This window comes from Limnohabitans sp. Rim11 (assembly GCF_001269365.1).
Taxonomy (GTDB): domain Bacteria; phylum Pseudomonadota; class Gammaproteobacteria; order Burkholderiales; family Burkholderiaceae_C; genus Limnohabitans_A.
In genome coordinates this window covers 57,672-114,715 of sequence record NZ_CXOM01000001.1, presented here as the reverse complement: position 1 = coordinate 114,715, position 57,044 = coordinate 57,672, and the positions used below count along the sequence as shown (strand labels likewise).

The following is a 57,044-nucleotide window of genomic DNA, read 5'->3' as shown; positions in this document are numbered from 1 at the left end:
TCACCCACTTTGACAGCGGGCAGACCTGTTGCCTGAATTTTGACCACAGCCACATCAGAGCGCTTGTCTGTGCCAATGATTTTGGCTTTGAATTCCCGCTTATCTGTCAGTGTGACCAAGACTTCATCGGCACCATCGACCACGTGCGCATTGGTCATGATGAAACCATCGGCGGTCAAAATAAATCCTGAGCCTACGCCACGCGGCTGAGATTCTTCAGGTGCTGGCGTGCGGCCTTGTCTGGGCGCCTGTCTGGGTGTGCCGGGATTTGGAATGGGTACGCCAAAAAACCTGCGAAACAGCTCCTGCGTTTCTTCGTCCATGCCGTTGCTGCTGAAATTTTGGGTTCGAACTTTTTCCAATGTTCGAATGTTGACCACAGAGGGGCCAACTTGTTCAACCAATTCAGTGAAGTCGGGCAACCCCTTCACAACCGCTGGTTGTGCGCTGGCTTGCAGTGGCATTGCCAAGCCAGAAAGAAGTCCCAAAGACAAAACAACTGAAACCAAAATTCGAGATGTTTTTACGTCAGTTTTTTTCATGACCACAATGAACTCCAATACTTTTTCAGGAAGAAAACGCTTCGGAACGCGAATATACAGCGCAACGAAAGCCATGCCAACGGTCAGGAAATGAATCTTTGTCCAACCAAAACCAACGGTGTTCGCCTTGGTGATTGCGCAAGGATACAAATAGCAAACGCTGAAAATCTAAATGTACGGTCATTGCGTAACCGGTTTGTAAAGGCGGCTCAGTTTCAAAATTAGGCAACAAAGTTAGAACGCGCCACATGCTGCCATCCCAAGACAACCAGCACTTTGGTTGACCACGTTTTAATGTCGAAAATGAAAACCAGCAACACATCGCCCACAGGGGAAGCAAGAGTTTCCATTGCCCATCCGAAAAATACCCCCACCAGAGAGCGCCAACAATTAGCACGATAGACGCTAAAGCCAATGCAAAAGCCAACCTAACAGACAAAGAAAAACGCCCCACCGGGTAGTCGACCGATGGGGCGTTTGAATTCAAAAGAATTAGATCCGACGGAAGACCAAACTGCCGTTGGTACCGCCAAAACCAAAATTGTTTTTCAGGGCATATTCAATGTTGACATCGCGCGCCGTGTTGGCACAGTAATCCAAATCGCATTCTGGATCTTGATTGTCTAAATTAATCGTCGGTGGTACTTTTTGATGGTGCAAAGCCAGTACCGTGAACACACTTTCAATGCCGCCAGCACCGCCCAACAAGTGACCTGTCATGGACTTGGTAGAGCTGACCACTGTTTTCTTGGCGTGATCGCCTAAGGCTGCTTTGATGGCATTGGTTTCGTTGACATCACCCAAAGGTGTGGACGTGCCGTGAGCATTCAGATAACCGACCTGATCGGCATTGATCCCTGCGTTGCGCATGGCAGATACCATGGCACGACGAGGTCCGTCCATGCTGGGCGCAGTCATGTGCCCCGCATCGGCACTCATGCCGTAGCCGCAAACTTCGGCGTAAATTTTGGCGCCGCGAGCTTTGGCGTGTTCGTACTCTTCAACCACCATGACACCAGCGCCTTCGCCCAAGACAAAACCATCACGGTCTTTGTCCCAAGGACGCGATGCTGCTGATGGATCGTCGTTGCGGGTAGACAAGGCGCGCATGGCGGCAAAGCCACCCAAGCCCAATGGAGAAATAGTGGCTTCAGAGCCACCTGCCACCACCACGTCGGCATCACCATATTCAATCATGCGACTGGCTTCGCCAATGCAATGAAGACCTGTGGTGCATGCAGTCACAACGGCCAAATTAGGGCCTTTGAAACCAAAACGCATGGAGACATGGCCAGCAATCATGTTGATGATGGAAGCTGGCACAAAGAAAGGAGAAATTCTTCGGGGACCGCGCGCTGTGTATTCCACATGCGTTTGCTCAATCATGGGCAAACCACCAATGCCGGATCCGATGATGCACGCTATGCGCGTGGCCAATTCATCGTCCAAGGCATCGCCTGTAGGAAGACCAGCATCCTCAACAGCTTGCACTGCTGCGGCAATACCGTAATGAATGAAGGAGTCCATCGTGCGCGCTTCTTTGGCGCTGATGTACTGCTCTAAATTGAAACCTTTGACTTCGCCTGCAATTCTGCAAGAGAAGGCCGAGGTATCAAATTTAGAAATCAGACCAATACCAGATTGGCCTGCCAAGAGATTGGCCCATGCGTCAGCCACCGTGTTTCCAACGGGGCTGATACATCCCAGGCCCGTGACAACAACGCGACGACGGGTCATCTCAGATCAAGCCTTTTTGCTTTGGGCGTAATCAATGGCTGCTTTGACGGTTGTGATTTTCTCAGCGTCTTCGTCTGGAATTTCAATTCCGAATTCGTCTTCTAAGGCCATCACCAGTTCAACTGTGTCCAGTGAGTCTGCGCCCAGGTCGGCAACGAATGCTTTCTCTGGTGTGACTTGTGACTCTTCAACGCCGAGTTGTTCAGCAATGATTTTTTTGACACGTGCTTCGATATCGCTCATGGATTCCCTCTGAGGGTTGTAAAAAATGAGATTTTATCAGGACATATGCATGCCGCCATTGACATGCAGTTCCTGACCCGTAACGTAACCTGCCAGCGGACTGGCCAAATAGGACACTGCATGCGCAATATCCTCCGGTGTGCCTAGTTTACCCAATGGAATCTGAACCATCAGGGCTTGATGCTGCGCCTCTGGCAAAGCAGCGGTCATATCGGTGGCAATAAACCCCGGGGCCACACAATTGACAGTAATATTTCTGCTACCCAATTCACGTGCCAAGGCACGGGTCATGCCCGCCACACCTGCTTTGGCAGCAGCGTAATTGGCTTGACCAGGGTTGCCTGAGGCACCCACCACACTGGTAATGCTGATAATGCGGCCGTAACGCTGCTTCATCATGGGGCGAATGGCGGCCCTGCTCATGCGGAAAACAGCTTTCAGATTGGTGTCCAAAACGGCATCCCAATCGTCATCTTTCATTCGCATGGCCAAGGTGTCACGCGTAATGCCCGCGTTGTTCACCAAAACATGCAGGCCGCCCTGAGATTTGACAATCTCGTCGATCAAAGCTTCACCTGCGCCAGCGTCATTGACATTTAAATTGGCGCCGCGGCAACCAGGATAGGCTGACAAAGCCGCAGAAATGCGTGCCGCGCCGTCGTCCGTGGTGGCGGTACCAATGACCTGAAGACCCTGTTTGGCCAATTCGAGTGCAATGGCTGCGCCAATGCCTCTTGAAGCGCCCGTGACCAATGCCACTTGGCCTTTGAATTCTGTCGCTAACGCGCTCATGCCAAGGCTCCTTTGACTTCTGCCAAAGAGGCAGGATCAAACAAGGGCAAGCCGGTCATTTCTGCGTCAATGCGCTTGACCATGCCCGCCAAAACTTTACCGGGGCCACATTCGACAACGGTGCTCACGCCTCTGGCTTTGATGGCTTGAACGCACTCAACCCATCGCACAGGGCCAAAAGCTTGACGGTACAAAGCATCCCGAATGCGATCTGCGTCGGCTTCTACAGCCACATCGATGTTGTTAACGACGGAAATTTGTGGCGAAGCAAACGTGGTTGCGGCTAATTTTTCTTTGAGCTTTTCGGCTGCAGGCTTCATGAGACTGGAGTGAAAAGGTGCTGAAACAGGCAAATTAAGCGCACGCTTGGCGCCCATGGTTTTCAAGACTTCACAGGCCTTTTCGACAGCCGCCTTGCTGCCAGCAATGACTGTTTGCCCAGGATCATTGAAGTTAACAGCTTCTACAACTTCGCCACTCCCAACAGGAAAAGTGGCCTGTGCCTGCGCGCAACCTTCAATGACTTTGGCGGCGTCCATGCCCAAAACGGCAGCCATGGCGCCTACACCGACAGCCACTGCATCTTGCATGGCGGCGGCACGAAATCGCACCAGGGGTGCGGCTTGTGCAAGCGTTAAAACACCAGAAGCGACCAGCGCGGAGTACTCACCCAATGAGTGACCCGCCACCACAGAAGGCTTAGCGCCCCCCTCGGCCAACCAAGCACGGTAGGCTGCGACAGCAGAAACCAGCATGACCGGCTGCGTGTTGGTGGTTAAAGCCAATGCTTCTTTGGGACCTTCATGCATGAGCGCACCCAAATCTTCACCCATGGCATCGGAAGCCTCTTGAACGGCTTCTTTTACAGCAGGATGATCGCCCCACGCATCCAACATACCCACAGATTGGGAACCTTGGCCAGGGAAAACAAAAGCGAAAGCACTCATGATGTCAAAACAAATATTTTTTAGTATTTTAAAAGGACAGAGCCCCAAGTAAATCCACCACCAACGCCTTCCAGCATCAATGTTTGACCCTTGGTAATTTGTCCAGAACGCACGCCATGGTCTAGCGCCAAAGGAATTGAAGCCGCAGACGTATTGCCATGCTGATCGACAGTCACAATGACTTTGTCCATCGACATTTTTAATTTGCGTGCTGTGCTTTGCATGATTCGAATGTTGGCCTGATGCGGAATGAGCCAATCGATGTCGGAGTCATTCAAGCCAGCTTTGGCCAGTGATGCACGAGCGGTTTCTTCCAACACGCCGACGGCCAATTTGAAGACCGCTTGACCGTCCATTTTTAAGACCGGATCGCCCAAGATGGCGCCGCCCGAAACATGACCGGGGACGCACAAAATTTCTGAATATTTGCCATCGGCATGGATGTCGGTGGCCAAAATGCCCGGTGTTTCAGAGGCTTCCAAAACCACAGCACCGGCGCCATCACCAAACAAAACGCAAGTGGTGCGGTCTTTGAAGTCCAAAATACGGCTAAAAACTTCCGCGCCAATGACCAAGGCACGTTTGGCGGTACCCGTCTTGATCATGGCATCGGCCACGGTCATGGCGTAAATGAAACCACTGCAGACGGCCTGAACGTCAAACACGGGACAACCCACAATGCCCAGCTTATTTTGAAGCAGCGCCGCAGTAGAAGGAAACACCATGTCTGGCGTGGAAGTGGCCACAATGATCAGATCGATGTCTGATGGCTGACAGCCGGCAGCCTCGATGGCTCTGCGTGCAGCTTCGGCACCTAGGTCGCTGCTGCCAACACCTGCGTCAACGAAGTGTCTGGCGCGAATGCCTGTTCGTTCAACGATCCATTCGTCGGAGCTTTCAATGCCTTGGGCAGCCAATTCGGCAACCAAATTGGCGTTGCTTAAACGCCTGGGGGGCAGATAGCTGCCAGTGCCGGTAATGCGAGAGTAAATGGTCATTCGGTAGCAGCCGCATTGGCCGAATCTTCAGAGGCGTTGACTTGCAAATTAAGCAAGGGCGCCGCGTGAGCAATTCGAGCCGCAACACGACTCAGCAGTTGATGTCTGGCAGCATCATACGCTCGGTTGATGGCAGTTTCGAAAGCCAGCTCGTCCGCCGAACCATGGCTTTTAAATACCAAGCCTCTTAAACCCAAAAGAGCCGCGCCGTTGTAGCGGCGGTGATCCACTCTATTTTTAAACGAAGTTAGGACAGGATAAGCAAAGATGGCCGCAATTCTAGTGAAGATGCTGCGAGAAAACTCAGATTTCAAAAAGCCACCCATCATGGTGGCCAGCCCTTCACTGGTTTTTAAGGCCACATTACCGACAAAACCATCGCACACCACAATGTCGACGGTTCCCTTGAAAATGTCATTGCCTTCAACATTGCCGTAGAAATTCAGATCGCCAGAGTTAGCAGCAGATCGAAGCAGTTCGGCTGTTTTTTTGATGATTTCATTGCCTTTAATGGCTTCTTCACCAATATTCAACAAACCCACTGTAGGACTTGCATTGTCTTGCAAGACCGAAACCAAGGCCGAACCCATGACAGCAAATTGGAATAAATGCTCCGGTGCGCAGTCGACGTTGGCGCCCAGGTCAAGCATGGTGGTGCCACCACCCTTGAAGTTTGGCATCTGACCCGCTATAGCAGGACGATCAATACCATCCATGGTTTTGAGCACATAACGCGCAATGGCCATCAAGGCGCCTGTGTTGCCAGCCGAAACCGCGGCATCCGCCTCGCCAGATTTAACTTGCTCGATGGCCACACGCATGGAAGAGTCTTTTTTGCGGCGAAGCGCAATTTCCACAGGGTCGTCCATGCCCACCACTTCGCTGGCATGAACAATTTCCGCCCGCTCATGCTTGAAACCAGCCAGGGCATCTGACTGCCCTACCAAAAGCAATTTAGCTTTTGGATGCGCGTCCAAAAAGTGTCGGCAAGCCGGCAATGTGACGCTCGGCCCATGATCGCCGCCCATGCAGTCGACAGCAATCGTGTAAAACTCTTTGGAGGACATATTTTCAGTGAACACAAATACAAAGGCCCGAGGCTACCTTGAATGTAGCATCGGGCCTGTATTTCAAGCGTCAGTTAGGCTTCTGATTTATTTTTCAGAACCTGACGACCACGGTAGAAGCCATTAGGGCTGATGTGGTGACGCAAATGTGTTTCGCCGGTTGTAGGCTCAACAGCGATACCAGGCACGTTCAAAGCATTGTGTGAACGGTGCATGCCACGTTTAGAAGGTGACTTTTTGTTTTGTTGTACAGCCATGGTGGCTCCTTGGAGGCGTTGAAAGCAGCGTTATTAAGGACAAGCTCAACATCAACGCGGCTAGGTTAAACAGTGAATGAACTCACACCCAAAGGGTGCGAAGCCGCTGATTATAGCCCATAGTTTCCAGCCAATCTAGAGTTTTAATGCGGTTTTTTCTTCAATTCGGCCAGAGCCGCAAAAGGGTTGGGGCGCTCTGCCAGCGCCGCCTCAAACGACTCATCCGACGCCGACATGGGCACCGAAGTTGGACAAACCGGGTGTTTAGGAACGATGGGGGCCGACATGATGAGCTCATCCTCAATGAGTTCCCAAACATCCAATTCGGGGGTCAAGACCAATAAATCCTCTTCTGATTCATCGTCTTCAGCTTCCGCCGTAGCCTCATCGGGGACAAACCGAAAGCTTTGTTCGGACACAATCTCCGAATGCACCGGCCCCAAGCAACGTTGACACTGCATGGGCAAGGCAACAGAAGCCTTCAAATGCAGAAAAATGTGAGCCTCACCACCGGCAACGGGCACGGACTCCCCAGAAATTTCCCATTGAACATGGGTGTTTTCTGCTTCGGTAGCGCTTTGTGCAGTCGCCAAGTCAGCCAAACGCTCAAAAAAGGCCAATGGCTGAGCCCCATTCAGGCTCACGCCATCGCGGGCAAAAGCTTTGACATGGAGTCGTTTTAAATCTAAATTTTTTTCCATGCCGGCAGTGTAAGAGAATTGAGGGATGTCAAAAGACAATTTACTCACCGCCAAGCCCCCACATGACTGGCCCGTCATCTTGGGTTCAACCTCTCGTTATCGCAAAGAATTACTCTCGCGACTTCGAATTCCCTTTGAAGTTTGTGCGCCGCATGTCGACGAAACACCCCTGCCGGGCGAGGCTCCCAAAGAATTGGCACTGCGATTGGCTCTGGCCAAAGCACTTGCTGTCGCCAAGCAAAACCCGAATGCCGTGGTGATTGGCTCTGATCAAGTGGCAGATCTGGACGGCACGCCGCTGGGTAAGCCAGGCAACCACACCAATGCCGTTCTGCAATTGCAAAAGATGCGCGGCAAGACTGTGGTCTTTCAAACGGCGCTGTCTGTGGTCTGTGTGGCCAATGGCTATCAGCGAACCGACTTGGCGGCCGTCAGGGTGAAGTTCAGAGATTTGACAGACTCCGAAATTGAATCCTATTTGCGCGCTGAAGAACCTTACGACTGCGCCGGAAGTGCCAAAAGCGAAGGACTTGGCATTACCCTGTTAGAAGCCATTGACAACGACGACCCAACCGCCTTGGTGGGATTGCCATTGATCAGAACATGTCAAATGCTCAGAGAAGCGGGCGTGAAGTTGCTATGAGCCAAGCCAACAAACAACTCGGCAAACTTTACTTAGTCCCTGCCCCTCTGGATTTTGGTTGCCAACAGGAGGCGCCCCTGACCAACGTCATGCCAATGGGAACGATTGAAGCCGCCGCCAAAATCAACCATTGGATTTGCGAGAACGCCAAAACCACGAGAGCCTATTTGAAGCGGATTGACAGCATCTCGCCTTTGAGCCTGCCCATTCAGTCGCAAACCATGACTGAACTGCCCAGGCAGGTTCACAAGAAAGGCGATCATTTGGGCGTCTTTGATGCCAAGCCACTTCTCAATACAGCTTTGCAAGGCCAGGATATGGGCTTGATCAGCGAAGCGGGTATGCCAGCAGTAGCAGATCCCGGCAGCTCGGTTGTCCGTGCAGCACACGAATTAGGCTTGACAGTGATACCGCTTGTGGGACCCGTGTCATTGTTATTGGCCTTGGCCAGCAGCGGACTGAATGGTCAAAATTTTGCGTTCGTAGGTTACCTGCCGCAAGAACCTCAAGAGCGCGTCAAACGAATCAAAGAATTGGAGCAGTTGGCCGTCAAAACGGGGCAAACGCAACTGTTCATTGAGACGCCCTATCGCAACCTGGCATTGTGGGCGTCATTGGTTCAAAGCCTTCAGGCATCAACAAGATTGGCGTTCAGCAGCGGCATGACCCTGTCAGATGCAGCAACACAATGCGCAACCCTACAACAATGGCGCAAGACGAAATCTTCTAACGGCGATGCGCCAGCAGGTCTGAGCAACCAAACGCCCGCCGTGTTTGCAATTGGTGTTTAAGACGGCGAAGGCGTTTGCTTAACGAATGTTGGTGCTAGCGCGCATGGCTCGCCAAGCGCCCTCGCCCATGGCGGCGCCAAAGCGCTTGACCAATCGCTCTGCCACATTGTCATGGCGTGAATAATCAACAATTTCTTCGGCCTTGATGACATCACGCGCAACTTGGTCCAGACTGGCCAAGTCATCTGCCAATCCCAATTCAACTGCTTGCTGCCCCGTCCAAAAAAGGCCACTGAACATCTCGGGCGTTTCTTTGAGTCGATCGCCCCGACCTTTTTTAACAACAGCAATGAATTGCGAGTGAATGTGGTTCAACATGCTTTGGGCATGCTTGCGTTGCGCGTCTGTTTGTGGGCTGAATGGATCTAAAAATCCCTTGTTTTCACCAGCGGTCATGAGGCGTCTTTCAACGCCCAACTTGTCCATCAAACCCGTAAAGCCAAAGCCATCCATCAAGACACCAATGCTGCCCACAATGCTGGCCTTGTCGACATAAACTTTGTCTGCTGCGGCTGCAATGTAGTAGGCGGCTGAAGCACAAGACTCTTCGACAACGGCATATATGGGTTTGTTGTGGAGCGCTTTGAGGCGAACAATTTCATCATTGATGATGCCTGCCTGAACAGGGCTGCCACCTGGAGAGTTGATGAGCAAAATAAGGCCCTGCGAGCCGGTGTCTTCTAAGGCCGCACGCATGGAAGCCACAATGTTTTCAGCACTGGCTTCTGAACCATCCGCAATTTCACCCTTGATATTGACCAAGGCGGTGTGAGGGGTAGTGACACTGCCGGTCGTTTGGTTGTGCGACAAGACTTGCCACATCACCACGATCCAAAACAACAACCAACCCAAACGCAAACCGTTTTTCCAACGGCGCGAAGCTTGCTGTTCCTTTAGATTGGCTTGCACCAAATCAGACAACACTTGACGCTCCCAAGCCGGCTGCACATGGCCTGCGCTTGCATTGTTGCCACCCGAAGTATTTCGAGATTGGGGGTCATTTGATTCGGGATATTCGGAACTCATGTGAACTCAAAAGGTTTTAAATTAAAGTCAGTATGCCAGTGAACCACACCGCCTTGCTCGGACAAGGTGATTGGGATCAAACCGCCATTGCAGGGACCACCAGCACACGCGCCAGATTCAGGTCGGTATAAGGCACCATGGGTAGCGCAAATAATGAACTGACCACTGTTGTCGAAAAATCGATTGGGCTGGTAATCCATTTCCATGGCCACGTGGCTGCATCTGTTTAAGTACGCGTGAACCTTGCCCTTAAAGCGGATGGCAAAGGCTCTGCAAGTTTGGCCACCATAAATGACATCGAAAGGCACTGCCAACCCACTGTCCTGCAGGTCTGCAGAATTGCACAAAGGAATTGCTTCGCTCATGAAATCGACCTTTATTAAATGGCACGGAGCTCAGATTGCTGCGGCGATGGGTTTAATCACGGCCCCAAATTGTCTAAGAAAATTAGGCATTTTCAAGCAACCATTTTTGCAAATCAGCAACAGAATGTGCCACGTACAACGGCTTTAGTTCATGAAACGCCGAAGGCTCGTGCGCCCCATAGCTGACACCGACGCTGGCGCAACCTGCGTTCAAGGCCATTTGCAAATCGTGGGTGGTATCGCCAATCATCAAGGTGCGTTCTGGCTCAACACCAAACTCACGCATGAGTTCTTGCAACATCAAAGGGCTGGGTTTGCCAGCCGTTTCGTCCGCGGTCCGTGAGCCATCAAAAGCGCCCTTTAATTCGACATCGTGCAATGCCTCATTCAGACCTTTGCGGCTTTTTCCAGTGGCCACGGTGAGCCAATGGTGACGAGACTTCAACGCTGCCAGCATGGGCAAAACACCCTCAAACAGAATCAAATCATTTTGATGAGCCATGTAATGGTGGCGGTACCGCTCGCCAAGCGCTGGATATTTTTCAACAGGGACATCGGGGGCTGCATGGGCCAAGGCTTGCATCAGCGCCATGCCAATGACATATGAAGCTGCTTCTTGGGTGGGCTCTTTGCCCCCCACATCGACAACCGCACGCTGAATGCACCGGGTGATGATGGCTGTGGAGTCAAACAGGGTACCGTCCCAATCAAAAGCGATCAAATCAAATTGACGGGGGCGAAGGTTTAGATTTGACATGGTTTGTATAAAGTTGCAATTCGGGGGGCAAGGCTGATTTCAATTCAACGCGCTTGCCAGTAGTTGGATGGGTAAACTGCAAGCGCCATGCATGCAAAAACATGCGCTTCAGCCCCTGCTTGTTCAAGACTTTGTTCCATTCAAAGTCACCGTATTTGTCGTCCCCGGCAATGGGGTGACCCTGTGAAGCCAAGTGAACCCTAATTTGATGAGTTCGGCCTGTTTTGATCGTCACCTCTAGCAAGGTGCAGCCCTGTAGGCGTTCTGCCACCTTCACCAAAGTGATTGAGCGCAAGCCATCGGGATCGTCTAGCGTGGTTACCTTGACACGGCGCTCTCCGTCTGGAAGCAGGTATTTATGCAGGGAACTGTCGATAACTTTCAGCTTCTCCGGCCAATTACCCTGCACCAGCGCCAAATACGTTTTACCTGTTTCCCGCTCGCGAAACTGATCCTGCACGTGTTTTAAGGCGCTGCGCTTCTTGGCGACCAGCAAAATACCGCTGGTTTCTCTGTCCAATCGGTGAACCAACTCTAGCAACTTAGCCTGTGGCCTGGCTTGACGCAGTTGCTCAATGACCCCAAAACTGACGCCAGAGCCCCCATGCACGGCCACGCCCGAAGGTTTGTCGATGGCCATCAAAGCGTCGTCTTCTAACAACAACGGAAATTCGCGCCCTGGTGCCGGACGGGCTGCCTTTTCTGCGACCTTGTCTGAAATTCGAACGGGCGGAAGGCGAACCACATCGTTCGTCTCAATCCGGGTATCGGCAGCGGCACGGCCTTTGTTGATGCGCACTTCGCCACTGCGAATGATTCTGTAAACATGGGTTTTGGGCACCCCTTTGAGGTGCCGAATCAAAAAGTTATCCAGCCTCTGCCCTGCCGACTCTTCGTCCACAGTCAACCATTTCACTTCCAAGGGCGTATTTGTGGCGGCAGAGTTGGCCGAATGAGGGGCTTGGGGGCCTATAATGCGATTCACCGGCGTTGTGCTGTAAGTGGTTGATTTGAATGGAAATGAATTCCTGATGACAGGAGTTTAGTCCACTCTCCACCAACATGCGCCGTAAGTTCGATGCCGCCATGAGCGAAATCTGCAGACTGAAGGCCAGGGCCAACAGTGGCAGACCACCCTTTTGGTTGGACCGATGCTTTGAAACCCAGATACGGAATACTTTAATTCAGCAGCTTTTCAGCTCCTGAACGGATTGAATCGAAATGAGCGTGTTGTTAGGATCTTTGCTGTCTTTTTTGCAGTGGCTGTTTGCGCCACTCGAGATGCCATTGCCTGCGCGCGCCCACAGCCTCGCTTCTTCCACGCGCCCCTTTCCACATTCCAGCGACAAATTTGCGCCCTTGAATGTTGGATTCTTTTGGCAATTCCCTTCGTTTCGAACGTCAGTCTCGGCACCGTTGGCTCCTTGAGAGCTGGTTGTTAAACAGGTGATCCGACCCCAACGCCACATTTGGCAGGGTTTGTTTTGCTGACATATTGAAAAGAAGGGACGCATCATGAAACGGATGCTGATCAATGCCACGCAGGCTGAAGAACGCCGCTTGGCCATCGTCGATGGACAAAAACTCCTCGACTACGAAATTGAAATTGAAGGCCGCGAACAGCGCAAGGGCAACATCTACAAAGCAGTTGTCACACGCGTAGAACCTTCCCTCGAAGCTTGCTTCGTTGACTACGGCGAAGAGCGTCACGGCTTCTTGCCTTTCAAAGAAATCTCTCGCCAATACTTCGCCGAAGGCGTTCCAGTTAGCCAAGCGCGCATCAACGATGTCATTCGCGAAGGCCAAGAACTCCTGGTGCAAGTTGAAAAAGAAGAGCGCGGCAACAAAGGCGCTGCCCTCACCACCTTCATCAGCTTGGCTGGCCGCTATGTGGTCTTGATGCCCAACAACCCCCGCGGTGGTGGCGTCAGCCGACGCATTGAAGGCGACGACCGCGCAGAACTCAAAGAAGCCATGGACCAGTTGGAATATCCCAAAGGGATGTCCATCATTGCCCGCACCGCTGGCATTGGCCGTAGCGCCCCCGAATTGCAGTGGGACTTGAACTACTTGCTCAAGCTGTGGTCCGCCATTGATGGCGCCACACAAGGTGCCAAAGGCGCCTTCCTGATTTACCAAGAGTCCAGCTTAGTCATTCGCGCCATTCGCGATTACTTCAACAGCGACATCGGCGACATTCTGATCGATACCGACGACATTTACGAACAAGCTCAGCAGTTCATGAGCCACGTCATGCCTGAGTTTGCGCCCCGCGTCAAACGGTACCGCGACGATGCGCCTTTGTTCAGCCGCTTCCAAATTGAGCATCAAATTGAATCGGCTTATGCACGCACAGTGCAACTGCCTTCAGGCGGCGCCATCGTGATTGATCACACCGAAGCTTTGGTGTCTGTTGACGTCAACTCTGCACGCGCCATCAAGGGCGGCGACATTGAAGAAACCGCCACCCGCACCAACCTGGAAGCCGCAGACGAAGTGGCCCGCCAGATGCGCTTGCGCGATTTGGGCGGACTGATCGTCATTGACTTCATTGACATGGAAGAGTCACGCAATCGCCGCGAAGTGGAAAACCGCTTGCGCGATGCTTTGCGTCAAGACCGTGCACGTGTTCAATTTGGTTCCATCAGCAAATTTGGCCTCTTAGAAATGAGCCGCCAACGCTTGAAGCCCGCTTTGTCAGAAGGCTCTTCAATCCCCTGCCCTCGTTGCGGTGGCTCTGGCCACGTGCGCGACACAGAGAGCTCGGCTTTGCAAATTTTGCGAATCATCCAAGAGGAGTCCATGAAGGACAACACGGCCGCAGTGCACGCACAAGTGCCCGTGGAAGTGGCATCATTCTTGTTGAACGAAAAGCGCCCTGAGATTGCCAAGATTGAATTGAAGCAACGCATCAATGTGTTGTTAGTGCCCAATAAGTCTTTGGAAACACCACACTACAAACTGGAACGTTTGAAGCACGACGATCCCCGTTTGGACAACATCGAAGCCAGCTACACCATGGCGGAAGAAGTGGAAGATCCCACCACCGTCACGCGTCGCTCACAAGAGCCCACCAACCGCCAAACGCCGGTCATCAAAGGTGTGTTGCCTGACGCACCAGCGCCAGCAGCCACACCCAAACCAGAAACAGCCAAGGTGTCTAAGCCAGCGCCCGTCGAAACCAAAACCGAAAGCAGTGGTGGTTTCTTTGGCTGGTTGAAACGTTTATTTGGCGCCGAGTCAGCTGTCCAAGAAGAACCCGCCAAGAACGTTGGCAAGCGCGGCGAACGCACAGGCAAAGATGGCGAGCGCACAGAACGCGGCGAGCGAAGTGGTGAGCGCAACGGCGAACGCCGTGGCGGTCGCGGTGGCCGCGGTGGCCGCAGAGGTGATCGAAACGATCGCAATGAAGGCGGCACCGAGCGCAATGAAAAAACCGAGCGCAGCAGCGAACGAGGCGAGAACACCGAGGCCCGAGCACCGCGCGAAAATGGCGGCAACCGCCGCGGTGGCGATCGCAATGAGCGCTCTGGCCAACGCGGTGAGCGAGGTGAGCGCCGCGACAATGCCCAACTGAATCAAGTTGCCGACTCACACAATGTGAATGCTGATGCAGCCGATACTGGCGCTTCAGAGTCACGCAACGAAGCACGCACAGAGCGCGCACCTCGCGGTGAAGGTCGCCGCGAACGTGGCGAAGGCCGTCGTGAGCGTGGTGGTGAGCGTGGTGGTGAGCGCGGTGAGCGTCGCAACGAAGGTGGCCGTCAAAATGTTGCAGGTGAAAATGCAGGCAACATGGGCAATGCGCAAGCCGAAATGCCATTCAACACCGACGCATCAACAACTGCCAGCAATGAGAATGCACAAGGCACTGAAGATCGCCTAGAGGGCACAAGCGGTTCACCCGAGAAACGGGAACGCCGTTCACGCGATCGTTATGGCCGTGATCGCAGAGAGCGCAACACCAACAACGACAATGCACCTGCTGAAAACGCAAGCAATGAAGTTGGTAGCGATGAAGCTTCTGCCGCTGAGGCAGCACCAGCACCACGCTCGTACTTTGAACGAGGCAACGCACAGACTCAAGCAGACAATGCGAGTCCAGCCAACCCCGCTTCAAGCGCCTCAGAAACCAAGGCATCTGCAAGCGCATCTGCAAGCGCATCAGCACCTGCAGCAGCGCCTTCACAAGCACCTGCTGGCCTGCCCAAGGTTCAAAAGTATGAGCTGCCCATGGCCAGCCTCATTCAAGTGGCAGAAGGTTCTGGCTTGCAATGGGTGAACTCTGATCCTCAGAAAATCGCCCAAGTTCAAGCAGCCATTGCCGCTGAACCCAAGCCAGTTCATGTGCCCAGAGAGCGTCCCCCTGCAGTGGTCTTTGACGAAGGTCCTTTGATCTTGGTTGAGACACGCAAAGACCTCTCAGACATGAAGCTACCCTTCTGATGTGGTGATCACAATGGCATTGGGTTAACCCAGTGTCATCCACAAAAAAGGACCCTAGGGTCCTTTTTTTAATCCAATGAAGCTTTCTTAAGCGCTTGAAGAGCGGCAGGCAAGTCTTCTCTTTGTTCAGCCAGTTCGGCCAAAGATCGCCAAGCTTGTCTGCGAACCACGGCATCTTGCAACACAGGTGCGGCTTGGCTGAGCAAGGCCTGTGCCTTGCCCCACAGTTGACGCTTCTGACACAGTCGGCCCGACAAGTACTGCAACAAGGCATTTCTTGGGTTGGCTTTTTGCGCAGCCTCAATGGTGACCAACCAATCTTTTTCATCCTGAGTGTCTGCGCCTGAAAAACTTTGATCGAGCGCCTGAATCAACTTCAGCTCTTGGACTTTTGAAATTTTGGCTGGGTCTTGTTGAAGCCTCAACCAAATCGGTTTAAGCCAAGCACGGGCAACCGCAGCATCTCCCCTCAAGACCAACCAATGTTGAGCGGCCTGAATGGCCAAGTCTGGCGATTGACGTTGTGCTTCGCCCAATCGTGCCCAGAGTCTTTGCATCTGACCCTGTTCGTGCGTTTTGGCAATCAATTCAAAAACCAAGCTGCGAATCATGCTTGCAGCGGCTTCAGCCGTAAATGCGCGGTGCTTGATGAGCAGCAAAGCGGTGTCCAAAGCTTGCGAAGGTTCTCCAGCCAATCGGGCTGCCTTTAAGCGCAGACGCATGGCCAAGGTTCGCCTTGAAACGCCTTGCGGCAAGCGATCGAGCCACAACAAACTTTCGGCGGCATCGCGATCGTCCAGCGACCAACGAGCAGCTCGCAACATACTGCCCTCAACCAACGATTGACGCAGACCCGAATGCCCTGAAGGGGGTTCTTGGAGGGCCAAATTCAAATGCAATTGACGACTTGTTTTGTCTTGCAACGCGTGCGCAGACTCGGCCGCCAAGATATGCGCCACGCTGCGAAGCGCGCCGGCGTGTTCAATGACTTCGCCAGCTTCGTTCAGAGATTTTTCACGCGCCAAAACAGCTTCCGCAGATTTACGGGCTCTTAAAAATCGACCTTCCATGAAATACGCCATGCCTTCCAACAAGGCCGCATGCGCTGCACGCTCCTTTTGCAAAAGACGCCAACGCTTGGCTTGTTTGGGCAATTCAAAAAGGGCTGTGAGCGCCCTTTGTGCCCAATGCAAGGTAAGCAATACAAGCACCAAGCCAAACAAGACCAAATTCAAAGAAACATCAAAGCGGTAAGGCGTCCAAAAAATAGACACCGTCCCCACATTGTTCGATGCCAGAAGCGCTGAGGCAACGGCAACTGCAAACAAACTCATCAACCACAGTGCAGCGCGCATAGGGAATTACTTTCCTGCAGAGGCTGTGGCCAAGGCGGCCAGGGAACCATCCAAGCGAGGGATGGGATTGCCTTTGCTCAAGGTTTGGGCCTTGTCCAACAGCTGCAAGGCCAACTGAGTTTTCTTGGCGTTGGGGTCAAAGTATTTTTTGAGAGCCACAGACACCGCCACCAAATCATTGCGAGCGGCGTCGTTTTGTCTGGCCAATAAACCCAAACGGGCATTGAGCAATTTCAGCTTGAGATTTTCACGCAGAAAAAATCCTTGCTCTGGCGACAACAAAGCAGCCTCAGGACTGTCAATGCGACTGACGCGCAAGAGCCCGCGTGCTTCGACCATGATGCGATCGAGGACCACCTGCCACCAAACGGCATTGGGCACCGCTTGCGCATTGGGCTCAACAGACTTCGTGTTGGCGCTGGCAGTTCGGTTGAGCTCGTTGGCCAGCGGCAATTCATCGGCCAATGCCACCATTTCGTCTAACACCAGCAACATGCCAGGCAGGTCTGTGATTTGAGCGGTCTTGACCAAATCCAGATCGCGCTCTACGGCACGCTGAATGGTGACCAAGCGGGGGTTGGAAGCACGCTGCAATCGTGATTGAGCTGTTTTGAGCGTTGCCAACAGCGGCTCGAGGCTGCTGGTGAGTTGCGCCTGTTGCTGAGCCAATCTCAGGGAAGACTCAATGTCCAACACTAAATTTTCATCCCTAGAACGAGACAGCGATTGGATCAATTCTTCCAATTGGGATCTTTGCAAAGTGGCTTCACCCAGCCGGGTTTCGACCAGCGCCATCCGAGCGGCACTGTCCTTGACACTGTCTTGAGCCTGTTTGGCCCAAGCTTTTGCTTCTAGTGATTGCTGCCCTGCATCGGCACTTTGTCGGGCCAACTGCCCTTGAATGCGTGAGAGTTTTTCCCAAAGCATGCCACTGAAAATAAGGGCCAAGACGGCCAACACCATGGGACCCCAAAAGGTAAATGGTCGCCGCGAAGTTGAAATGCCAGATGGCGTGGCATTCTTTTCAAGCGAAGGACTGCTTCCTTGTTGAGCGCTTGCACTGGCGAGGTTGTCTGGGGTGTTTTCGGTGCTCATGCCATAGATTTTATAGAGGCCTGCATGGCTTTCATGCCTGGCGGGGCAATTGAGACGTTTCGCCAGCCAAGTTGTTGCGCCAATGCCGCTATTCTGGGGTGCGTCACAACGGCTTTGGCGCTGGACCAAGGCACATCCGGGCATTGCGCCACCAAAGCTTGCACACAGGCAGAGCTACTGAAGATCCAAATTGCTTTTTGATCGACCCAGCGCTGAACCTGTTGAATTTGAGTCGCCGACAAAATACTGGCCTGCCTTTGGTAAGCCGCAAGCGCTTCCACCTGGGCGCCACAAGACTCAAGTTGGTTGGCCAACCAGTCTCTGCCTGCAATGGCGCCTGTTTCATCAGCACCACGAATGAAAAGCGCTTTGAAATGAGGACCCACTTGTCGCTGCACAACCTGCCACAAAGCTTCTGAGTCCAGTTGTTTGGCATCCAAATCAGGTTGGTCAATTTGATTTTCAGAGATGCCACAAGAGAGCAAGGCAGCAGCTGTGCCAGGTCCTGTGCACCAGGCTCTGGCGCTTTGATTGAAATGCGTCACCCATTGAGGGCGCGCTTGAAGCGCTTGTGCCATAAACCTGACCGCATTGGCACTCACGAACATCACGGCTTGACTGTTTTGGATTTGTGCCAAAACAGAATCTACGTCTTGTTCGCCTAAAACTGGTTTTAGATCGAGCAGGGGAAATTGGATGGCTTCAAAACCAGCGTTTTGAAGTGCGCTTATCCAAGACGCAGCATCTTGTTCGGGACGTGTAACAAGAACCTGCGTCATGGTTCAATGGCAAAGCACATTAACGTGCACCACCTCGGCGCAGTTCATCGGCAATCTGTAAGCCAAGTGCTTCAGCTTGTTCCAGGGTGTCGACTTGACCTTTTGTGTGGGCAGTGACCAAGGTGGCCGCCCCTTCGGGATCGCCCCAAGCCGCTCTCAAAGTCAAAACTTGGCCTGCCAGTGTGGCGTGCGCCGCCAATGGCATGGAGCAACTGCCCCCCATGGCACGACTCACAGCACGTTCGGCAGCCACAGCCAGCCAGGAAGTTGAATGCACCAAAGGGCTGAGTGCGTCGACCAAATCTTGTCGGCCCGTGCAAATTTCGATGCCCAATGCGCCCTGCCCGGCCGCTGGCAACATTTGATCCGTTTCAAAAATGTGCCGAATTCTGTCGGCCATTTTGAGGCGCTTTAAACCTGCAGCGGCCAAAATAATGCCCGCATATTGGCCTTCGTCGAGCTTGCGCAAACGGGTATCCAAATTGCCACGCAAAGGCTCTATTTTTAAATCGGGACGCAAAGCACGAAGCAAGACCGTGCGGCGCAAACTGGAAGTGCCAACCACCGCGCCTTGGGGCAAATCCATCAGTGTGGGGTACTGCGCTGAAACCCAAGCGTCTCTGGGATCTTCGCGCTCCATGACACAAGCCAACTCAAAACCCTCCGGCATGTCCATGGGGACATCTTTGAGAGAGTGAACAGCAATATCGGCTCGGCCTTCAGCCAAGGCGACTTCGAGTTCTTTGACAAACAAACCTTTACCGCCCACCTTGCTGAGGCTTCGGTCCAAAATTTGATCGCCTTGGGTGGTCATGCCCAAAAGTTCAACGGTATAGCCGCGGGCCTGCAAGATGGCCTGGACATGCTCAGCCTGCCACATGGCCAGGCGACTTTCGCGCGTGGCAATGACGATAGGACGCTGCAAATTGGATGCGGAAGTAGGGTTCAAACCAGTAACCTCTTGGTAATTTTTGAAGCTATTCAAATGCTAGCATGCAATGAGCCTTAAACCCGAGTTCTGCCATGCCAAAAGTAAGCATCCCCCCCTTGAAACGCAATTCACGCGACAACGAACGCCCTTTGGTAGAAGATATTCGGCTACTAGGTCGCATTCTTGGGGATGTCATTCGGGGACAAGAAGGGGCCGAAATTTACGAGCTGATCGAAAATATTCGCAAACTCTCTGTCTCGTTCAGGCGCGATGCCGATCACGAAGCCGACAAGGCCTTAAAGAAGCTACTCAAAAATTTGCCGGGCGACCAAGCTGTGATGGTCATCCGGGGCTTCACCTATTTCAGTCACTTGGCCAATTTGGCGGAAGACCGCCACCACATTAGGCGCAGGGCCATTCACGAGCGAATTGGCGATACGCAAGAAGGCAGTATTGAAGTGGCCTTGCAAAGGCTGCGTTGGGCTGGCATCACGCCCAAAGTGATCTCTCAAACTTTGGCCAACAGTTTTGTTTCGCCGGTATTAACGGCACACCCCACTGAAGTCCAAAGACAGAGCATTTTGAGTGCGGAACGCGACATTGCCAATTTGCTGAATGAGCGTGACGAAATCAAAGCGCGTGCTGCCGCAGTCAATGCCAACAAAGACGCACTGTCGCCCAAAGAACTGGCGGCCAACGAACAACGGATTCGTGCGCGTGTGATGCAACTATGGCAAACACGTTTGCTTCGATTTTCAAAGCTCACTGTAGCCGACGAAATTGAAAACTCTCTCAGCTATTACGAATCCACTTTTCTGCAAGAAATACCCAAAATTTATGCGTCACTTGAAGACGCTTTGGGCAACCATCCCGTAGCACCCTTTCTTCGAATGGGCCAATGGATTGGGGGTGATCGCGATGGCAACCCCAACGTCAACGCACAAACATTGAGCTACGCTTTGCGACGACAAGCTGAAGTAGCATTGCGGCATTACCTCACTGAAGTTCATTACTTGGGCAGTGAACTGTCCTTGTCCGCCATGTTGGTGAATTTCCCGCCCGCCATGCAAGCTTTGGCTGAGCGCTCACCCGACACCAACGCACACCGTGTCGATGAGCCCTATCGACGTGCCCTGACCGGCATGTACGCACGACTTGCTGCCACCTTGAAATTGTTGACAGACGGTGATGCTGCAAGACATGCCGTAGCGCCTCAAAACCCCTATCCAGATGCAGCGACTTTTCTGGAAGATCTGCAGACCATTGCCAGCTCTTTGCAAAGCCATCAAGCGCAAGATTTGGCTGCGCAAAGACTCAAGCCACTCATGCGAGCGGTCGAGGTCTTTGGCTTTCATTTAGCCACTGTTGACTTACGGCAAAGCTCTGACCAGCACGAGAAAGTGGTGGCGGAATTGTTGGCAGCGGCACGCATCGAAAAAAATTATGTCGCCTTGGACGAGATCAACAAACGTGCCGTCCTGATAGGGCTGTTGCACGATGCACGGCCACTGAGAATTCCTGGCGCCACGTACTCAGCCCATGCTCAAGCCGAGCTGGCTATTTTTGAAACGGCGCTGACATCGCGTCAGTTGTATGGTTCCGAAGCCATTCGCCACTACATCATCAGTCACACCGAAACCGTGAGTGACTTGTTAGAGGTGCTGCTGTTGCAAAAAGAAGTGGGGCTGCTGCGGGGCACTTTGGATGCCCAAGCGGTGGTCGATCTCATCGTGGTGCCTTTGTTTGAAACAATTGAAGACCTGCGTAACTCGGCAAGCATCATGCGCGAGTTCTATGCCCTGCCCGGCATCGCGCCATTGATTCAGCGCTCAGGTGCCGAGCAAGACATCATGTTGGGATATTCCGATTCCAACAAAGACGGCGGTATTTTTACCAGCAACTGGGAGCTCTACCGCGCCGAAGTGGCCCTGGTAGAAGACTTTGATCGACTGGCCAACAGCCACAACATCCAACTGCGAATGTTCCACGGCCGAGGCGGCACAGTGGGCCGCGGCGGTGGGCCTAGCTACCAAGCCATTTTGGCGCAGCCTCCCGGTACAGTGCGCGGTCAAATTAGATTGACTGAACAGGGCGAAGTGATTGGTTCAAAATACGCCAACCCCGAAATTGGCCGACGTAATTTGGAAACCTTGGTGGCCGCCACTCTGGAAGCTACGTTGCTGCAACCCACCAAGACCGCGCCCCGTAACTTCTTGGAAACCGCGGCCAAGCTGTCGCAAGCCAGCATGGACGCTTATCGCAGCCTGGTTTATGAAACACCTGGTTTCAATGATTACTTTTTCAGTGCAACCCCCATACGGGAAATTGCAGAACTCAACATCGGCTCACGCCCAGCATCGCGCAAAGCCAATCAAAAAATTGAAGACTTGCGAGCCATCCCTTGGGGGTTCAGCTGGGGTCAGTGCCGACTCACTTTGCCAGGCTGGTTTGGATTCGGCTCAGCCGTTGAGGGCTTTCTGAATCAGCCTACGGACAAAGAAAGAAAAGCGGCCTTGGCGCTTTTGCAAAAGATGGTCAAACAGTGGCCCTTCTTCAAGACCTTGTTGTCCAACATGGACATGGTGTTGGCCAAAAGCGACTTGGCTTTGGCGTCGCGCTACAGCGAACTGGTCACCGACGCCAAATTGCGCAAGAAAATCTTCAGTGCCATTGAGGCTGAATGGCACCTAACCGCGCATGTCATGACCCTGATTACGGGCGACAAACACCGCCTTGAGCACAACCCAGCCTTGGCCCGTTCCATTCGGCATCGCTTTCCCTACATTGACCCCTTGCATCACTTGCAGGTTGAGCTGATTCGCCGATACCGTGAAGGCAAGGCCGACGAACGCGTCCAAAGGGGCATCCATTTGTCCATCAACGGGATTGCCGCTGGGCTTCGAAACACCGGCTGAGGGCCGCTCGGGCAGTTTTTAGGCAATTCAGTCAGATTTGAGGGGTTTCATTGGGTTTGATCCGCCCATCGACCCGATAAAATCTAGAAATGTCTAAAAACCAATTCGATCAAAAGTCCCAGGCCTGGTCGGCCTTGTTTTCCGAGCCCATGAGCGACCTGGTCAAGCGCTACACCTCCAGCGTGTTCTTTGACAAGCGACTGTGGCAATCTGACATTCAGGGCAGTTTGGCTCATGCCGAAATGCTGGCGACCCAAAATATCATCAGCGCCCAAGACTTGGCCGACATTCAGCGCGGCATGGCCCAAATTACCGATGAAATTGCCAAAGGCCAGTTTGACTGGAAATTGGACTTGGAAGATGTGCACCTCAACATCGAAGCTCGCCTGACACAAATTGTGGGCGATGCAGGCAAGCGCCTTCACACGGGCCGCAGTCGCAACGACCAAGTGGCGACCGACGTCCGTCTTTGGTTGGTCAGCGAGATTGACCTGATTAGCGGGCTCCTGAACGACCTGCAAAAGTCATTGATCGAAGTGGCAGAGCGCAACGTAGAAGTCATATTGCCTGGCTTCACGCATTTGCAAGTGGCACAACCCGTCAGCTTTGCGCATCACTTGTTGGCTTATGTCGAAATGTTTGCGCGCGATGCCGAGCGCATGGCCGATGTGCGTCGCCGCACCAACCGCTTGCCCTTGGGCTCTGCCGCGTTGGCAGGCACCACCTACCCGCTCGACCGCGAACGCGTGGCCAAGAGCCTTGGCATGGTGGACGAACAAGGCAACGCCTGCGTCAGTCAAAACAGTTTAGATGGTGTGAGTGACCGCGACTTTGCGATTGAATTCACGGCCGCCGCTTCTTTGTGCATGGTGCACATCAGCCGCCTCAGCGAAGAACTCATTTTGTGGATGAGCCAAAACTTTGGCTTTGTCAAAATTGCCGATCGTTTCACCACCGGCAGTTCCATCATGCCGCAGAAGAAAAACCCAGACGTGCCCGAATTGGCGCGTGGCAAAACGGGCCGTGTGGTGGGTCACTTGATGGGCCTGATCACTTTGATGAAAGGCCAACCCCTGGCCTACAACAAAGACAATCAAGAAGACAAAGAACCATTGTTTGACACAGTGGACACGCTCAAAGACACCCTGCGTATCTTCAGCGAAATGATTGGCGGCCAAGTCAATTCTCAGACGGGCCAAAAAGAAGGCGGCATAACCGTCAATGCCGCAGCGATGGAGGCCGCCACCAAAAAGGGCTATGCAACGGCTACTGATTTGGCTGACTACTTGGTCAAAAAAGGCCTGCCCTTCCGCGATGCCCACGAGGTGGTTGCGCACGCTGTCAAAACTGCGCAGACTCAGAATTTGGACTTGAGCGAATTGCCTTTGGCCACTTTGCAACAATTCAATCCCGCCATCCAAGCCGATGTATTTGAATGCCTCAGCTTGGTGGGGTCCCTGAATGCTCGCAACACATTGGGCGGTACCGCGCCCAGTCAAGTTCGCCAGCAAATTGCGCGTCATCATGCGCGCTTAGATTTTTAAAAGGTTTTTGCGATGGAAGCCACTCAAACCGAGCAACGCACCGTGTCCCCCTTTGCAGCAGGTCTTCATTGGACCGCTGAGTTGCACACGGGCGATGGCCGAATGGACGATACACACGAAGAGTTTGTGACCATGCTGAATGCATTGCTGCTCACGCCACAAACCGAGCAACTTAATTTGTACCGAGAGTTTCTCAATCACACCGTGGCACATTTTGAGCAAGAAGACCGCTGGATGGTGGCCACAGGGTTTAGCGAAGACAACTGCCATGCAGGTCAACACGCCACCATATTAGAAACCATGCGCGCTGTCGAAACTCACTACGTACAAGGCGACACAGAGATCATTTCACGCATGGCAGAAGCTTTGGCTGAATGGTTTCCGCAGCACGCCGCCACCATGGATGCAGGTTTGGCACAGCATTTGAAATCGGTCAACTTTGACAGCGAAACCGAAACGCTGGCCGACCCTTCCATCATCAAAAACGTCACCATGTCGGGTTGCGGCAGTGTGAGCTGCAGCTGATCAAATTCAAAGACAAGCTTTTAAAGCTTTTATCCAAACTGGAAATCTATTATGTCCGTGATCACCACCATTGAAGAGTTGCGTATCTTGGCTCAAAAACGCGTGCCACGCATGTTCTATGACTATGCCGATAGCGGCTCTTGGACAGAAAGCACCTACCGCGCCAACGAAAGCGATTTTCAAAAAATCAAGTTGCGCCAACGTGTGGCGGTCAACATGGAAGGCCGCAGCACGGCCACCACCATGATTGGCCAAAAAGTGGCCATGCCTGTGGCCATTGCGCCTACAGGCCTCACTGGCATGCAGCATGCCGATGGCGAAATTTTGGCGGCACGGGCTGCCAAAAAATTTGGCATTCCTTTTACGCTGTCAACCATGAGCATTTGCTCCATTGAAGATGTGTCCAAGGGCACGGATGGTCACCCCTTCTGGTTCCAGTTGTATGTGATGCGCGACCGTGACTTCATTGAGCGTTTGATTGAGCGTGCACGCGCTGCCAATTGCTCTGCCTTGGTCATTACTTTGGATCTGCAAATTTTGGGGCAACGCCACAAAGATTTGAAAAACGGCTTGTCTGCGCCGCCCAAACTCACCATTCCCAACATCCTCAACATTGCAACCAAACCCCGTTGGGCCTTAGGCATGTTGGGCACATCGCGCCGTCAGTTTGGCAACATTGTGGGCCACGTCAAAGGTGTTGAAAACATGGGCTCTTTGTCGGCCTGGACTGCTCAACAGTTCGATCCTCGCCTCAATTGGGGCGATGTCGAGTGGATCAAAAAGCGTTGGGGCGGCAAGATCATTTTGAAGGGCATTCAAGATGTGGAAGACGCTCGCATGGCCGTTGAAAGTGGCGCCGATGCCATGATCGTTAGCAACCATGGTGGCCGCCAACTCGATGGTGCCCAAAGCAGCATTGAAGCCTTGCCTGCTATTGTCGATGCCGTGGGCAAACACATTGAAGTGCACATGGATGGCGGCATTCGCAGCGGTCAAGATGTGCTCAAAGCCCGGGCCTTGGGCGCACAAGGCACTTACATTGGCCGTGCATTCTTGTACGGTCTGGGCGCCATGGGTCAACCCGGCGTTGAGAAGGCCTTGCAAATTATTCACAACGAACTTGATTTGACCATGGCGTTTTGTGGCCGCACGCAAATGGACACCGTCGACAAGAGCATCTTGTTGCCGGGTACCTTTCCCCAGTAAGCACATCCAATCACTTTGAGTTTGTGACACCAACCACATCACTCAAAAGAAGAATTGCCCACCTCGACATGGACGCTTTTTATGCGTCTGTCGAGTTGTTGCGCTACCCCCAACTCAAGGGCTTGCCTGTGGTCATTGGGGGCGGCAGGCGAAAAGAAGATGACCTGCTGGGGCGCTTGCGCGCTGCACACCCAGACTATGAGTGGTCTGCGGACAATCTTTCTGAAATTCCTCTTGATTTTTTCCCACGCATTGAGGGCTACACCGGCCGCGGTGTCATCACTACCGCAACATATGCGGCGCGGCAATTTGGCATTGGCTCGGCCATGGGCCTCATGAAAGCCGCCAAGTTGTGCCCTCAAGCCATTTTGTTGCCAGTGGACTTTGACCAGTACCGCCACTATTCCAGAGAATTCAAAGGCATCATCACCGACATCGCGCCCCTCATGGAAGACCGCGGTGTGGACGAGGTGTACATCGACTTCACGGAGGTGCCTGGCGGTCAACGCGAAAGCGGCAGGGTCTTGGCCAGGCTCATTCAAAAATGCATTTTTGAAGCCACCGGCCTCACCTGCTCGGTCGGGGTTGCGCCCAACAAACTGATTGCCAAAATGGCCAGCGAGTTCAATAAACCCAATGGCATTTCTATTGTCCAAGAAGAAGATTTGCAAACAGCCATCTGGCCTTTGAGTTGCCGAAAAATCAATGGCGTCGGGCCCAAGGCCGATGAAAAATTAAAACAGCACGGCATCGAAACCATTGGTCAATTGGCTGCTTGTGAACTGCCTTGGCTGCAAATGAATTTTGGCAAAGTCTATGGCGCTTGGCTGCACGAAGCAGCTTGGGGACGAGACGATCGACCCATTAGCACCGAGAGCGAACCCGTCAGCATCAGCCGCGAAACAACCTTTGAAACCGATCTGCATGCCGTGCGTGACAAAGAAGAGTTGGGCAAAGTATTCACTCGTTTGTGCCAGCAGCTGGCAGCCGATTTAAAGCGCAAAGGCTATGACGGAAAAACCATTGGCATCAAACTGCGATATGACAATTTCAAAAGTGTCACCCGCGATCAAACGCTGACCTTCTACACACATGACGCCACTGACATTAGAAAATTTGCAGGCCTCTGTTTAAAGCGCGTTGACCTGACACGCAAGCTCAGGCTGTTGGGTGTGCGCGTGGGATCTTTGGTCAAACACGGGACAGCACCCGATGCCAGCGCAAGCTACAGTTCACACAACACACCCCATCTAGCTATCAACGAGGCCGATCCCCATGGACAAACTCAATTGCTTTTCTTTGACGATGAATGACCACGTTGCGCATTTGGTGCTGAACAAGCCCGAATCGCTCAACACCATGCATCCCACCTTTTGGCGCGAACTGGACACGGTATTGCACCAGCTGAACAATGAAGGCAAAGCCCGGGCCTTGGTGATCTCCAGTACTGGCAAACACTTCTCTGCTGGCATGGCTCTGGAAACTTTTTCAGGGGCTATCTCTATGGACGCGGACAGCCCTGAAGGACGCGCCGCTATTTTTGATTCACTGACCGACATGCAAGCCACCTTCACGTTGCTAGAAAGCATGCGAATTCCTGTGATTGCTGCCATTCATGGGGGTTGCATTGGCGGCGCGGTTGACATGGTGACGGCTTGCTGCATTCGGTATGCGACACAAGATGCGTTTTTCTGCGTCCAAGAAATCAACATTGGCATGGTGGCCGACGTAGGCACACTGCAACGTTTGCCCAAATTGCTGCCGATGGGTTTGGTCAAAGAACTGGCATACACCGGACGTCGACTCAGTGCCGCCAATGCATTGAACCACGGCTTGGTGACACAGGTGTTCGACACACAAGAGGCCATGGTGGCAGGCGCTTTGGCTTGCGCCAAAGAGATGGCCAACAAACCGCCGGTGGCTATTTGGGGTACCAAGCAGGCCCTTAACTATGCGCGCGATCACAGCGTGGAAGACAGCCTGCGCCAAATGGGTTGGTTACAAGGCGCCATTTGGAGCAACCCCCATATTCGAGAAGCTTTGGAAGCAACCAAAGAGAAACGCCCCGCTAAGTTTCCACCGCTTGCACCACTCAAAGGCTTTAAAACCTTAGGTTGAATTGAAGGGCCCAACAAGCTTGATGGCCCTTCAAAAAACCCTTTATTGTCTAGCCGTTCGAATATTGGCCGGTGGCGATTGGGGATGGCTGGTTCGCCAAGGATTGATGTCCAAGCCACCGCGACGCGTGTAGCGTGCATAGACACTTAATTTGAGAGGCTTGCAGCGCGTCCAAATGTCCATGAAGATACGTTCTACGCATTGCTCATGGAATTCATTGTGGTTTCTAAAACTCACGATGTACTGCAACAAACCCGCCTGGTCAATTTGCGAGCCTGAATAAGAAATTTGAACACTGCCCCAGTCGGGTTGACCCGTCACCAAGCAATTGCTTTTGAGCAAGTGGCTCACAAACGTTTCTGATACTGGCGCCTCATCGTGCTCAGCTGTCAGCAACTCGGGCGCGGGTTGATACTGTGTGCACTCAATGTCCATGCGGTCCAAGTTAAGGCCGTCCAATTCATGCACTGGTTCTTTGTCAAAGTCTTCGGGCAAGATGATCTTCACACCGCAACGCGATTGAATAGCACCGCCGTGCCACAAGGCCTGGTCTAAGTCCTCGCGCATGCAATCTCGAACGGCTTGGACATCCACAAAGCGTGTGGCATTGAAGCTGTTCAGGTACAGCTTGAACGATTTGCTTTCAACGATGTGCGTGGTTTCGGCAGGCACCATGATGTGTGCAATAGCAACTTGTGGCTTGCCTTTTAAGTTAAGCCAAGACAGCTCAAAGGCCGTCCACAAATCTGCACCAAAGAAAATCGGCGCACCTTGGATGCCCAACTCTTTGCGCTTGACTGCGCGTGGTATCGGGAATAACAAAGACGCGTCGTATTGGTCGACGTAGGCGCTATTCTTGCCCAGTTGTGATTGATCAGGCTGGTTCATACAGCACCTTTTTCTTTTCGTCGAAACACCCATCGGTTTTCAGTAGACGCACTGGCCACATAGCCATAACCATCGACATCAAAGTCTTTGAGTTTCTCTGGGTTTTTAATTTGCTTTTGAATGGCATAGCGAGCCAACAAGCCCCTTGCGCGCTTGGCAAAAAAGCTGATGACCTTGTACTTGCCGCCCTTGTAGTCTTCAAACACACACTCAATGATGCGAGCCTTTAGCACCTTGGTGTCGACCACTTTGAAATACTCTTGCGATGCCAAGTTAATGACCACGGGAGTTTTGTCTTTGCTTAAGCGTTCGTTAAGATAAGTTGCAATGCTGCTGTCCCAAAATTGGTAGAGGTTTTTTCCCTTGGAGTTGACCAGAGCCGTGCCCATTTCCAAACGGTATGCCTGCATCCAATCTAGGGGCCTTAAAACACCATACAAACCACTCAAAATACAAACGTGCTCTTGGGCCCAATCGAGGTCTTTGACCTTCAATGTTTGGGCATCTAGGCCGTCATAGACATCGCCATTGAAAGCCAAAACAGCTTGTTTTGAATTTTTGGCGGTGAACTTAGGACGCCAGGCTTCGTAACGGGCCACATTCAAGGCGGCCAGCTTGTCACTCAAATCCATGAGCGAGGCCAATTGGGCGGGGGTTTGAGTTCTCAACACATCAATCAACTCAGTCGATTGACTCACAAACTGGGGTAACGTGTGAGACACACCCTCCACAGGTGTTTCGTAATCCAACGATTTGGCAGGTGACAATAGAAGCAACATGCGAGCAGTCCTTTAAGGCTTCAATTATCTTGCACAGGAAAGCCCTTTGCAGGAAAAAAATTGCCCTAGTATTTTTTTGACGCCGCCCCCTTGGCTTCCATCATCAGAGGTAAATCAACATGAGCCTGCTTTTTACTGAATATGAACTGCCCTCCCCCAAGGGCCCCTTGAAATTGGCCAATCGCATCGTGATTGCGCCCATGTGCCAATATTCATCGACGGAGGGTTTGGCCAACGATTGGCATTTGGCACATTGGACCTCCCTTCTCAATAGTGGCGCAGGCTTGGTCACCCTAGAAGCAACCGCGGTCACTCGCGATGGGCGCATCACGCCAGGCTGCCTTGGCTTGTGGGACGATGCCACCGCCGCTGCCCTGCATGACCATTTGGCAAGGGCCCGAAAACTGGCCCCCCATGTGCCTGTGTCCATTCAACTCGGCCATGCTGGACGCAAAGCATCCAGTGCAGCCCCTTGGAAAGGCGGGCAGCTGTTAGACGCTTCGCATGAGGGTTGGCAAGCCTCTGCCCCAAGTGCCGTCCCCCATTTACCCACAGAAGCACCCCCAACCGAGTTGAACGCTTTGGGGCTTGATCACATCAAACAAGCCTTCGTACAGGCAGCGGAGCGTGCTCAAGCAATGGGCATTGAAGTGGTGGAGTTGCACAGTGCACACGGCTATTTACTCCATGAATTTTTGTCGCCTATTTCCAACCAGCGAACCGACATGTACGGCGGCAGCTTCGAAAATCGCATTCGCTTTGTGATGGAAGTTTTTGAAGCTGTCAGGGCCAAATTTCAGGGTGTTTTAGGCATCCGAATATCCGCCACAGATTGGGTGGATGGCGGTTGGACCCCAGAGGAAACAGCAGACCTCTCCCTTCGACTTAAGAAGTCTGGCGCTAACTTTGTCCACATCTCATCCGGTGGCGTATCGGCTCAGCAAAAAATTGCGATTGGCCCTGAATACCAAGTGCCTTTTGCCAAACTGGTGAAAGATCGAAGCGGACTGCCCACCATGGCAGTGGGTTTGATCACAGAAGCGCAACAGGCAGAAGAGATCTTGCAACGAGGGGACGCCAACCTCATTGCGTTTGCCAGAGCTTTCCTGTTCAACCCAAGATGGGCTTGGCAAGCGGCTGCTGAGCTGGGTGGCGTGGTTCAAGCCAGTGAACAATACTGGCGTTGTTTGCCCAGAGAAGCACAGGCTATTTTTGGCAACGTGCGAATCGGCCAAAGATAAGGCTGCTCTTTAGTCTTGAAAAAGCCCTTGAATTAATCTTTCAATTCGTTCAGGGCCTTTTGATAACGAACTGTGTGCGAATGCTCGGCTTTGGCCAGCGTCTCGAACCAGTCGGCAACGTCGTCAAAGCCCTCTTCTCGCGCGGTTTTGGCCATGGCAGGATAGAGGTTGGCTGACTCATTCATTTCACTGGCCACTGCTGCTTCCAAGTTTTGACGGGTGTTGCCAATGGGCAAGCCTGTGGCAGGGTCACCGGCCTGCTCTAAAAACTCCAGATGACCATGGGCGTGCCCAGTCTCACCTTGCGCCGATGAACGAAACAAAGCCGCCACATCGCTCAGCCCTTCCAGGTCTGCCTTGTTGGCAAAATAGGTATAGCGAAGTTGCACCTGAGACTCAATGGCAAAGGCCTCTTTCAGACATTGTTCAGTGCGAGAACCTTTGAGTTGAGCCATGTCAATTTCCTTGAAAGATTCGTTTGCAAAATTCATTTCCACCCAAGAAACGAATACAAAAGTAGTTTAGTCACTAAATGCCTCATGCACAAAATTGTTACAGTGCGGATTGCGACAGATCACGATCTAAAGGACATCATGAACAAGACCGCCTTCAAAGACGTTCAATTTACAAACGGTTATGAATTCACACAAGGCACAGGCTACGCATTGCCCGAATACCCGTTTGTCAAACCGCCTGAGATGCTGCAAAACAAAACTTTGCGACATGCTGTGGTCATTGTGGGCGGGGGTATCACGGGTCTCACCTTGGCATGCGGTTTGGCCAATTTGGGCATCAAGGCGGTCTTGCTTGATGAAGACAACACAGTGGGTGTCAAAGGCGCGTCTTCTCGAGGTATTTGTTACACCCAAAAATCTTTGGAAATTTTCCAAAAGCTAGGCATCTATCAACGCATCGCCAACAAGGGGATTCAATGGAGTGTGGGCCGCACTTTTGCGGGCAACGACGAGGTCTACAACTTTGACCTCAAGCAGCAAAGCAATTTCAGCCTCTCAGAACAACCCGCCTTCATCAACATTCAGCAGTTCTACATTGAAGGCTATTTGGTGGAGCGCATACAAGAACTAGGGCATGTCGATTTGCGCTGGCAGTCGCGCGTGAAGGCCTTCAAACAGAACAAAGACTTCGCCACGCTCACCGTTGAAACGCCAGAAGGCACTTATGACCTGCAAGCCGATCATGTGATTGACGCCTCAGGCTCGCACACACCCTTCCATGCTTGGACGGGTGTCACCATGGAAAGCAAAAAAGGCGATGACCGCTGGTGCATTGCCGATGTCAAATTTGACACCCATCCCCCCACTGAGCGACACACATGGATTGAAGCGCCCTTCAATGAAAATCGAGCTGTGTGGCAACACTTGATGGCCGACGATGTGTGGCGCATTGACTATCAAATGGAACCCAATGCCGATGCGGCTTACATCAGCCGCGAAGACGTGGTGCGTGAACGCCTGGAGCGTCAGTTTGGCAAAAACGTGAAGGTCGACATCGTGTGGGTCGGCCCCTACGCCTATAAGAGCCAATGCCTCAACACATTGCGCATGGGCCGTGTGTTTTTCATGGGCGACACCGCCAAAATCGTGAACCCATTTGGCGCGCGCGGTGGCAACACCGGTGTCGCCGATGCCGACAATTTGGCATGGAAATTGGCCGCTGTCTTGCGCGGCCACGCCGACGAGGCTCTGCTTGAAAGCTTCAACGATGAACGCCTTGAAGCCGCTCAAGAAAACGTCAAGGTGACGCGCCGCACGGCCAGATTCTTACGCCCTGCCGATGGCATTGAACGCGCATTTAGAACAGCCACCATCAGCTTGGCCAAAGAATTTCCATTTGCACGCTCGTTGGTCAACACAGGCCGCATGGCCGTTGCCAACACTTATCGCGGCTCCCGCATTTGCGGCGATAACGGTGGCACGTCGGTTCAAAACGTGCGCTTTCAGTGGCGTCAAGGCAAGCCAGGCTGCTTGAATGACCTGGTTCAATGGGCCGATGGTCGACTTCTGATTTTGGTGTTTGGCCAACAAACCAAAGCCGCTTTAAAGCGCCTACAAGAGCTCAGCTTGTCTGGCTTGCCTGTGCGCTGCGTTCAAGTGTTGGCCAGAGGACAAGTGGCACAAGCGCGGGAACACTTGCTAGACACGCAACAACATCTTCAAAACGCCTGCGGCACCGTTCCGGCAGGCGGTTGGGCCTTGGTCCGACCTGATGGCTATTTGGCCGATACGGGCAAAGGCGTCAACGGTGAGTTGATTGGCGCTGTGGCCACCTCTTTGGGTCTTTGATCACATTCGGAAATCATGATGAAAACAGAACTGAACCTTCAAGACGCCGATACTTTTTACGATCAATTACTGAATGCTCATGAAGGCTTGAGCGCCGAACAATCTGAGCAATTGAACTTGCGTCTGATTTTGCTCTTGGCCAATCAGGTGGGCGATGCGGCGGTCCTCAGAGACTGCATCGAATCGGCCAAGAACTGACCTGAACCCTTGCCTGAGAGACTTTGAAGGCGGAAGGAACGGGCTTTGAGCTCAAAAAATGGGCACTTGCCCAGTAAAATCATGGCTTTAGTCCATTCATGACATTGCCCCTGGGCAATTTCAAACCATTTAGCCCATGAGCAACGAGTTCACCCCCGCCCTTCAGCAACCCGGGCTTGAGAGCCTTTCCAAGTCTTTTGAGCCAGCGGCCTTAGAAGCCCATTGGGGCCCCGAATGGGAAAAACGCGGTTACGGCATTGCAGGCCATCGCGGCAGCCAAGTGCCAAAGGCTGAAGCGCCCAACTTTGCCATCCAATTGCCACCGCCAAATGTGACAGGTACGCTGCACATGGGCCACGCGTTCAACCAAACCATCATGGACAGCCTCACGCGCTACCACCGCATGATGGGCTTCAACACTGCTTGGATTCCGGGTACCGATCACGCCGGAATTGCCACGCAAATTGTGGTGGAGCGCCAGCTGCAAGGCCAAGGCATCAGCCGCCACGACATGGGCCCGACGCCTGCCGAAGCGCGCAAAAACTTTGTGTCCAAAGTGTGGGAATGGAAAGAGCAATCGGGCAACACCATCACGCAGCAAATGCGCCGCATGGGCGACAGCGTCGACTGGACGCGCGAGTACTTCACCATGGACGACAAGCTGTCCAAAGTGGTGTCCGAAACCTTTGTGAAACTGTACGAGCAAGGCCTGATTTACCGCGGCAAGCGCTTGGTCAGCTGGGACCCTGTGTTGCAAAGCGCCGTGTCCGACCTGGAAGTGGAAAACACCGAAGCCGACGGCAAGATGCATTACATCTTGTACCCGTTTGCTGACGGCCCTCAGCTCATTGACGGCGTGATGCAAAAAGGCATGACCATTGCCACCACCCGTCCCGAAACCATGATGGCCGACGGTGCTTTGGCAGTTCACCCCGAAGACGAGCGCTACAAGCACTTGGTCGGCAAAAAGGTTGACTTGCCTTTGTGCGATCGCCAAATCCCCATCATTGCCGACGACTTTGTCGACTGCGAATTTGGCTCTGGCTGCGTCAAAATCACCGGCGCCCACGATGCCAACGACTACGCATGCTCCATGCGTCACAACCTGCCACTGATCACCATCTTCACATTGACTGCCACTGTGAATGAAAACGGACCCAAAGCCTACCAAGGCATGGACCGCTTTGTGGCGCGCAAAGCCGTCATCAAAGACTTGGAAGCACAAGGTCTGCTGATTGAAATCAAACCCCACAAACTGATGCTGCCCATTTGCGCGCGAACCGGCCAAGTGGTAGAGCCCATGCTCACAGACCAATGGTTTGTGGCGGTCAACAAAGTCAGCCCACAAGACCCTACCGGCAAGAGCATTGCGCAAAAAGCCATTGATGCCGTGCACTCCGGCCAAGTTAGTTTTGTGCCAGAGAACTGGGTCAACACCTACGACCAGTGGATGAACAATATCCAAGACTGGTGCATCTCGCGTCAACTGTGGTGGGGCCATCAAATTCCCGCTTGGTACGACGAAGAAGGCAATGTGTATGTGGCCAAGTCGGAAGCCGAAGCCCAAGCGCAAGCGGGTGCAGGCAAGAAACTCAAGCGCGATGAAGACGTGCTCGACACGTGGTATTCCTCAGCCTTGGTGCCCTTCTCCACCATGGGTTGGCCAGAAGCGGTAGCCACATCGGGCACTGACAAAACACAAGACTACGACTTGTACTTACCTTCCTCCGTGTTGGTCACAGGCTACGACATCATCTTCTTCTGGGTGGCCAGAATGATCATGATGACCACGCACTTTACGGGTCGCGTGCCTTTCAAACACGTCTACATCCACGGCTTGGTGCGCGATGCACAAGGCAAGAAGATGAGCAAGTCGGAAGGCAACGTGCTCGACCCCGTCGATTTGATCGACGGCATTTCTTTAGAGCCTTTGCTCGAGAAACGTTCACAAGGTTTGCGCAAGCCCGAGACCGCACCCCAAGTGCGCAAGAACACGCAAAAAGAATTCCCTGAAGGCATTCCAGCCTACGGTGCAGACGCACTGCGCTTTACGTTTGCCGCATTGGCCTCGTTGGGCCGTAGCATCAACTTTGACAGCAAACGCTGCGAAGGCTATCGCAACTTCTGCAACAAACTGTGGAACGCCACACGCTTTGTGCTGATGAACTGCGAAGGTCAAGATTGCGGCCTGAAAGAACACACAAAAGCAGAATGCGCCGTGGGCGGCCCAGCCCATGGCTACATGACATTCAGCCAAGCCGACCGCTGGATCTCCTCCAAAATTCAGCGCGTGGAAGCCGATGTAGCCAAAGGCTTTGCCGAGTACCGCTTGGACAACGTTGCCAACGCCATTTACGACTTTGTGTGGAACGAGTTCTGCGATTGGTACTTGGAAATTGCCAAGGTGCAAATTAACTCAGGCGACGCATCACAGCAACGCGCCACACGACGCACGCTCATTCGTACGTTGGAAACCATTCTGCGTTTGGTCCACCCCATCACGCCTTTCATCTCTGAAGAGCTGTGGCAAAAGGTGGCACCCGTGGCGGGCCGTGCAGGTCCTTCGGTCAGCATTGCGGCTTATCCTGTGGCGCAACTTGAACGAGTTGACGAACAAGCAGAAGCGCATGTGGCCAAACTCAAAACGCTGGTCGATGCCTGCCGAAATTTGCGCGGTGAAATGAGCGTCTCCCCTGCCACCAAACTGCCTTTGTATGTTTTGGGCGATGCAGAGTTCATGAAATCTGCTGGGCCTGTTTTGCAAGCCCTGGCCAAGTTGAGCGAAGTGAAAGTGTTTGACAATGAAGCTGATTGGACGAAGGCTGCCGCTGCAGCGCCAGTAGCCGTGGTTGGTGAAGCACGCTTGTGCTTATTCATGGAAGTGGACGTGGCCGCGGAGAAAATTCGCCTCAGCAAAGAAGTGGCGCGTTTAGAAGGCGAAATTCGCAAAGCCAATGGCAAGCTGAGCAACGAGGCCTTTGTGGCCAAAGCGCCGCCTGCCGTGATTGAGCAAGAGCGCAAGCGTGTGGCTGACTTTGAAGCGACGTTGAGCAAGGTCAAGACCCAGTTGGCGCAGCTTGAAGCCACCGCTGCAAAATCTTGAAATATCTCTGTCAATCAACTGTGTTATTCCAAGAGCAAGTTCATCTAAACAGTTCACCCTATGAGCACCACACCCAGTGTTAGAAAAGCCGTCTTCCCAGTTGCTGGACTGGGAACGCGCTTCTTGCCTGCCACCAAAGCGGCTCCCAAAGAAATGCTGCCGGTGGTCGACAAGCCGCTCATTCAATACGCTGTCGAAGAGGCTTACGCGGCAGGGATTCGTCACATGATCTTTGTCACAGGCCGGAATAAGCGCGCCATCGAGGATCACTTCGACACCGCCTACGAACTCGAGACAGAACTGGAAAGCGCACACAAAGAAGAGTTATTGGCATTAGTCCGCTCCGTACAACCCGATGACATGGTCTGTGCCTATGTGCGTCAACCGCGCTCCTTAGGCTTAGGGCACGCCGTGCTCTGCGCCGAAGCTATGGTGGGCAGAGAGCCCTTTGCGGTCTTATTGGCTGATGACTTGATGGTAGGCCTCCAAGGTGGACCGTCTGTTTTGGCACAAATGGTGAAAGCTTATGAACAACAAGGCCGATCTATTTTGGCCGTTCAGGAAGTCCCTCTCGAGCATGTCAAGCGCTATGGCATTGTGGCCGGAGAATCCGCGGGAAAGCAACTGATCCGCGTTGAACAAATTGTGGAGAAACCCTCTCCCGAAAAAGCCCCCTCACGCATGGGTGTGGCAGGCCGCTACATTTTGACTCCAGGTATTTTTGACGAAATCAAAAACCAACCCACCGGTGTGGGTGGTGAAATTCAACTCACTGACGCTATTGCCAGATTGAAATCGCGTGAAGCGGTCTACGCTTTCCAATACGAAGGCAAGCGCTACGATTGCGGAAGTAAAGAAGGCTTCTTAGAAGCCACCGTCGAATTGGCTTTATCGCATCCCCAAGTGGGTGAATCATTCAGAAACTACCTGAAAGCCCTTAGCCTTTAAACTTTCAAAACCCCCTACATAAAAGCTTCACTTAATGAAGCTTTTTTATCGCCGCTTCATCCAAATAAGGAAGCGATCGCCCTCAGTTTCTTGCGCCAGCAGTTCATTGCCAGTTTGTCTGGCAAAAGCTTCAAAGTCTCGTTGCGCGCCAGGGTCAGTCGCCAACACCTTTAAGACCTGACCAGAGGTCATGGCCGTCAATGATTTCTTAGCCTTCAAAATAGGCAGCGGGCAATTCAGTCCGCAGGTGTTCAATTCAATATCAAACGCTAAGCTCATGTGTTTGCTTTCTTATCAATCTAACTTATTGGTCATTCAGCCGCACGGCCCTGCGCGTCGCGCTCTTCCCAAGTCATGAACTTAGGCTCAATGCCCTCAGTTCTCAACCAATCGCCAAGGGCGTAACCGGTGCCGGCAGGCCAGCACACCAACTCATCAAAGTTGAACATCTTGTACTCTGCCAGTTCGGGCGACAACTTGACGGTGCCAGATGCCGCCGCATGGTAGGCAATGATGACTTGGTTCATTCGCTGAAAGTCGTACACACCAATCAGTTTCAAGTCGCTTACTTCCAGATTGGTTTCTTCATGAATCTCGCGCGAAATACCCTCTTCAGGCGTTTCACCCGCTTCCATAAAGCCGGTGATCAAAGCGAACTTTCGGCCTGTCCAAGCGGCATTGCGCGCTAGCAAAATTTGATTGCCAACCTGAACGATGCCCGCCAAGACAGGCGTTGGATTGTTCCAGTGCGTGAAGTCACAGGCTGTGCAACGCAAGCGAAGTTTTTCGCCACCATCCTCCATTTGAGGAACCCATGCCAGCGGAGAACCGCAGCAGGGACAAAAACGGTATTCAATCATGCTGGGAAAACACCTGTAGAAAGATAACGATCGCCACGATCGCACACAATGAAAACAATGGTGGCATTGGACTCGCGGGCAGCGATTTGTTGGGCCACCCAACATGCACCCGCGGCTGAAATACCGGCAAATATCCCCTCTTCGCGTGCCATTTGACGGCATGTGTCTTCGGCATCGTCTTGGCTCACATAAATGAGTTCATCCACATTGGCAGGGTTGTAAATTTTGGGCAGATATTCTTCTGGCCATTTGCGAATACCTGGAATGCGTGAACCTTCACTGGGTTGCGCTCCAATGATTTGAATCTTGGGATTTTTCTCTTTGAGAAATTGCGACACACCCGTGATGGTGCCCGTCGTTCCCATGGCACTGACAAAATGAGTCACGCGACCTTCTGTTTGCGCCCAAATTTCGGGGCCAGTGGTTTCGTAATGAATGCGTGGATTGTCTGGATTGGAAAATTGATCCAAGATTCTGCCCTTGCCTTGCGCAGCCATGTTGTCCGCCAAATCACGGGCGTACTCCATGCCGCCACTTTTGGGTGTCAAGATCAATTCAGCGCCAAAGGCCTTCATGGTCTGTGCACGTTCGATGGACAGGTCTTCCGGCATGATCAAAATCATGCGGTAGCCCTTGATGGCAGCGGCCATGGCCAGTGCAATGCCCGTGTTACCCGAAGTCGCTTCGATGAGCGTGTCACCTGGCTTGATTTCACCGCGCTCTTCTGCCCTTTTGATCATGGACAAAGCGGGTCTGTCTTTGACCGAACCCGCTGGGTTGTTGCCTTCCAGTTTGCCCAGGATGACATTGCCTTTTGTCGTGCAGTTGTCCGCAGCGACTCTCTGCAAGAGCACCAGAGGTGTGTTACCAATTGAATCTTCAAGCGTCTGATAAGTCATTTTCAGCAATCAATGAGATGTCTTTTAAGCCGACATTATCGTCTCTAACCAAGATTCCAATTCTTCTCTTTGAGGCATGGCACTGACTGCGCCATGGGCTTGTGTTGACAATGCCGCAGCCGCATTGGCCAACCTCAAAGACTGCTCCCATGAGAAATCCATAGACAAACTAGCCGCCAAGGCGCCGGTGAAGGTGTCTCCTGCTCCAATTGTGTCTCTCACCTCCATTGAGTGTCCCGCAACCAAATGCACTGCTAGTTTGGGACGATACAAGGCGCAGCCTTTTTCACCCAGTGTGACCACCACAGCACCCACACCTTTTTCAAGCAACTGATTGGCAGCCGAGTCTAAATCATGCGTATAAACATTAGCCAACTTGAGCAATTCTTCTTCGTTGGGTGTGATCACATCAATGAGCGGCCAAAACTCATCAGGTATTGGAATGGCAGGCGCTGGATTGAGCAAGGTGATGACACCCGCTTGTCGTGCCAACTGAAATGCTGTTTGGGTGGCAGCCAAAGGTACTTCACACGACGCCATAACAACTTTGGCATTGCTAACCATGTCGTCAGCACTTTCAACATGAACGGGCGTAAGGCCTGCGCCTGCGCCTGGGTACACCGCAATGGCGTTATCGCCATCCGCATAAACCAGAATCAGCGCCGTGCCATTGGCCTCATTGTTTGCTCGAACCACATGGGTCGTGTCAATTTTTTCCTGCTGCCACAGGTCAAGTCCCATTTGGCCAAAGTCATCACCACCAATTCTGGCAATGAGCCCTACCCTAGCACCCATTCTGGCTGCAGCTATGGCTGCATTGCTACCCTTTCCACCTGGCAGTCTTTCAAAGGCACTGGCCAACTTGGTTTCGCCGCGGCGCAGGGGCTCGGAAATGTGAGCAACCAGGTCGACATTCCAACTGGCAACACATACCACATTGACTTTGTTGCCCACTTGACCGCCGCCCGTCAACATCAGCCAGAGCCCTTTGCACCATAGCCCATTGTTTGCGGTAACCACAAAACAATTTCAGGAAATACAGTCATCGCAATCAACAGACCGAGCAACATCACCAAGAAGAGCCAACCTTCTTTCATCATGTCGCCAATTGGAATACCAGTCAGTGCTTTGATCACAAACAACAACATGCCGAAGGGTGGATGAATCAAACCGATCATCATGTTGAGGACGACCAAAACACCAAAGTGCACAAGGTCAACGCCTAATAATTTGGCGGCAGGCAGCAACATGGGTACAAAGACCAAGAGCAAAACAGAAACATCTAAAAAACAGCCCAAGATCAAAAACAAAGCATTGACCATGAATAAAAATTGCAACTTGCTCAATTGCAAACTGTCTACCCACGCAGCCATGCCTTGCGGTACACCCTCAGAGGTAAACGCATAGTTAAGCATGAATGAGCCCGCCAAGATGATGGTGATGACTGCGCTTGAACGTGTCGACTCTAAAACAACACCCCAAAAAGCGCGCCAACTCAGGGCTCTGAACACAAACGCAGCCAGGATGAGCGCATGAAAAGCCGCCACAGCAGCAGCCTCTGTAGGTGTAAACGCACCCGAATAAATGCCACCCAACAACACAATGGGCATAGAGAGTGGCAAAGCACCTCTGAAAAGAATGGCGGGCCACTCTTTCATTGGAATAGGCTCTTCACGTGGCATGTTGCGTTTGGTTGCAATGAAATGAACCACCGTCATCATGAGCACGGTCATAAATAAGCCAGGAACTACGCCGCCCAAAAACAAGGCGCCAACAGATGCGCCCGATACCAGCGCATAAATGACCATGGGAATAGAAGGCGGAATGATTGGGCCCAAGGTGGCGCTGGCTACCACGACAGCGCCAGCAAATCCGGGCGTGTACTCTGGTTTTTTGAGCATCTGCTTGATGGTGACCAAACCTGGACCAGCAGCGTCGGCAATGGCGCTGCCGCTCATGCCTGAAAAAATAACACTGACCAAAATGTCTACCTGCGCCAGACCACCTCTCATGCGTCCAACCAATATGCGACAAAAATCAAAAATGCGCTCGCTGACGGTACCTGCATTCATGATGTTTGCAGCAAACACAAACAGGGGGACTGCTAACAAAACATAGCTGTTGTAGAGACCATTACTCACTTGCTCGGCCACTAGGCCCAGGTCTTGACCTTTCACCAACAAGTAGGCAACACCTGCCATCAACATAGAGAAGCCAATCGGCATGCGGAGCAACATGCCCACAACGACGACCGATACCAAGGCCCAAAGTGCCGCTGTCATACTGTCATTCCTTGATCTTCTAGGCCTTCGCCTTTAATGGCACCGTAAATACCCCAGGCACTTTTCAGAACCAACGCCACCAACAAAAGAACAAACGGTAAAAATACCCATTGAAAAGAGATGCTCAATACAGGCGACGATTCCCGCGCCATGAAATGCACGTAATCCCAACTGGCAGGAATGGCAACCATGGCCAAACCACCGATCATGGTATTGCCAACAATGCGCATCCATTGCCGCGTTTTTCTGCTTGCACTGTTCCACAGCAAATCGAAGACCACTTGTTCTTTTTCGGGCACCATGAATGCAGCTGCCCACAAGATAGCCCAGAGGTACAAAATGACCGCCAGTTCGTCAGTCCAGGGCAATGGCTTGTTGAACCCAAAGCGAGCGGTAATTTGCACCAAGAAAGTGACAAACAAACACAAAAAAATTGCGCCGCCGAACGAGTCGGCAACTTTCTTAAACAACTTCATTGAGTTTTAAATCAACGAGTCTTGTTGATGCTATCGAGCAATCCGCTTGGCCAGGATTTGGCGTAATCAGATTTGGCGTATGTGTCTTGCACCGACTTCTGAAATGCATCCAAGTCTGGTGTTGTGACTTGCAGACCTTCTTTCTTGAAGAAATCAATGATCTGGCCTTCTTCTTTGATACGGTTTTCGTTGTTGTACTGCGCAGCAGCCAAAGCAGCGGCTTTGACATTTTGCTTTTGAGCGGCCGTGAGTCCATTCCAAGTTTTATTTGAAATAGCAATGAAAATACCATCAACCAAATGGTTGGTTAAAACCAGTTGCTTGGTCACTTCATAAAACTTCGCTGCTCGAACTGTAGGCAAAGGATTGTCTTGTCCATCGATAGTGCCTGTTTTCAGACCCAAATAAACTTCACCAAATGCCAAGGGTGTGGCAGTTGCACCCAACGCTTCGCCCAAGAACAACCATTCTTTGGTGCCTGGCATGCGCAATTTGATGCCCTTCAAATCTGCGGGTGTTTTGACATTGCGCACTTCACGCAAATTGACCTGACGTGTACCCAAATAAACGGTGGACAAAATGGTCACATCCATTTTTTCTGAAACTGTCTTGAATAAATTTTCGCCGATGGGGCCATTGAAAACTTTTTGCTGGTGAGAAGGATCACGAATGACGTAACCAGCAGTAAAGATTGAAAAATCCGGAACCAATTTGGCAATATCGAAAGCCGAGATAGAAGACAACTCCAAGTTGCCACGTGCCATGGCAGCAGGTTCTGTACCCTGCTTGAACAAGGATGCGTTCAAATTGATTTGAACATCGAATTGATTGGCTGCAGATTTATCAAGATTTTCCTTGAATACAGTCCACATCTTGGCGTGCCAATCGTCTGGCACCGCAGGGGTCGAAATGCGCATTGGAATTTTAGTTTGCGCCAAAGCTTGTGAGCTGACGCCCAGCACACCACACAGTGCAACAGCTGAAGCACAGGCAGCAACAATTTGACGACGCATCTTGGATTGAGTTTTCACAGGAGTCTCCTTAGGGTGGATAAAGTTTGTTTATTCGTGAATTGGGTCGATGTTATAGGCATCAACTTCTTTGGCAAATTGAGCATAAGCAGCGGGTGTCATGGCCACCAGTGGTGAACGAACACGCAACCAACTGGAATCATGACTCAAAGCTGCCATGACGCCTTTCAAGGCTGGCATGAGTGAATGGGGCTTTAGCAGTTCCAATATGCCTTGGATTCGTTTTGCATCTTTGCTAGTTTGAGGATCCTTTGACGACAGCACCATTCGATGAACCACTCTGGGCATGAAATTGGCCAAACCACTGATGGCCCCCGTGCTTCCCATAGGGCCCATGGTGGTTAAGTCGGGCTCGAAGCCAACGTAAACCGTCAGAGGCGGCATAAAGGCTTTGGCCAAAGCCACTGAATGCGCTTGATCGCAAGCGCTGTCCTTGATCCCCACAATGATTTGCGGATATCGACTGACCAATTGGCGGATCACTTCGTGTGCGAGGGATACACCAATGACTTGAGGTATGTGATAAAGATAAAGGCGCCAATTGCTCCGATTGACGCCGTCGATGACTTGCGCATAGCCATTGACGATGCCCTCATCGCTGACACCTTTGAAAAAGAAGGGGGGCAATACCAGGCAACCATGAACTCCCAAGTCCACAGCATGTTGCGTGAGCTCGGTGGTTTCAACCAAGGCTGCGCAGCTGGTAGAGACCATGATGCGGTCCGCAGGGAAACCTCTTGCGATCAATTGCTCTAAGGCTTCTTTTCGTTCACGCAAAGAGAACGAAGGTCCTTCCCCGGTTGTGCCAAAAATTGTCACGCCACCACATCCAGCGCCCAATAATGAATGCGCATGAGTCGCCAATTTGGCATGGTCGATATTCAGGGCTTCGTCCAATGGCGTCAGCATGGCTGGCCAGATGCCATGAAAGCCATTACGGGCGTTGATAGTTTGTATGCTCACGAGAACTCCGTTTGAAATTGAGAAAGAATTGATTTGCCAGTGCTATGACTTGACGTGGACTGATACATCCGTCGATCCTGTCCCAACACGCGCTGGTGTGCACTGCGAATGTGAAAGGCCAAGTGCTCAGCCACAGCTGTTGCATCTCGCGCTTTAAGCGCTGAAATTAAATTTAGATGCTCTTGCATGGCAGGTAACAAAATATCAGCAGACAAAGTCGAGCGCTCTAGGTGAATCAGTCGCACACGCAAGCTGTTGATTCGATAAGTTTGGGAAATCAAATCGTTGCCCAAGGTGTCGATCATCAAATCATGCAGGCCCCAATCAACAGAGGTTGCTTCCGCCAACAACTCATCCGTGATGGGCCCTTGTGTGGCGGCTTCGACAATGGCCAAATGAGATTGCTCTATCAGTTGCAGTTCAGCGTCACTTGCAGCTTTGACAAAATGCAGGGCCGCCTCACGCTCAAGCATGGCGCGCAATTGGAAAGCGTTGTGAATCAAATTCAAATCGACATGCGCAATTTGAAGGCCTCGCTGCGGTACGGTGCGCAATAAGCCTTCGGCCTCCAAACGCGGAATTAACTCCCGAACAGCACCCAAAGGCATGTCTAATAACTGAGTGAGTTCTCTTTGCGAGACAAACTGACCAGGCACGACATTGGCCTTCAGTATTTGCTGACGAAAATTTTCGTACGCACGGGCCCGCAACGATTGTTTGAGGGGTGGGCAGTTCATGATCTCAATCAACTGAAATGACGCCCTTGCGAAGCAAGATGTTGGCGTATTTGCGTAAATCGCCCGTTTGAACCACAACGCATGAAGTACGCGCTAATTCATAGAAAGCAAAGCGCTCGATGGCTTCTGGATTGGTCTCGCCCTGATGGTTCAACATGCGCCTGAATTCAGAAACCGGCTCAGGCATTGTGGACACATCACCAACGACCTGCATGGTCAAACTGCTGTTTTTTTCAAAATTATCGATTGGAAATACATGCAAAATGGCTTCAAGCACCAAGGTGGTACTCAGGCCCGGCATTACGATGAGCTCTGCACCGGCCTCCTCTGAAACTCTGTGCGCCGGAAAATTGGCGTCAACAATGGCCAACCAATCGCCATGCCCCATTTTGGAAAGTCCAAAAAGTAGGTTCGGTGTTAACAGGGGGGGCAAATTTTTTAGCATGAATAGGTAACATGTTAGTTAGGGCGCATGCTTCAATGCCCTAGCAATTACCCTTGGTATCGTTAAACAACAACTAAGCTTTTCATTGATTGGCTTGCGCACTAGGATCGAGTCTAAAACCAACTTTTATGAATCTATCAAAACCCTATTTCAATTGCAATGACGGTGCACGCTTGGGTTTAGGTGGCGCCCCTTTGGGCAATTTATTCACACCCATGACCGAGGATGAAACCCAAAGGGTCTTGAAGATTTCCTGGGACGATGGATGTCGCAGTTTTGACACCGCGCCACATTACGGTCATGGCTTGTCTGAGAAACGCTTGGGTCAATTTTTAGGAGAAAAAGACAGAAACAGTTTCAAAATTTCATCTAAAGTTGGCAGGCTTCTCACGCCCTCCCACCAAGTTCCTCGACAACAGTTCAGCTATGTAGACGGTTTGTCTTTTGTACAGCACTGGGATTTTTCAGGATCAGGCGTCCGAAAAAGCATTGAGGACAGCTTGACTAGATTGGGCTTGTCGCGTTTGGATGCAGTTTATGTGCACGACATTGACGAAGCAACTCATGGCGAGAATTACAAAACAGTTTTTCACCAAGTCATCTCTGAGACCTTGCCAACGCTTGGCCAACTCAAGCAAGAAGGTTTAATAACTCACATTGGGTTGGGCGTGAACGATCACAAAGTGGTCTTAAATGCTCTCAAGGACGCTGACTTTGATACCCTAATGTTAGCTGGCCGATACACGCTTCTAGACACTTCCGCTTTGTCCCAACTCTTGCCCGAGCTGTTAAGTAGGCAAGTCTCTTTGGCATTGGGCGGAGTTTACAACTCTGGCATTTTGGCTAAGAGATTGCTGCCAGACTCACAAGTGACTTTCAACTATGCGCCAGCCAGTGAGGCGTGGCTACAAAAAGCGTTCAAAATTCAAAATATTGCCGATTTGTTTTCTGTGAATTTAAGATCGGCCGCCTTGCAATTTGCATTGGCACATCCAGCAACTCACATCGTTATGCTGGGAATTCGCTCTGAACTTGAATGGCAGGAATCGCGATTAGCAGAAAAAGAGTCAATACCTTCCGAATTTTGGCGCCAGCTCAAAAGCGCTCACTTAATCCCTGAAGAAGCACCAACTCCCACCTAATTTTCTGAAGCATGACGCAAATGATCGACGCCCACTTTCACGCGTGGCAACTGGACCGTGGCGATTACGACTGGTTAACGCCAGAACTTTGGCCTATCTATCGCGATGTCAAGATTTCTGACTGGGCTAATCAGGCTGATGTGCACAAGATCAAGGGCGGTGTTTTGGTACAAGCTGCACCCACCTTTGAAGAAACTCTGTTTTTATTGCATCAGGCCCACATGCATCCTATGGTCAAAGGGGTTGTTGGATGGATCGACATGCTGGCCGAGGACGCCATCCACAAGGTGGCACTGTGCGCTGCATCGCCTAAGCTCAAAGGCCTCAGACCCATGCTACAAGACATTGCTGATCCCAATTGGATTTTGCAGCCCCAGATTCAACCCGTCTTGAATGCCATGGCAGAACGCAATTTGGTTTTAGATGCACTGATCAAGCCGATTCATATCCAACAGATTTTGGCAGTGTCACGCGCCCATCCAAGCTTAAAAATTGTGATCGACCACGGCGCTAAACCCATCATCCATAAGTCTGAAATGTTGAGTTGGGAAAATCAAATGAAACAGCTTGCCCAAGCGACAGACAATCACCAAGTCATGTGCAAGCTTTCGGGACTTTGGACTGAAGCAGCCAGGGGTCAGCCCGTTGTATCAGTACAGCCATGGGGCAAAGCCTTGCTTGAAATTTGGACGCCTCACCGATTGATTTGGGGCAGCGACTGGCCAGTTTTGGAACTGGCCGGATCGTATTCGGCGTGGCGGGAATTTAGTCTCAAGCTGATAGCACACTACAGCAAGGGCGAACAAGATTTGATACTTGGCATCAATGCAAAAAATATCTACAAACTTTGAACTTGTTTATTTACCCAATTAAAAGTTGGGCGTATTGGGTCATTTTTTGGCGGCTTTGATGTTGTTGGGTGGCCGTCAACGAGTCCAGCCTAGAAGACAACCCTGCACTCAAGCTTTTGTGCAAGCTGATTTTATTCAGCAACGATTTCGACTGAAAAATTTCCGAATGCCTAAAAATAACAAAAAAGTGGCTACGCCAGTGTTCATGATCATTTAAAAATCAAACTATTTTTCTTCGGCTTTTTCACCCGGATCAAAATCGCGCAACAGTTCATAGCGCTGAAGTCTTTGAGCTTGAACCATTCTGATCACGCGTTTCATCGGAACACCCACCAAAGCAAGCGCATGCGTTGCCAACATCAAAGAACCTTCGATGGTTTCTGGCACAACCTCTGAAGCGCCAGCTGCTTGAAACTTGGCCAAATCGTGATCGTCTTGCGTTCTGACCACCACAGGCACATGGGGTGCATGCTCTCGCGCCAAATCCAAGACCTTGAAGGCAGAGGCATTGTCTAAATAAGTGATGACCACCGCACTGGCGCGCTCCAACCCGACCGCCATCAGAGATTGCAGTCTGGCCGCATCGCCATAGGCGACATGATCACCTTGAGAAATAGCGCGATTGACACGATCGGGATCCAAGTCCAATGCCAGGTAAGGAATCTCTTGCGTCTTCAACAACTTGGCCAAATTTTGACCACATCGGCCATAGCCGCAAATGATGATGTGCTTTTCGGTGTTGATGCTTTTTTGCGCCAACTGCGTCATCTCAAGTGACTGCTCAAGCCAGTCACTGGCAGACCATTTCATGACCCACTGATTGGCATGCATGATGATGAAAGGCGTGGCCATCATCGAAAGCACCATGCTGGCCAAAACAGGATTCAACCAATCTGGCGGAATCAAGTTGTGTTGATTGCCCAGTGTGAGCAACACAAATCCGAATTCGCCTGCCTGCGCCAAATACAAGCCCGTGCGCAACGAAATACCTTCACTAGCGCCACCCATCCGGGTCAGTGCGGCAATCAAGACAAACTTAAAGACGACGGGCAGCGTGACCAAAAATAAGACGAATGCCCAACGATCCCAAATGATGCGCCAATCGAGCATCATGCCAATCGTAATGAAGAACAAACCTAACAAGACATCGTGAAAAGGTTTGATATCTGTTTCAACGCGATGTTTGAACTCAGTCTCAGAGATCAACATACCCGCTACAAAGGCACCCAAGGCCAGACTCAAGCCTGCGAGCTCCGTTAACCAAGCCAGCCCCAAGGTAATTAACAAAACATTCAGGACAAACAATTCTTCCGTTTGACGGCGAGCCACCAACAACAGCCACCAACGCATGACTCGCTGCCCACCCGTTAACAAAAGGGTGATCAACACAACTGCTTTGGCAGCTGCAAAAAACAAAGCCGTCATTAACTCTTCTGGCGGCGCATTGAGTGCAGGAATCAAGACCAGCAAGGGCACGACGGCCAAGTCTTGAAACAACAAGACGCCCAGCACACGCTTGCCGTATTCAGAGTCCAGCTCCAGCCGGTCAGACATCAGCTTAATGACAATGGCGGTGCTGCTCATGGCCAAAGCGCCTGCCAAAGTCAAAGCTGTTTGCCAACTCATGCCCCACAAAGTAGGGGCCATGACGCTAAGGAAAACAGAAACAGTTGTCACCATGCAAATAGTGAGGACCACCTGAAATAAACCCAGTCCAAACACAAACCGCCGCATGGCTTTCAATTTAGGCAGATTGAATTCGAGCCCGATGACAAACATAAGAAACACAACACCAAACTCTGCCAGGTGGCGAATGCCCTCAGAGCTTTGCGCAAACGCCAGCGCATTGGGGCCAATGACCACACCCACCACCAAGTAACCCAACATTGGGGGCAACTTCAGAAATCGGCAACCCACCACGCCCAGCACTGCAGCCAATAAATACAAAAGGGTTAATTCCAATGAGGTCATGAGGGACATCCTAACTAAATTGAATGACCACTGTGAAATCTGCTGTATCTTTGAATGAAAGGAACTCAAATTTTCTAAAAAAATATGTCATAATCGCTGTCTTCGCAATCCGCCCGGGTGGTGAAATTGGTAGACGCAGGGGACTCAAAATCCCCCGCCGCAAGGCGTGCCGGTTCGATTCCGGCCTCGGGCACCATCGAATACAGCGATTCGAACCTTACTCATTGCGAAATGAATTTCCTCATCATCATTGTTCTGGCTGTTGTGTTTCCCCTTGCACACGGCATGAATGCTTGGCTGTTTGATTTTGCCAACATCAACTCCCATGTTTCGCTGATTTACCTCCCAGCTTTTCTGCGCCTCTTCAACATATTGGTCATGGGACCCTTTTACGGCACGATAGCCACCCTTTTGGGTGGCTTCATCCTGATGGAGTGGTTCGACGAACCCCTGAGCATTGCGCTCTTGAACATAGTCGCATCCTGTGCAGGCCCGCTTGTTGCCATGATGGGATTTAGAATTTATTTCAATCGCCGTGTGCAACTGACTTCGCTCAAAGATTTAGCCATCGTCACAGTTACTTATGCCCTGTGCAATTCACTTTTGCACCACGCCACGTGGCTCTTCATTGACATTAAACATTTTTTTGATGCATCCACAAGCCTGTGGATGTTTTTAGGTGACTTAAACGGCGCACTGCTTGGCGCCTATCTCTTTAAAGCCAGCCTCGACTATTTGGAAAAAAAAGGCTTCAATTTTTCTACGCCTTCTCAGCCCAAAAACTAAGCGCTGTCTAAGGCAGGCTGACCTTAAAAGTCGCACGAATGTGCTATGACTCAGCCGCCCGACCTATTTGCATTTGAGGCGGCCATCGACTTTAAACCTTCTTGAATGCTCGAGTACTTTAATGTCACTCGCAATTCTTTCTTCAGCCGATCATTGCGAAGCCGCCGCGATTCACTCATGAAGCTCAACAACATCAGTGGCAACCTTTCTTGCGCTTGGCTTCTCGGCACGCGTGGCGGGCGCTTGAGGCCCATGAGATCGGCAGCGGCATCAAAATAATCGCCCATCTTTAAATGCGTATCGTCACTCACATGAAATACGCGCTGAGACTTGCCGCGCCAAAGTGTCGCCACGCAAGCTCGGGCCAAATCATCGGAATGAATGTGGTTGGTGTACACATCGTCTTGCTCTACCAGTACAGGCGTTCCCTTGAGAATCCTCTCGCGCGGCGTGCCATTGACACGGTCAGGCGCATAAATGCCAGGAATGCGCAAGATAGATGTACGCACCCCCGAACGCCCCAAATACCGCACCACCTTTTCGGCATCGACACGGCGCATGGCCCTGGGGGTGTGTGGCTTGACAGGTTGAGACTCAGAAACCCATTGCCCCTGACAGTCGCCATACACACCGCTGGTTGACCCATAGACCAAAGACTGGGGCAACATTCTTTTTTTGAGTGCCCTGGTCAAATTCAAAGTTCTGGGGTCGGTAGACCAATCGCCCACACGATCGGAAGGTGGCGGCGCCAAGTGCAAGACCCTTGTGGCCCAACCAGACAGCCGTTGCAGGGTTTCGGGAAAGTCCAAATTGCCCAATACGGGGGTGATACCCTGCGCCCTGAAATCGGCTAGCTTGTCTGGACTAGAAGTCAAGGCCATGACCTTTGTGCGGCCCACCAATTGTTTGGCAGCACGCTGCCCCACATCGCCACAGCCGACGATCAAGACCCGTTCTTTTCGAAAGCGGGAGGGCAAAGCGCCCAAAGGGGTTTGGTTTGAGGGCAAAATCAGGGATTCACAAATTGATGACCCCCTAGGATACCGAAAAGATGAGCTTTCAAATCAGCGTTCAACCCAGTGGCCGTATTTTCAGTGCAGATGCCTCCGAAACTTTGTTGGCAGCTGGCATCCGTCAGGGCATTGGCCTGCCCTACGGCTGCAAAGACGGTGCTTGCGGTTCTTGCAAATGCAAGAAACTATCAGGCACTGTGATTCATGGCGAACACCAAGCCAAAGCCCTTAGTGCCGAGGAAGAAGCTCAGGGGCTGATTTTGACTTGCTGCTCTACAGCGCAAAGCGATGTAGTTTTGGAATCACGCCAAGTGACCGAAGAAGGCAGTTTCCCCATCAAAAAAATGCCAGTGCGCGTAGTCAGCCTCGAGAAAAAATCGGACGATGTGATGTCCGTCTTCATGCAACTACCCGCCACTGACGTCATGAAATTTCATGCCGGGCAGTATGTGGAGTTTTTGTTGCGCGATGGCTCACGCAGAAGCTACAGCATGGCCAATGCGCCTCACACCTTGGATCCTGCTGCGCCCAAAGTCGAATTGCACATCAGGCACATGCCTGGCGGTAAATTTACCGATGTGGTGTTCAGCACCATGAAGGAAAAAGACATCCTTCGAATTGAAGGGCCCTACGGCAGCTTCTTTTTGCGCGAAGACTCAGATGCACCGATTATTTTGTTGGCTTCTGGCACAGGCTTTGCACCGATCAAAGCCCTCATCGAACACATGCAACACAAAGGCATCACACGCCCTGCTACTTTGTATTGGGGCGGCCGCCGTCCCTCCGATTTGTACATGAGCGATTGGGTCGAAGCGCAAGTTCAGAACATGCCCCAATTGAAATACATCCCCGTTGTCTCTAACGCTTTGCCAGAAGATGCTTGGACAGGTCGCACAGGTTTTGTTCATCAAGCGGTTTTGCAAGACTTCCCAGATTTAAGCGGCCATCAAGTTTATGCCTGCGGCGCACCCATCGTGGTGGACTCGGCACGGGCCGATTACATTGGCAAAGCGGGCCTGCCCGAAGAAGCCTTTTTTGCTGATTCATTTACCACAGAGGCCGACAAAGCCAAGGAGTCTGCATGATGCTCAAAAACTCTCATTCAAAGCGCATGCTGTTGAAATCGCTGCTAGGTTTGATCAGTGTCTGTGCCTCTAGCATTGTGCCAGTTCAGGCACAAACAAACACACCTGCAAACGTACCTCTTTCCAAGCCTATCCGCTTGGTGGTGCCTTATGCACCAGGCGGCCCCATCGATGTCACAGCCCGTGCATTGGCTGAACGGGTCAAAGACACCTTGGGAACCGTCATCATTGACAACAAGCCCGGCGCTGGTGGCAACTTAGGCGTCGACATCGTGGCCAAAGCACCCGCTGACGGCTACACCATTGGCATTGCTGCCGTGGCTACACACGCCATCAATCCTTGGTTGTTCAGCAAGATGCCATTCAACGCGGCTAACGACTTTGTGGGCATCACGCAAATGGTGCGTGTGCCCAATGTGCTAGTGATGAATGCTGAGACTGCGCAGCGCCTCAAGATCAACACGCTGTCCGATTTGATTGCCTATGCAAAAGTTAACCCAGGCAAATTGAATGTCGGTTCTGGCGGCAATGGCAGCGCGGGTCACTTGGCAGCCGAAATGTTCAAACGCGATGCTGGTATTTTTGCCGTCCACATTCCCTACAACGGCGGCAACCCCGCACAGCTGGCACTTTTGTCGGGACAAGTCGATTTCAACTTTGACAACCTGGCCACAGCCGCGGCCAATATCAAAGCTGGCAAACTCAAAGCATTGGCCGTCACCACCGCGCAAAGAAGTGCTTCCTTGCCAGAAATACCGGCCATGTCAGAAACCCTCAAAGGTTTTGAAGTGGACACTTGGTGGGGCTTGGTAGCCCCCGCAGCCACGCCTCCCGCTGTGGTGGCCAAATTGCATCAAGCCTTTGCGGCTGCTTTGAACGCACCTGAAACCAAAACTCGTTTTGGTTTGATGATGGCGGAACCTGTCGTCAGCACACCGGAGCAATTTTCTGCCTTCATGAAACGAGAACTTGCAAAGTACGAGCCCGTGGTTAAGGCCACTGGCGCACGCGTGGATTGATCTCGCCCCTGCTCCCGAAAAGGCGCTGTGTTTCAGCGCCTTTTTTTATTCACCCAAGTAAGCCGCTCTGACTTTCGGATCGTTCAGCAAGTCTTGGCCCGGCCCGGTCATGCTGATCAAACCCGATTCCATCACATAGCCTCGGTTGGCAATGGCCAACGCGCGGCTGGCATTTTGCTCGACCAAGAGCACCGTGACACCTTGTGCAAAAACGTCGCGAACCACTTCGAATATTTTGTCGACCATGATGGGTGAGAGGCCCATGGAGGGTTCATCCAACAACAAGACTCTGGGGCGGCTCATTAGGGCGCGTCCCATGGCCAGCATTTGTTGCTCACCGCCAGACATGGTGCCAGCCAATTGGTCTTTGCGTTCACGCAATCGGGGGAAGGTGTGAAAGACCTTTTCCATGTCGTCTTGGATGGCGGCTTTGTCGTTGCGGATGTAGGCCCCCATCAGCAAGTTTTCGATGATGGTCATGCGTGTAAATACACCACGGCCTTCGGGCACCATGGCCAAGCCTTGCTTGACCAAATCCCAGGGGCCTTGTCCCACAATGCTTTGGCCCAGATACTCAATGTCGCCTGCATGCAGCGGCAATGAACCGGTGATGGCTTTCATGGTGGTGGTCTTGCCAGCGCCGTTAGAGCCGATCAGAGACACCAGCTCGCCCTCGTGGACTTCAAAGTCAATGCCTTTGACCGCCTGAATGCCGCCGTAGGCCACCTGAAGGCCCTTGACTTTCAACAATGTGGCCGTCATCTCAATGTCCTCCGGTGCCCAAATAGGCTTCGATTACTTTTTCGTTTTTCTGCACTTCAGCCGGTGTGCCTTCTGCAATTTGCTTGCCGTAATCCAGCACCGTGACACGGTCACACAAACCCATGACCAGCTTGACGTCGTGTTCAATTAACAAGATGGTGCGATTGTCTTTTCGGATTTGATCGATCAAAGCACGCAACTGTATTTTTTCGGTGGCATTCATGCCTGCAGCGGGCTCGTCCAAAGCAATAAGCTGCGGGTCGGTGGCCAGCGCCCGGGCAATTTCCAACCTGCGTTGATCGCCATAGGACAAGGTCCGTGCGCGGTAATCGGCGTATTGGCCAATGCCAACGTAATCCAATAACTCTTGGGCGCGTTGGGCAATCTCAGCTTCTTCTTGTTTGAATTTGGGTGTTCTAAAGATAGCCCCCAACAAGCCCGAAGAGGTGCGCACGTGGCGACCGACCATGACGTTTTCTAAAGCCGTCATTTCGGCAAACAAACGGATGTTCTGAAACGTTCGCGCAATGCCCGCTTGGGCCACTTCATGAACGGCGGTGGGTTGATAAGGCTTGCCTGCTAATTCAAAGCTGCCGCTGTCGGGGGTGTAGAGGCCCGTGATGACATTGAAGAAGGTTGTTTTGCCTGCACCGTTGGGACCAATGAGCCCATACACCTGACCACGTTCAATGGTCATGCCGACGTCGGACAAAGCTTGCAGGCCACCGAAACGTTTTGAGATGCCTGCAACTTTTAAAACGGTGTTGCTTGAAGTGCTTGTAGCGCTTGTAGTGCTTATGTTTGGGGTGTTCATCTTAAGCACCCTCTTTCTTCTGCAGTGCTTTGCCATGCTCATGGGATGGCCACAAACCTCTGGGCTTCATCAGCATGATCACAATCATGGCCAAGGCAATGAGCAACTGCCTCAAGATGGCCGCATCCAATCGACCATCGGTCATCGATTGCAAAGGGCCTGCTATATAGCGCAACACTTCAGGCAAAGCTGACAACAAAACAGCGCCTAGCACCACGCCCGGCAAATGTCCCAGGCCACCCAAAACCACCATGGCCACAATCATGACGGACTCCATCAGGCTAAAGGACTCTGGTGAAATAAATCCCTGGAAACCAGCAAACATGGCCCCCGAAATGCCACCAAAGGTAGCGCCCATGCCAAACGCCATGAGCTTGAGGTTGCGCGTGTTCAAGCCCATGGCTTTGGCTGCAATTTCATCTTCCCGAATGGCCATCCACGCACGGCCAATGCGCGAGACTTCTAAGCGGTACGAAATGAGCAGCGTCACAAGAACCAAGGCTAAAAATAAGTAGTAGTACAAACTGACCGAAGGCAACTCAAAACCAAATAGATCCAGTTTTTTGCCTAGATTGATGCCAAAGAAATGAATCGGATCAATTTGATTCAAACCCTTGGGTCCGTTAGTGATGTTGACAGGTTGATCCAAGTTGTTCAAAAAGACACGAATGATTTCACCAAAGCCCAAGGTCACGATGGCCAAGTAATCGCCCCTGAGTTTGAGAGTCGGCGCACCTAGCAGCATGCCAAACAATCCCGCCAAGGCCGCAGCGACCGGCACAATAACCCAAAGCGGCATGTGCAAGCCACCAGGGAACATGGCAGCAACTAATGGAAAAGTTTCAAACAAATGAGGTGATGCCAACAAGCCATACATGTAAGCGCCCACAGCAAAGAAGGCGACATAGCCTAAATCTAGTAGGCCAGCATAGCCCACCACAATGTTGAGGCCCACAGCCAGGAGGACGTAAAGCAACGCCATGTCGGCAATTCGGACCCAGGCGTTGCCAAACTGCTGCAACACCAAGGGCAGCACCAAAAGCAAGACGCCCAGTGCCATTGTTTTTTGGTTCTTTGAGAGGTTCATATCAATTCTCACGATGGGATTAAGCGCGGTCTGCGACGCGTTCGCCCATCAAGCCAGAAGGCCTCAAGGTCAAGACAAAAATCAACACAATGAAGGCAAAGATGTCGGCGTAGTGGCTACCCAACACACCCCCTGTTAAAGCACCGATGTAGCCCGATCCAATCGATTCAATGAGTCCTAACAGCAAGCCTCCCACGACAGCGCCTGTGAGGTTGCCAATGCCACCAAACACAGCGGCCGTGAATGCTTTGAGTCCGGGCAAAAATCCCATGCTGTGATGGACTGTGCCGTAGTTCGATGCAAACATCACACCGGCTATGGCCGCCAAAATAGCCCCAATGACAAACGTGGCCGAGATGACCACATCGGGCTTGACTCCCATGAGTGCTGCCACGCGAGGATTTTCGGCAGTGGCGCGCATGGCGCGACCTAGTTTGGTGGCATTCACAATCCACATCAAAACAGCCAAAGAGATGGCGGTCACTGCCAAGATCATGATTTGAGTTGAAGAAATAACTGCACCACCCACATGGAAAGGCGTGCTGGGCAACAAGGTGGGGTATGGCTTGTAGTTGGGCTTCCAAATGATCATGGCCAATGTTTGCAACAAGATGCTCATACCAATGGCGGTAATGAGAGGCGCTAGTTTGGGACTGTTGCGCAAGGGCCGGTATGCGACTTTTTCAATGGTGAAATTGAGACACGCCGACACCACACTGGCAATGACAAGCGCCATCAAAAGCATCAACCAGCCTGGCATGCCAGGCATCGCATCTTGCATTAGACCAATGACCGACCAACTGGTGAGTGCGGCCACCATCAAAACTTCACCGTGGGCAAAGTTGATCAAGTTGATGATGCCGTAGACCATGGTGTAGCCCAAAGCAATGAGCGCGTACATGCTGCCTAAAACCAAGCCATTGATGACTTGTTGAATGAAAACATCCATGTGACTGATTCCTATTTTTTGACTGACTTGACTTGATTCAAGGAACGCAAGCTGGCCATTTTTTCTGCAATTTTCAATTCAAGACCTCTGTCGACGGGTCTGTAAAAACCAGGTGCGGGCATACCGTCAGGCAAATAGTTCTCACCTGCCGCACCCCCCCCCTCCTCGTCGTGTGCATAGCGGTAGCCCTTGCCATAGTCCAAGTTCTTCATGAGCTGGGTTGGGGCATTGCGCAAATGCATCGGCACAGGGCGCGTGCCATCTTTTTTGACCCACGCCTTGGCTTCATTGAAAGCTTTATAAACGGCATTGGATTTGGCTGCCACGGCCAAATAAATCACACATTCGGCCAAGGCCAATTCGCCCTCTGGGCTACCTAATCGCTCATAGACTTCTGCTGCATCGAGGGCCAAGCGCAGCGCCCTAGGATCGGCCAGGCCAATGTCTTCAGCTGCCATGCGAATCAGCCGTCGAGCCATGTAGCGCGGGTCTGCGCCGCCATCCAGCATGCGAGTGAACCAATACAAAGCTGCATCGGGGTCTGAGCCCCGAACCGATTTGTGCAAGGCGCTGATGGTGTCATAAAACTGCTCACCGCCTTTGTCGTAGCGGCGCATGCGCTCGCCCAATAC

Annotated in this window: 57 protein-coding genes and 1 tRNA gene (2 of these 58 cut by a window edge); 20 read left to right on the top strand and 38 right to left on the bottom strand. The window is 52.0% G+C overall.

The genetic code is table 11. From position 1 onward, the window contains the following. From AMM03_RS00555 to AMM03_RS00515, 10 genes are all read right to left on the bottom strand, one after another. Positions 1–542, bottom strand: partial view of a DegQ family serine endoprotease gene (locus AMM03_RS00555; protein WP_090129258.1) — the 5' end (the start) only. 940 nt of this gene lie to the left of the window's left edge; the window shows 542 of its 1,482 coding nt (coding positions 1–542); its start codon is at positions 540–542; its stop codon lies beyond the left edge, outside the window. Positions 543–763: 221 nt separating this feature from the next. Beyond that, positions 764–892, bottom strand: coding sequence for a hypothetical protein (locus AMM03_RS14325; RefSeq protein ID WP_255349613.1), 129 nt, complete (start codon positions 890–892; stop codon positions 764–766). Between the two features lie 142 nt (positions 893–1,034). After that, positions 1,035–2,279 (bottom strand): beta-ketoacyl-ACP synthase II, encoded by a 1,245-nt coding sequence (gene fabF / locus AMM03_RS00550; protein WP_090128545.1) that lies wholly within the window; start codon positions 2,277–2,279, stop codon positions 1,035–1,037. A 6-nt stretch (positions 2,280–2,285) separates the two neighbouring features. Continuing rightward, positions 2,286–2,522 (bottom strand): acyl carrier protein, encoded by a 237-nt coding sequence (gene acpP / locus AMM03_RS00545; protein WP_055361315.1) that lies wholly within the window; start codon positions 2,520–2,522, stop codon positions 2,286–2,288. 36 nt (positions 2,523–2,558) lie between these two features. After that, on the bottom strand, positions 2,559–3,314 hold the full coding sequence (gene fabG, locus AMM03_RS00540; RefSeq protein ID WP_090128544.1) for a 3-oxoacyl-ACP reductase FabG: 756 nt from the start codon (positions 3,312–3,314) through the stop codon (positions 2,559–2,561). Beyond that, a complete protein-coding gene (gene fabD / locus AMM03_RS00535; RefSeq protein ID WP_090128543.1) occupies positions 3,311–4,261 on the bottom strand; it encodes an ACP S-malonyltransferase in 951 nt (316 codons plus the stop codon). Before fabD ends, fabG begins: the two co-directional genes overlap by 4 nt. A gap of 20 nt (positions 4,262–4,281) precedes the next feature. Continuing rightward, on the bottom strand, positions 4,282–5,259 hold the full coding sequence (locus AMM03_RS00530; protein WP_090128542.1) for a beta-ketoacyl-ACP synthase III: 978 nt from the start codon (positions 5,257–5,259) through the stop codon (positions 4,282–4,284). Continuing rightward, complete coding sequence (plsX, locus tag AMM03_RS00525; protein WP_090128541.1) at positions 5,256–6,326, bottom strand: phosphate acyltransferase PlsX; 1,071 nt, start codon at positions 6,324–6,326, stop codon at positions 5,256–5,258. Before plsX ends, AMM03_RS00530 begins: the two co-directional genes overlap by 4 nt. Before the next feature lie 74 nt (positions 6,327–6,400). Continuing rightward, complete coding sequence (gene rpmF / locus AMM03_RS00520) at positions 6,401–6,583, bottom strand: 50S ribosomal protein L32 (RefSeq protein WP_005794249.1); 183 nt, start codon at positions 6,581–6,583, stop codon at positions 6,401–6,403. A gap of 143 nt (positions 6,584–6,726) precedes the next feature. Then, the gene (locus AMM03_RS00515; protein ID WP_090128540.1) at positions 6,727–7,284 is read right to left on the bottom strand and encodes a YceD family protein; all 558 of its coding nucleotides are present in this window, start codon (positions 7,282–7,284) and stop codon (positions 6,727–6,729) included. 25 nt (positions 7,285–7,309) lie between these two features. On the opposite strand from AMM03_RS00515, the gene AMM03_RS00510 reads away from it, so the two are divergent. Beyond that, positions 7,310–7,927, top strand: a complete 618-nt coding sequence (locus tag AMM03_RS00510; RefSeq protein WP_090128539.1) for a Maf family nucleotide pyrophosphatase — start codon at positions 7,310–7,312, stop codon at positions 7,925–7,927. After that, positions 7,924–8,718, top strand: coding sequence for an SAM-dependent methyltransferase (locus AMM03_RS00505; protein ID WP_228764520.1), 795 nt, complete (start codon positions 7,924–7,926; stop codon positions 8,716–8,718). The genes AMM03_RS00510 and AMM03_RS00505 overlap by 4 nt, the downstream gene beginning before the upstream one ends. 18 nt (positions 8,719–8,736) lie before the next feature. Here the strand turns inward: AMM03_RS00505 and AMM03_RS00500 are convergent, their stop codons facing one another. The 4 genes from AMM03_RS00500 to AMM03_RS00485 all read right to left on the bottom strand — a co-directional run bounded on the left by AMM03_RS00500 (position 8,737) and on the right by AMM03_RS00485 (position 11,851). Beyond that, positions 8,737–9,744: a S49 family peptidase gene (locus tag AMM03_RS00500; RefSeq protein ID WP_090128538.1), complete on the bottom strand. Its 1,008-nt coding sequence runs from the start codon at positions 9,742–9,744 to the stop codon at positions 8,737–8,739. Continuing rightward, on the bottom strand, positions 9,741–10,109 hold the full coding sequence (locus tag AMM03_RS00495; RefSeq protein WP_090128537.1) for a Rieske (2Fe-2S) protein: 369 nt from the start codon (positions 10,107–10,109) through the stop codon (positions 9,741–9,743). Before AMM03_RS00495 ends, AMM03_RS00500 begins: the two co-directional genes overlap by 4 nt. A gap of 82 nt (positions 10,110–10,191) precedes the next feature. Continuing rightward, on the bottom strand, positions 10,192–10,866 hold the full coding sequence (locus AMM03_RS00490) for an HAD family hydrolase (protein ID WP_090128536.1): 675 nt from the start codon (positions 10,864–10,866) through the stop codon (positions 10,192–10,194). Continuing rightward, positions 10,832–11,851: an RluA family pseudouridine synthase gene (locus tag AMM03_RS00485; protein ID WP_090128535.1), complete on the bottom strand. Its 1,020-nt coding sequence runs from the start codon at positions 11,849–11,851 to the stop codon at positions 10,832–10,834. Before AMM03_RS00485 ends, AMM03_RS00490 begins: the two co-directional genes overlap by 35 nt. 530 nt (positions 11,852–12,381) lie before the next feature. On the opposite strand from AMM03_RS00485, the gene AMM03_RS00475 reads away from it, so the two are divergent. Beyond that, positions 12,382–15,312, top strand: coding sequence for an Rne/Rng family ribonuclease (locus AMM03_RS00475; RefSeq protein ID WP_090128533.1), 2,931 nt, complete (start codon positions 12,382–12,384; stop codon positions 15,310–15,312). 68 nt (positions 15,313–15,380) lie between these two features. On the opposite strand, the gene AMM03_RS00470 is transcribed toward AMM03_RS00475, so the two are convergent. The 4 genes from AMM03_RS00470 to hemC are packed head-to-tail and all read right to left on the bottom strand — an operon-like array spanning position 15,381 to position 19,490. Next, a complete protein-coding gene (locus AMM03_RS00470) occupies positions 15,381–16,667 on the bottom strand; it encodes a heme biosynthesis protein HemY (protein WP_090128532.1) in 1,287 nt (428 codons plus the stop codon). 6 nt (positions 16,668–16,673) lie between these two features. Continuing rightward, entirely contained in the window at positions 16,674–17,762 is a 1,089-nt protein-coding gene (locus AMM03_RS00465) for a uroporphyrinogen-III C-methyltransferase (protein WP_090128531.1), read from the bottom strand. After that, a complete protein-coding gene (locus AMM03_RS00460; protein ID WP_090128530.1) occupies positions 17,759–18,541 on the bottom strand; it encodes a uroporphyrinogen-III synthase in 783 nt (260 codons plus the stop codon). Before AMM03_RS00460 ends, AMM03_RS00465 begins: the two co-directional genes overlap by 4 nt. Positions 18,542–18,560: 19 nt before the next feature. After that, complete coding sequence (hemC, locus tag AMM03_RS00455) at positions 18,561–19,490, bottom strand: hydroxymethylbilane synthase (protein WP_255349612.1); 930 nt, start codon at positions 19,488–19,490, stop codon at positions 18,561–18,563. Positions 19,491–19,564: 74 nt separating this feature from the next. On the opposite strand from hemC, the gene ppc reads away from it, so the two are divergent. The 6 genes from ppc (at position 19,565) to AMM03_RS00425 (ending at position 27,780) form a co-directional block, all read left to right on the top strand. After that, positions 19,565–22,387 (top strand): phosphoenolpyruvate carboxylase, encoded by a 2,823-nt coding sequence (ppc, locus tag AMM03_RS00450; protein WP_194942704.1) that lies wholly within the window; start codon positions 19,565–19,567, stop codon positions 22,385–22,387. A gap of 89 nt (positions 22,388–22,476) precedes the next feature. Continuing rightward, positions 22,477–23,931, top strand: a complete 1,455-nt coding sequence (gene argH, locus AMM03_RS00445; protein WP_090128529.1) for an argininosuccinate lyase — start codon at positions 22,477–22,479, stop codon at positions 23,929–23,931. Positions 23,932–23,943: 12 nt separating this feature from the next. After that, positions 23,944–24,456, top strand: coding sequence for a hemerythrin domain-containing protein (locus AMM03_RS00440; protein ID WP_090128528.1), 513 nt, complete (start codon positions 23,944–23,946; stop codon positions 24,454–24,456). A gap of 51 nt (positions 24,457–24,507) precedes the next feature. Beyond that, on the top strand, positions 24,508–25,662 hold the full coding sequence (locus AMM03_RS00435; protein ID WP_090128527.1) for an alpha-hydroxy acid oxidase: 1,155 nt from the start codon (positions 24,508–24,510) through the stop codon (positions 25,660–25,662). A 68-nt stretch (positions 25,663–25,730) separates the two neighbouring features. Then, positions 25,731–26,975 carry a DNA polymerase IV gene (gene dinB, locus AMM03_RS00430; protein WP_090128526.1) on the top strand — a complete coding sequence of 415 codons (1,245 nt, stop codon included), beginning with the start codon at positions 25,731–25,733 and terminating at the stop codon, positions 26,973–26,975. Further along, complete coding sequence (locus AMM03_RS00425) at positions 26,938–27,780, top strand: enoyl-CoA hydratase-related protein (protein ID WP_090128525.1); 843 nt, start codon at positions 26,938–26,940, stop codon at positions 27,778–27,780. The genes dinB and AMM03_RS00425 overlap by 38 nt, the downstream gene beginning before the upstream one ends. Positions 27,781–27,822: 42 nt before the next feature. Here AMM03_RS00425 and queF read toward each other — a convergent pair whose 3' ends face one another. Both queF and yaaA read right to left on the bottom strand, forming a co-directional pair. Next, entirely contained in the window at positions 27,823–28,668 is an 846-nt protein-coding gene (gene queF / locus AMM03_RS00420; RefSeq protein WP_090128524.1) for an NADPH-dependent 7-cyano-7-deazaguanine reductase QueF, read from the bottom strand. Further along, entirely contained in the window at positions 28,665–29,447 is a 783-nt protein-coding gene (yaaA, locus tag AMM03_RS00415) for a peroxide stress protein YaaA (RefSeq protein WP_090128523.1), read from the bottom strand. The genes queF and yaaA overlap by 4 nt, the downstream gene beginning before the upstream one ends. Before the next feature lie 119 nt (positions 29,448–29,566). Between yaaA and AMM03_RS00410 the strand changes: the two genes are divergently transcribed. After that, positions 29,567–30,688, top strand: a complete 1,122-nt coding sequence (locus tag AMM03_RS00410) for an NADH:flavin oxidoreductase/NADH oxidase (protein WP_090128522.1) — start codon at positions 29,567–29,569, stop codon at positions 30,686–30,688. Between the two features lie 32 nt (positions 30,689–30,720). Here the strand turns inward: AMM03_RS00410 and AMM03_RS00405 are convergent, their stop codons facing one another. After that, a complete protein-coding gene (locus AMM03_RS00405) occupies positions 30,721–31,143 on the bottom strand; it encodes a rubrerythrin family protein (protein WP_090129255.1) in 423 nt (140 codons plus the stop codon). 138 nt (positions 31,144–31,281) lie between these two features. Here AMM03_RS00405 and AMM03_RS00400 point away from each other — a divergent pair, with 138 nt between their 5' ends. The 4 genes from AMM03_RS00400 (at position 31,282) to galU (ending at position 37,240) form a co-directional block, all read left to right on the top strand. Further along, on the top strand, positions 31,282–32,991 hold the full coding sequence (locus AMM03_RS00400; protein ID WP_090128521.1) for an FAD-dependent oxidoreductase: 1,710 nt from the start codon (positions 31,282–31,284) through the stop codon (positions 32,989–32,991). Positions 32,992–33,009: 18 nt separating this feature from the next. Further along, positions 33,010–33,189 carry a DUF2783 domain-containing protein gene (locus AMM03_RS00395; protein ID WP_194942703.1) on the top strand — a complete coding sequence of 60 codons (180 nt, stop codon included), beginning with the start codon at positions 33,010–33,012 and terminating at the stop codon, positions 33,187–33,189. Positions 33,190–33,325: 136 nt separating this feature from the next. Further along, the gene (locus AMM03_RS00390) at positions 33,326–36,292 is read left to right on the top strand and encodes a valine--tRNA ligase (protein ID WP_090128519.1); all 2,967 of its coding nucleotides are present in this window, start codon (positions 33,326–33,328) and stop codon (positions 36,290–36,292) included. 60 nt (positions 36,293–36,352) lie between these two features. Continuing rightward, positions 36,353–37,240, top strand: a complete 888-nt coding sequence (gene galU, locus AMM03_RS00385) for a UTP--glucose-1-phosphate uridylyltransferase GalU (protein ID WP_090128518.1) — start codon at positions 36,353–36,355, stop codon at positions 37,238–37,240. A 45-nt stretch (positions 37,241–37,285) separates the two neighbouring features. On the opposite strand, the gene AMM03_RS00380 is transcribed toward galU, so the two are convergent. Genes AMM03_RS00380 through AMM03_RS00335 form a run of 10 tightly spaced genes read right to left on the bottom strand, consistent with a single transcriptional unit; the run spans position 37,286 to position 44,933 of the window. Then, entirely contained in the window at positions 37,286–37,519 is a 234-nt protein-coding gene (locus AMM03_RS00380; RefSeq protein WP_090128517.1) for a sulfurtransferase TusA family protein, read from the bottom strand. Between the two features lie 32 nt (positions 37,520–37,551). After that, positions 37,552–38,100: an NUDIX hydrolase gene (locus tag AMM03_RS00375; RefSeq protein ID WP_090128516.1), complete on the bottom strand. Its 549-nt coding sequence runs from the start codon at positions 38,098–38,100 to the stop codon at positions 37,552–37,554. Further along, positions 38,097–38,999: a cysteine synthase CysM gene (gene cysM, locus AMM03_RS00370; RefSeq protein WP_090128515.1), complete on the bottom strand. Its 903-nt coding sequence runs from the start codon at positions 38,997–38,999 to the stop codon at positions 38,097–38,099. Before cysM ends, AMM03_RS00375 begins: the two co-directional genes overlap by 4 nt. A 24-nt stretch (positions 39,000–39,023) precedes the next feature. Next, a complete protein-coding gene (locus AMM03_RS00365; RefSeq protein ID WP_090128514.1) occupies positions 39,024–39,974 on the bottom strand; it encodes a ribokinase in 951 nt (316 codons plus the stop codon). Further along, entirely contained in the window at positions 39,974–41,281 is a 1,308-nt protein-coding gene (locus tag AMM03_RS00360) for a TRAP transporter large permease (protein WP_090128513.1), read from the bottom strand. The genes AMM03_RS00365 and AMM03_RS00360 overlap by 1 nt, the downstream gene beginning before the upstream one ends. After that, positions 41,278–41,757, bottom strand: a complete 480-nt coding sequence (locus tag AMM03_RS00355; protein WP_090128512.1) for a TRAP transporter small permease — start codon at positions 41,755–41,757, stop codon at positions 41,278–41,280. The genes AMM03_RS00360 and AMM03_RS00355 overlap by 4 nt, the downstream gene beginning before the upstream one ends. An 11-nt stretch (positions 41,758–41,768) precedes the next feature. Next, on the bottom strand, positions 41,769–42,788 hold the full coding sequence (locus AMM03_RS00350; protein ID WP_090128511.1) for a sialic acid TRAP transporter substrate-binding protein SiaP: 1,020 nt from the start codon (positions 42,786–42,788) through the stop codon (positions 41,769–41,771). A 30-nt stretch (positions 42,789–42,818) separates the two neighbouring features. Further along, positions 42,819–43,751, bottom strand: coding sequence for a dihydrodipicolinate synthase family protein (locus AMM03_RS00345; RefSeq protein ID WP_228764519.1), 933 nt, complete (start codon positions 43,749–43,751; stop codon positions 42,819–42,821). Then, on the bottom strand, positions 43,748–44,488 hold the full coding sequence (locus AMM03_RS00340; RefSeq protein WP_090128510.1) for a GntR family transcriptional regulator: 741 nt from the start codon (positions 44,486–44,488) through the stop codon (positions 43,748–43,750). The genes AMM03_RS00345 and AMM03_RS00340 overlap by 4 nt, the downstream gene beginning before the upstream one ends. 4 nt (positions 44,489–44,492) lie before the next feature. Continuing rightward, entirely contained in the window at positions 44,493–44,933 is a 441-nt protein-coding gene (locus AMM03_RS00335) for an RbsD/FucU family protein (protein ID WP_090128509.1), read from the bottom strand. A gap of 128 nt (positions 44,934–45,061) precedes the next feature. Here AMM03_RS00335 and AMM03_RS00330 point away from each other — a divergent pair, with 128 nt between their 5' ends. Together AMM03_RS00330 and AMM03_RS00325 are read left to right on the top strand one after the other, a co-directional pair. Continuing rightward, on the top strand, positions 45,062–46,075 hold the full coding sequence (locus AMM03_RS00330) for an aldo/keto reductase (protein ID WP_090128508.1): 1,014 nt from the start codon (positions 45,062–45,064) through the stop codon (positions 46,073–46,075). Between the two features lie 11 nt (positions 46,076–46,086). Continuing rightward, positions 46,087–46,926 (top strand): amidohydrolase family protein, encoded by an 840-nt coding sequence (locus AMM03_RS00325; RefSeq protein ID WP_228764517.1) that lies wholly within the window; start codon positions 46,087–46,089, stop codon positions 46,924–46,926. Between the two features lie 225 nt (positions 46,927–47,151). Here AMM03_RS00325 and AMM03_RS00315 read toward each other — a convergent pair whose 3' ends face one another. Continuing rightward, positions 47,152–48,897 carry a cation:proton antiporter gene (locus tag AMM03_RS00315; RefSeq protein ID WP_090128506.1) on the bottom strand — a complete coding sequence of 582 codons (1,746 nt, stop codon included), beginning with the start codon at positions 48,895–48,897 and terminating at the stop codon, positions 47,152–47,154. A 111-nt stretch (positions 48,898–49,008) separates the two neighbouring features. Here AMM03_RS00315 and AMM03_RS00310 point away from each other — a divergent pair. Both AMM03_RS00310 and AMM03_RS00305 read left to right on the top strand, forming a co-directional pair. Further along, positions 49,009–49,093 (top strand) — tRNA-Leu (locus AMM03_RS00310). A 35-nt stretch (positions 49,094–49,128) separates the two neighbouring features. Beyond that, complete coding sequence (locus tag AMM03_RS00305) at positions 49,129–49,683, top strand: hypothetical protein (protein ID WP_090128505.1); 555 nt, start codon at positions 49,129–49,131, stop codon at positions 49,681–49,683. 50 nt (positions 49,684–49,733) lie between these two features. Here the strand turns inward: AMM03_RS00305 and AMM03_RS00300 are convergent, their stop codons facing one another. Continuing rightward, a complete protein-coding gene (locus tag AMM03_RS00300; protein WP_090128504.1) occupies positions 49,734–50,690 on the bottom strand; it encodes an SDR family oxidoreductase in 957 nt (318 codons plus the stop codon). Between the two features lie 44 nt (positions 50,691–50,734). Here AMM03_RS00300 and AMM03_RS00295 point away from each other — a divergent pair, with 44 nt between their 5' ends. After that, positions 50,735–51,781, top strand: coding sequence for a CDP-6-deoxy-delta-3,4-glucoseen reductase (locus AMM03_RS00295; RefSeq protein WP_090128503.1), 1,047 nt, complete (start codon positions 50,735–50,737; stop codon positions 51,779–51,781). After that, a complete protein-coding gene (locus AMM03_RS00290) occupies positions 51,778–52,800 on the top strand; it encodes a Bug family tripartite tricarboxylate transporter substrate binding protein (protein WP_228764516.1) in 1,023 nt (340 codons plus the stop codon). The genes AMM03_RS00295 and AMM03_RS00290 overlap by 4 nt, the downstream gene beginning before the upstream one ends. Positions 52,801–52,845: 45 nt before the next feature. On the opposite strand, the gene AMM03_RS00285 is transcribed toward AMM03_RS00290, so the two are convergent. The 5 genes in view from AMM03_RS00285 to AMM03_RS00265 are tightly spaced (at most 19 nt apart) and all read right to left on the bottom strand, a layout consistent with a single transcriptional unit that may run on beyond the window. Continuing rightward, positions 52,846–53,562, bottom strand: coding sequence for an ABC transporter ATP-binding protein (locus AMM03_RS00285; protein WP_090128502.1), 717 nt, complete (start codon positions 53,560–53,562; stop codon positions 52,846–52,848). A 1-nt stretch (position 53,563) separates the two neighbouring features. Further along, complete coding sequence (locus tag AMM03_RS00280) at positions 53,564–54,376, bottom strand: ABC transporter ATP-binding protein (protein WP_090128501.1); 813 nt, start codon at positions 54,374–54,376, stop codon at positions 53,564–53,566. Between the two features lies 1 nt (position 54,377). Further along, positions 54,378–55,463 carry a branched-chain amino acid ABC transporter permease gene (locus tag AMM03_RS00275; protein WP_194942702.1) on the bottom strand — a complete coding sequence of 362 codons (1,086 nt, stop codon included), beginning with the start codon at positions 55,461–55,463 and terminating at the stop codon, positions 54,378–54,380. Positions 55,464–55,482: 19 nt separating this feature from the next. Beyond that, a complete protein-coding gene (locus tag AMM03_RS00270; RefSeq protein ID WP_090128500.1) occupies positions 55,483–56,412 on the bottom strand; it encodes a branched-chain amino acid ABC transporter permease in 930 nt (309 codons plus the stop codon). Between the two features lie 11 nt (positions 56,413–56,423). Beyond that, on the bottom strand, positions 56,424–57,044 hold the final stretch of the coding sequence (locus AMM03_RS00265) for a replication-associated recombination protein A (RefSeq protein WP_090128499.1). The gene runs 684 nt beyond the window's last position; the window shows 621 of its 1,305 coding nt (coding positions 685–1,305); the start codon falls outside the window, past its right edge; the stop codon is at positions 56,424–56,426.

Coding starts and splice junctions, on each gene's coding strand:
- AMM03_RS14325 (WP_255349613.1), bottom strand. CDS start 892: ATGGAAACTCTTGCTTCCCCTGTGGGCGATGTGTTGCTGGTTTTCATT.
- fabF (WP_090128545.1), bottom strand. CDS start 2,279: ATGACCCGTCGTCGCGTTGTTGTCACGGGCCTGGGATGTATCAGCCCC.
- acpP (WP_055361315.1), bottom strand. CDS start 2,522: ATGAGCGATATCGAAGCACGTGTCAAAAAAATCATTGCTGAACAACTC.
- fabG (WP_090128544.1), bottom strand. CDS start 3,314: ATGAGCGCGTTAGCGACAGAATTCAAAGGCCAAGTGGCATTGGTCACG.
- fabD (WP_090128543.1), bottom strand. CDS start 4,261: ATGAGTGCTTTCGCTTTTGTTTTCCCTGGCCAAGGTTCCCAATCTGTG.
- AMM03_RS00530 (WP_090128542.1), bottom strand. CDS start 5,259: ATGACCATTTACTCTCGCATTACCGGCACTGGCAGCTATCTGCCCCCC.
- plsX (WP_090128541.1), bottom strand. CDS start 6,326: ATGTCCTCCAAAGAGTTTTACACGATTGCTGTCGACTGCATGGGCGGC.
- rpmF (WP_005794249.1), bottom strand. CDS start 6,583: ATGGCTGTACAACAAAACAAAAAGTCACCTTCTAAACGTGGCATGCAC.
- AMM03_RS00515 (WP_090128540.1), bottom strand. CDS start 7,284: ATGGAAAAAAATTTAGATTTAAAACGACTCCATGTCAAAGCTTTTGCC.
- AMM03_RS00510 (WP_090128539.1), top strand. CDS start 7,310: ATGTCAAAAGACAATTTACTCACCGCCAAGCCCCCACATGACTGGCCC.
- AMM03_RS00505 (WP_228764520.1), top strand. CDS start 7,924: ATGAGCCAAGCCAACAAACAACTCGGCAAACTTTACTTAGTCCCTGCC.
- AMM03_RS00500 (WP_090128538.1), bottom strand. CDS start 9,744: ATGAGTTCCGAATATCCCGAATCAAATGACCCCCAATCTCGAAATACT.
- AMM03_RS00495 (WP_090128537.1), bottom strand. CDS start 10,109: ATGAGCGAAGCAATTCCTTTGTGCAATTCTGCAGACCTGCAGGACAGT.
- AMM03_RS00490 (WP_090128536.1), bottom strand. CDS start 10,866: ATGTCAAATCTAAACCTTCGCCCCCGTCAATTTGATTTGATCGCTTTT.
- AMM03_RS00475 (WP_090128533.1), top strand. CDS start 12,382: ATGAAACGGATGCTGATCAATGCCACGCAGGCTGAAGAACGCCGCTTG.
- AMM03_RS00470 (WP_090128532.1), bottom strand. CDS start 16,667: ATGCGCGCTGCACTGTGGTTGATGAGTTTGTTTGCAGTTGCCGTTGCC.
- AMM03_RS00465 (WP_090128531.1), bottom strand. CDS start 17,762: ATGAGCACCGAAAACACCCCAGACAACCTCGCCAGTGCAAGCGCTCAA.
- AMM03_RS00460 (WP_090128530.1), bottom strand. CDS start 18,541: ATGACGCAGGTTCTTGTTACACGTCCCGAACAAGATGCTGCGTCTTGG.
- ppc (WP_194942704.1), top strand. CDS start 19,565: ATGCCAAAAGTAAGCATCCCCCCCTTGAAACGCAATTCACGCGACAAC.
- argH (WP_090128529.1), top strand. CDS start 22,477: ATGTCTAAAAACCAATTCGATCAAAAGTCCCAGGCCTGGTCGGCCTTG.
- AMM03_RS00440 (WP_090128528.1), top strand. CDS start 23,944: ATGGAAGCCACTCAAACCGAGCAACGCACCGTGTCCCCCTTTGCAGCA.
- AMM03_RS00435 (WP_090128527.1), top strand. CDS start 24,508: ATGTCCGTGATCACCACCATTGAAGAGTTGCGTATCTTGGCTCAAAAA.
- dinB (WP_090128526.1), top strand. CDS start 25,731: ATGGACGCTTTTTATGCGTCTGTCGAGTTGTTGCGCTACCCCCAACTC.
- AMM03_RS00425 (WP_090128525.1), top strand. CDS start 26,938: ATGGACAAACTCAATTGCTTTTCTTTGACGATGAATGACCACGTTGCG.
- queF (WP_090128524.1), bottom strand. CDS start 28,668: ATGAACCAGCCTGATCAATCACAACTGGGCAAGAATAGCGCCTACGTC.
- yaaA (WP_090128523.1), bottom strand. CDS start 29,447: ATGTTGCTTCTATTGTCACCTGCCAAATCGTTGGATTACGAAACACCT.
- AMM03_RS00410 (WP_090128522.1), top strand. CDS start 29,567: ATGAGCCTGCTTTTTACTGAATATGAACTGCCCTCCCCCAAGGGCCCC.
- AMM03_RS00405 (WP_090129255.1), bottom strand. CDS start 31,143: ATGGCTCAACTCAAAGGTTCTCGCACTGAACAATGTCTGAAAGAGGCC.
- AMM03_RS00400 (WP_090128521.1), top strand. CDS start 31,282: ATGAACAAGACCGCCTTCAAAGACGTTCAATTTACAAACGGTTATGAA.
- AMM03_RS00395 (WP_194942703.1), top strand. CDS start 33,010: ATGAAAACAGAACTGAACCTTCAAGACGCCGATACTTTTTACGATCAA.
- AMM03_RS00390 (WP_090128519.1), top strand. CDS start 33,326: ATGAGCAACGAGTTCACCCCCGCCCTTCAGCAACCCGGGCTTGAGAGC.
- galU (WP_090128518.1), top strand. CDS start 36,353: ATGAGCACCACACCCAGTGTTAGAAAAGCCGTCTTCCCAGTTGCTGGA.
- AMM03_RS00380 (WP_090128517.1), bottom strand. CDS start 37,519: ATGAGCTTAGCGTTTGATATTGAATTGAACACCTGCGGACTGAATTGC.
- AMM03_RS00375 (WP_090128516.1), bottom strand. CDS start 38,100: ATGATTGAATACCGTTTTTGTCCCTGCTGCGGTTCTCCGCTGGCATGG.
- cysM (WP_090128515.1), bottom strand. CDS start 38,999: ATGACTTATCAGACGCTTGAAGATTCAATTGGTAACACACCTCTGGTG.
- AMM03_RS00365 (WP_090128514.1), bottom strand. CDS start 39,974: ATGTTGACGGGCGGCGGTCAAGTGGGCAACAAAGTCAATGTGGTATGT.
- AMM03_RS00360 (WP_090128513.1), bottom strand. CDS start 41,281: ATGACAGCGGCACTTTGGGCCTTGGTATCGGTCGTCGTTGTGGGCATG.
- AMM03_RS00355 (WP_090128512.1), bottom strand. CDS start 41,757: ATGAAGTTGTTTAAGAAAGTTGCCGACTCGTTCGGCGGCGCAATTTTT.
- AMM03_RS00340 (WP_090128510.1), bottom strand. CDS start 44,488: ATGAACTGCCCACCCCTCAAACAATCGTTGCGGGCCCGTGCGTACGAA.
- AMM03_RS00335 (WP_090128509.1), bottom strand. CDS start 44,933: ATGCTAAAAAATTTGCCCCCCCTGTTAACACCGAACCTACTTTTTGGA.
- AMM03_RS00330 (WP_090128508.1), top strand. CDS start 45,062: ATGAATCTATCAAAACCCTATTTCAATTGCAATGACGGTGCACGCTTG.
- AMM03_RS00325 (WP_228764517.1), top strand. CDS start 46,087: ATGACGCAAATGATCGACGCCCACTTTCACGCGTGGCAACTGGACCGT.
- AMM03_RS00315 (WP_090128506.1), bottom strand. CDS start 48,897: ATGACCTCATTGGAATTAACCCTTTTGTATTTATTGGCTGCAGTGCTG.
- AMM03_RS00305 (WP_090128505.1), top strand. CDS start 49,129: ATGAATTTCCTCATCATCATTGTTCTGGCTGTTGTGTTTCCCCTTGCA.
- AMM03_RS00295 (WP_090128503.1), top strand. CDS start 50,735: ATGAGCTTTCAAATCAGCGTTCAACCCAGTGGCCGTATTTTCAGTGCA.
- AMM03_RS00290 (WP_228764516.1), top strand. CDS start 51,778: ATGATGCTCAAAAACTCTCATTCAAAGCGCATGCTGTTGAAATCGCTG.
- AMM03_RS00285 (WP_090128502.1), bottom strand. CDS start 53,562: ATGACGGCCACATTGTTGAAAGTCAAGGGCCTTCAGGTGGCCTACGGC.
- AMM03_RS00280 (WP_090128501.1), bottom strand. CDS start 54,376: ATGAACACCCCAAACATAAGCACTACAAGCGCTACAAGCACTTCAAGC.
- AMM03_RS00275 (WP_194942702.1), bottom strand. CDS start 55,463: ATGAACCTCTCAAAGAACCAAAAAACAATGGCACTGGGCGTCTTGCTT.
- AMM03_RS00270 (WP_090128500.1), bottom strand. CDS start 56,412: ATGGATGTTTTCATTCAACAAGTCATCAATGGCTTGGTTTTAGGCAGC.